The organism is Virgisporangium ochraceum, assembly GCF_016863655.1.
Taxonomy (GTDB): Bacteria; Actinomycetota; Actinomycetes; order Mycobacteriales; family Micromonosporaceae; genus Virgisporangium; species Virgisporangium ochraceum.
The window spans coordinates 228,625-274,659 of the sequence record NZ_BOPH01000022.1 but is presented as its reverse complement, the minus strand read 5'-3'; the positions used below and the strand labels follow the sequence as shown (position 1 = coordinate 274,659).

39 protein-coding genes and 1 pseudogene (1 of these 40 only partly in view) are annotated in these 46,035 nt (G+C 73.6%); 17 read left to right on the top strand and 23 right to left on the bottom strand.

Annotated features, from left to right (window positions below):
- Together Voc01_RS10280 and Voc01_RS10275 are read right to left on the bottom strand one after the other, a co-directional pair.
- Positions 1-228, bottom strand: a 228-nt coding sequence (locus Voc01_RS10280; protein ID WP_203927081.1) for an RICIN domain-containing protein, incomplete at its 3' end; no start/stop codon positions are given.
- Positions 229-258: 30 nt separating this feature from the next.
- Complete coding sequence (locus Voc01_RS10275; protein WP_203927080.1) at positions 259-732, bottom strand: winged helix-turn-helix domain-containing protein; 474 nt, start codon at positions 730-732, stop codon at positions 259-261.
- An 86-nt stretch (positions 733-818) separates the two neighbouring features.
- On the opposite strand from Voc01_RS10275, the gene Voc01_RS10270 reads away from it, so the two are divergent.
- From Voc01_RS10270 to Voc01_RS10260, 3 genes are read left to right on the top strand one after another with little or no spacing between them, the layout of a single operon-like run.
- Positions 819-1,892, top strand: coding sequence for an LLM class flavin-dependent oxidoreductase (locus Voc01_RS10270; RefSeq protein WP_203927079.1), 1,074 nt, complete (start codon positions 819-821; stop codon positions 1,890-1,892).
- A 50-nt stretch (positions 1,893-1,942) separates the two neighbouring features.
- Positions 1,943-4,558 (top strand): ATP-binding protein, encoded by a 2,616-nt coding sequence (locus Voc01_RS10265; RefSeq protein WP_203927078.1) that lies wholly within the window; start codon positions 1,943-1,945, stop codon positions 4,556-4,558.
- Positions 4,559-4,601: 43 nt separating this feature from the next.
- On the top strand, positions 4,602-4,994 hold the full coding sequence (locus Voc01_RS10260) for a hypothetical protein (protein WP_203927077.1): 393 nt from the start codon (positions 4,602-4,604) through the stop codon (positions 4,992-4,994).
- Here the strand turns inward: Voc01_RS10260 and Voc01_RS10255 are convergent.
- The 4 genes and pseudogenes from Voc01_RS10255 to Voc01_RS10245 form a co-directional block, all read right to left on the bottom strand.
- On the bottom strand, positions 4,957-5,118 hold the full coding sequence (locus tag Voc01_RS10255; RefSeq protein ID WP_203927076.1) for a type II toxin-antitoxin system antitoxin: 162 nt from the start codon (positions 5,116-5,118) through the stop codon (positions 4,957-4,959). The genes Voc01_RS10260 and Voc01_RS10255 overlap by 38 nt on opposite strands.
- Positions 5,119-5,124: 6 nt before the next feature.
- On the bottom strand, positions 5,125-5,400 hold the full coding sequence (locus Voc01_RS52980) for an SPFH domain-containing protein (RefSeq protein WP_239160091.1): 276 nt from the start codon (positions 5,398-5,400) through the stop codon (positions 5,125-5,127).
- 100 nt (positions 5,401-5,500) lie between these two features.
- A pseudogene (locus tag Voc01_RS52975) lies at positions 5,501-5,860 on the bottom strand (SPFH domain-containing protein); the annotation flags it as partial.
- Positions 5,861-5,920: 60 nt separating this feature from the next.
- Complete coding sequence (locus Voc01_RS10245) at positions 5,921-7,111, bottom strand: FAD-dependent monooxygenase (RefSeq protein WP_203927075.1); 1,191 nt, start codon at positions 7,109-7,111, stop codon at positions 5,921-5,923.
- 72 nt (positions 7,112-7,183) lie between these two features.
- On the opposite strand from Voc01_RS10245, the gene Voc01_RS10240 reads away from it, so the two are divergent.
- Positions 7,184-7,726, top strand: coding sequence for a TetR/AcrR family transcriptional regulator (locus tag Voc01_RS10240; protein WP_203927074.1), 543 nt, complete (start codon positions 7,184-7,186; stop codon positions 7,724-7,726).
- Between the two features lie 75 nt (positions 7,727-7,801).
- Here the strand turns inward: Voc01_RS10240 and Voc01_RS10235 are convergent, their stop codons facing one another.
- The 6 genes from Voc01_RS10235 to Voc01_RS10210 all read right to left on the bottom strand — a co-directional run bounded on the left by Voc01_RS10235 (position 7,802) and on the right by Voc01_RS10210 (position 16,613).
- Positions 7,802-9,046: a vWA domain-containing protein gene (locus tag Voc01_RS10235; RefSeq protein ID WP_203927073.1), complete on the bottom strand. Its 1,245-nt coding sequence runs from the start codon at positions 9,044-9,046 to the stop codon at positions 7,802-7,804.
- Positions 9,043-10,221 (bottom strand): AAA family ATPase, encoded by a 1,179-nt coding sequence (locus Voc01_RS10230; RefSeq protein ID WP_203927072.1) that lies wholly within the window; start codon positions 10,219-10,221, stop codon positions 9,043-9,045. The genes Voc01_RS10235 and Voc01_RS10230 overlap by 4 nt, the downstream gene beginning before the upstream one ends.
- Positions 10,214-12,124 (bottom strand): ankyrin repeat domain-containing protein, encoded by a 1,911-nt coding sequence (locus Voc01_RS10225; RefSeq protein WP_203927071.1) that lies wholly within the window; start codon positions 12,122-12,124, stop codon positions 10,214-10,216. Before Voc01_RS10225 ends, Voc01_RS10230 begins: the two co-directional genes overlap by 8 nt.
- Positions 12,117-14,069 (bottom strand): ankyrin repeat domain-containing protein, encoded by a 1,953-nt coding sequence (locus Voc01_RS10220; RefSeq protein WP_203927070.1) that lies wholly within the window; start codon positions 14,067-14,069, stop codon positions 12,117-12,119. Before Voc01_RS10220 ends, Voc01_RS10225 begins: the two co-directional genes overlap by 8 nt.
- Before the next feature lie 82 nt (positions 14,070-14,151).
- Complete coding sequence (locus Voc01_RS10215) at positions 14,152-15,279, bottom strand: leucine-rich repeat domain-containing protein (RefSeq protein ID WP_203927069.1); 1,128 nt, start codon at positions 15,277-15,279, stop codon at positions 14,152-14,154.
- A complete protein-coding gene (locus Voc01_RS10210) occupies positions 15,276-16,613 on the bottom strand; it encodes an SDR family NAD(P)-dependent oxidoreductase (protein WP_239160086.1) in 1,338 nt (445 codons plus the stop codon). Before Voc01_RS10210 ends, Voc01_RS10215 begins: the two co-directional genes overlap by 4 nt.
- Before the next feature lie 256 nt (positions 16,614-16,869).
- Between Voc01_RS10210 and Voc01_RS10205 the strand changes: the two genes are divergently transcribed.
- The 7 genes from Voc01_RS10205 to Voc01_RS10175 are packed head-to-tail and all read left to right on the top strand — an operon-like array spanning position 16,870 to position 25,658.
- Positions 16,870-17,313 (top strand): chemotaxis protein CheW, encoded by a 444-nt coding sequence (locus Voc01_RS10205; RefSeq protein ID WP_203927068.1) that lies wholly within the window; start codon positions 16,870-16,872, stop codon positions 17,311-17,313.
- Positions 17,306-18,685, top strand: a complete 1,380-nt coding sequence (locus Voc01_RS10200) for a CheR family methyltransferase (protein ID WP_203927067.1) — start codon at positions 17,306-17,308, stop codon at positions 18,683-18,685. The genes Voc01_RS10205 and Voc01_RS10200 overlap by 8 nt, the downstream gene beginning before the upstream one ends.
- Complete coding sequence (locus Voc01_RS10195; protein WP_203927066.1) at positions 18,682-19,212, top strand: chemotaxis protein CheW; 531 nt, start codon at positions 18,682-18,684, stop codon at positions 19,210-19,212. Before Voc01_RS10200 ends, Voc01_RS10195 begins: the two co-directional genes overlap by 4 nt.
- Positions 19,212-20,684: a methyl-accepting chemotaxis protein gene (locus Voc01_RS10190; protein WP_203927065.1), complete on the top strand. Its 1,473-nt coding sequence runs from the start codon at positions 19,212-19,214 to the stop codon at positions 20,682-20,684. Before Voc01_RS10195 ends, Voc01_RS10190 begins: the two co-directional genes overlap by 1 nt.
- 5 nt (positions 20,685-20,689) lie before the next feature.
- Positions 20,690-22,702 carry a hybrid sensor histidine kinase/response regulator gene (locus Voc01_RS10185; protein ID WP_203927064.1) on the top strand — a complete coding sequence of 671 codons (2,013 nt, stop codon included), beginning with the start codon at positions 20,690-20,692 and terminating at the stop codon, positions 22,700-22,702.
- Entirely contained in the window at positions 22,699-23,724 is a 1,026-nt protein-coding gene (gene cheB, locus Voc01_RS10180) for a chemotaxis-specific protein-glutamate methyltransferase CheB (protein WP_203927063.1), read from the top strand. Before Voc01_RS10185 ends, cheB begins: the two co-directional genes overlap by 4 nt.
- Positions 23,721-25,658, top strand: coding sequence for a response regulator (locus Voc01_RS10175; RefSeq protein WP_203927062.1), 1,938 nt, complete (start codon positions 23,721-23,723; stop codon positions 25,656-25,658). The genes cheB and Voc01_RS10175 overlap by 4 nt, the downstream gene beginning before the upstream one ends.
- A 301-nt stretch (positions 25,659-25,959) precedes the next feature.
- Here the strand turns inward: Voc01_RS10175 and Voc01_RS10170 are convergent, their stop codons facing one another.
- The 10 genes from Voc01_RS10170 to Voc01_RS10125 all read right to left on the bottom strand — a co-directional run bounded on the left by Voc01_RS10170 (position 25,960) and on the right by Voc01_RS10125 (position 39,099).
- Positions 25,960-27,135 (bottom strand): alpha/beta hydrolase family protein, encoded by a 1,176-nt coding sequence (locus Voc01_RS10170; RefSeq protein WP_203927061.1) that lies wholly within the window; start codon positions 27,133-27,135, stop codon positions 25,960-25,962.
- Positions 27,136-27,355: 220 nt separating this feature from the next.
- Positions 27,356-28,750 carry a 3-isopropylmalate dehydratase large subunit gene (gene leuC, locus Voc01_RS10165; protein WP_203927060.1) on the bottom strand — a complete coding sequence of 465 codons (1,395 nt, stop codon included), beginning with the start codon at positions 28,748-28,750 and terminating at the stop codon, positions 27,356-27,358.
- Between the two features lie 70 nt (positions 28,751-28,820).
- Positions 28,821-30,290 (bottom strand): sugar ABC transporter ATP-binding protein, encoded by a 1,470-nt coding sequence (locus tag Voc01_RS10160; protein ID WP_203927059.1) that lies wholly within the window; start codon positions 30,288-30,290, stop codon positions 28,821-28,823.
- Positions 30,278-31,441 carry a sugar ABC transporter substrate-binding protein gene (locus Voc01_RS10155; RefSeq protein ID WP_203927058.1) on the bottom strand — a complete coding sequence of 388 codons (1,164 nt, stop codon included), beginning with the start codon at positions 31,439-31,441 and terminating at the stop codon, positions 30,278-30,280. The genes Voc01_RS10160 and Voc01_RS10155 overlap by 13 nt, the downstream gene beginning before the upstream one ends.
- 29 nt (positions 31,442-31,470) lie before the next feature.
- The gene (locus Voc01_RS10150; protein ID WP_203927057.1) at positions 31,471-32,415 is read right to left on the bottom strand and encodes an ABC transporter permease; all 945 of its coding nucleotides are present in this window, start codon (positions 32,413-32,415) and stop codon (positions 31,471-31,473) included.
- The gene (locus tag Voc01_RS10145; protein ID WP_203927056.1) at positions 32,412-33,038 is read right to left on the bottom strand and encodes an isochorismatase family protein; all 627 of its coding nucleotides are present in this window, start codon (positions 33,036-33,038) and stop codon (positions 32,412-32,414) included. Before Voc01_RS10145 ends, Voc01_RS10150 begins: the two co-directional genes overlap by 4 nt.
- A 262-nt stretch (positions 33,039-33,300) precedes the next feature.
- A complete protein-coding gene (locus Voc01_RS10140) occupies positions 33,301-35,166 on the bottom strand; it encodes a hydantoinase B/oxoprolinase family protein (protein ID WP_203927055.1) in 1,866 nt (621 codons plus the stop codon).
- 1 nt (position 35,167) lies between these two features.
- Positions 35,168-37,219, bottom strand: a complete 2,052-nt coding sequence (locus tag Voc01_RS10135; RefSeq protein ID WP_203927054.1) for a hydantoinase/oxoprolinase family protein — start codon at positions 37,217-37,219, stop codon at positions 35,168-35,170.
- Between the two features lie 12 nt (positions 37,220-37,231).
- Entirely contained in the window at positions 37,232-38,431 is a 1,200-nt protein-coding gene (locus tag Voc01_RS10130) for a CaiB/BaiF CoA transferase family protein (protein ID WP_203927053.1), read from the bottom strand.
- Positions 38,428-39,099, bottom strand: coding sequence for a GntR family transcriptional regulator (locus Voc01_RS10125; RefSeq protein ID WP_203927052.1), 672 nt, complete (start codon positions 39,097-39,099; stop codon positions 38,428-38,430). The genes Voc01_RS10130 and Voc01_RS10125 overlap by 4 nt, the downstream gene beginning before the upstream one ends.
- Positions 39,100-39,216: 117 nt before the next feature.
- Between Voc01_RS10125 and Voc01_RS10120 the strand changes: the two genes are divergently transcribed.
- The 4 genes from Voc01_RS10120 to Voc01_RS10105 all read left to right on the top strand — a co-directional run bounded on the left by Voc01_RS10120 (position 39,217) and on the right by Voc01_RS10105 (position 43,350).
- The gene (locus tag Voc01_RS10120; protein ID WP_239160085.1) at positions 39,217-40,167 is read left to right on the top strand and encodes a hydroxymethylglutaryl-CoA lyase; all 951 of its coding nucleotides are present in this window, start codon (positions 39,217-39,219) and stop codon (positions 40,165-40,167) included.
- Positions 40,164-41,264 (top strand): Zn-dependent alcohol dehydrogenase, encoded by a 1,101-nt coding sequence (locus Voc01_RS10115; RefSeq protein WP_203927051.1) that lies wholly within the window; start codon positions 40,164-40,166, stop codon positions 41,262-41,264. The genes Voc01_RS10120 and Voc01_RS10115 overlap by 4 nt, the downstream gene beginning before the upstream one ends.
- Entirely contained in the window at positions 41,261-42,640 is a 1,380-nt protein-coding gene (locus Voc01_RS10110) for an aldehyde dehydrogenase family protein (RefSeq protein WP_203927050.1), read from the top strand. The genes Voc01_RS10115 and Voc01_RS10110 overlap by 4 nt, the downstream gene beginning before the upstream one ends.
- Positions 42,641-42,702: 62 nt before the next feature.
- Positions 42,703-43,350, top strand: coding sequence for a DUF4232 domain-containing protein (locus Voc01_RS10105; protein ID WP_203927049.1), 648 nt, complete (start codon positions 42,703-42,705; stop codon positions 43,348-43,350).
- A gap of 42 nt (positions 43,351-43,392) precedes the next feature.
- Here the strand turns inward: Voc01_RS10105 and Voc01_RS10100 are convergent, their stop codons facing one another.
- The gene (locus tag Voc01_RS10100) at positions 43,393-44,238 is read right to left on the bottom strand and encodes a siderophore-interacting protein (protein WP_203927048.1); all 846 of its coding nucleotides are present in this window, start codon (positions 44,236-44,238) and stop codon (positions 43,393-43,395) included.
- A 237-nt stretch (positions 44,239-44,475) separates the two neighbouring features.
- Here Voc01_RS10100 and Voc01_RS10095 point away from each other — a divergent pair, with 237 nt between their 5' ends.
- Both Voc01_RS10095 and Voc01_RS10090 read left to right on the top strand, forming a co-directional pair.
- Positions 44,476-44,661: an antitoxin gene (locus tag Voc01_RS10095; RefSeq protein ID WP_203927047.1), complete on the top strand. Its 186-nt coding sequence runs from the start codon at positions 44,476-44,478 to the stop codon at positions 44,659-44,661.
- Between the two features lie 126 nt (positions 44,662-44,787).
- Positions 44,788-46,035, top strand: partial view of a TerD family protein gene (locus Voc01_RS10090; RefSeq protein ID WP_203927046.1) — the 5' portion only. The gene runs 105 nt beyond the window's last position; 1,248 of the gene's 1,353 nt are visible here — the first part of the coding sequence; it begins with the start codon at positions 44,788-44,790; its stop codon lies beyond the right edge, outside the window.

Genomic DNA, 46,035 nt, shown 5'->3' with positions numbered 1-46,035 from the left:
AACGATCAACAGACACCCGAACCCCGCGAAAGACAGGGCGTCCGAACGCACGGTGACACACCACGACCGCATGCGAACAACGACTCGGGACTGGATGATCTCCGCGCTGCTCTCCTTCGACGCGCCCTTGACGTTCAGGCACAGGCCGTTGTCGAGGTTGCGGATGTGGTACCGGCCCGCCTGGCCCGACACCCACTCGGAGGCGCCGCACTCCTCGCCACCGTGCACGATCCGTCGGCGGCACAAGGTCGACGGGAGCTACGGCAGGAGCAGCAGGTCGACGGTCGACGAGAGGCGGTAGCCGACGCCGCGGACGGTCTCCAGCAGCGGCACCGCCAGCTTGCGGCGCAGCCGCGCGACGTGGACGTCGACCGTGCGGTCGCCGGACAGGGCGTCGCCCCATACGGCGCGCAGGAGCTGGGACCGCGTGAACACCTGCCGCGGGTGCTTCGCCAGGTGCAGGAGCAGGTCGAACTCGCGGCGGGTCAGGTCGACGGGCGCACCGGCGCGCAGCACCGTGCGTTCCCGGGCGCGGATGCGCACCCCGTCGGAGACCGGGGCCTCCGGCCGGGGTGGCGGGGACGACGGGCTCACGCGCTCGACGAACTCGCGGAGGGCCTCGACGAAGGCCGTGGGGTCGCCGGCGACCACGAGGCGCACGGTCAGGTCGACGGTGCGCGGCGCCACGCGGGTGAACCGCGGAGCGTCCTGGAGCACAGAAAGCGTCGGCACGGCTCCCCCATCACGGTAGTGGTGTCGTCATATCCTATCGGGGAGATAGGGTTTAGGCGAGGGCGCACCACCGGAGGGTGACGGACATGACGTTCCACTGGTTTCTGCCCACGTCCGGCGACGGGCACGGGGTCGGCTCGGCCACCGTGGCGGCCGGCGCCGCCGCCCACGAGCGGGCCGCGACGGTCGGGTACCTCGCGCGGGTCGCGCTCGCCGCGGAGAAGGCCGGGTTCGCGGGCGCGCTCACGCCCGTCGGCTCCGGCTGTCCGGACCCGTGGCTGCTGTGTGCCGCGGTGGCCCAGTACGCCCGGCGGCTGCGGTTCCTCGTGGCGGTACGGGCCGGGTTCACGCTGCCCACCCTCGTGGCCCAGCAGGCACAGACGTTCCAGGCCGTCACCGGCGGCCGGCTCGCGCTCAACGTGGTCACCGGTGGCGACCCCACCGAACAGCGCGCCTACGGCGACTTCCTCGACCACGACGAGCGCTACGCCCGGACGGCGGAGTATGTCGACGTCCTCAGACGAGCCGGAACGGGCGTCACCTTCGATTTCGATGGTGAGCACTACCGGGTGGTGGCCGGCGGCCTGAACCACGCTCTCGACCCTGCGCCGCCCATCTACTTCGGCGGCGCGTCGCCGGCGGCGGAGGCCGTGGCCGCGAGAAGCGCCGACGTGTACCTGATGTGGGGTGAGCCGCCGGCGGCGATCGCCGCGCGGGTCGACCGGATGCGCGCGCGGGCGGCCGACCACGGCCGGACACTGCGGTTCGGGCTGCGGGTGCACGTGATCGTGCGGGACACCGCCGACGAGGCGTGGGCGCAGGCGGCCCGGCTGCTCGCCGGCATGGAACCGGCGCGGATCGCGGCGGCGCGGGAACGGTTCGCGCGGATGGACTCGGTGGGACAGGCGCGCATGACCGCGCTCACCGGCGCCGACGAGCTGGAGATCGCCCCGAACCTGTGGGCCGGCATCGGCCTGGTGCGCGAAGGCGCGGGCACGGCGCTGGTCGGAGCGCCCGACGAGGTCGCGGCGCGGATCGCGGAGTACCGGGCGGCCGGCGTCGACGAGTTCGTCCTGTCGGGCTGGCCGCACGTGGAGGAGGCGCGACGGGTGGGGGACCTGGTGCTGCCGCGGCTCCGGGAACCTCAGCCGATCGGGTAGCTTTCGCCCTTTCCGGCACGGAGAACGTGCGACCGGTTCATGATCTGCTGGTGAAGGTGCGCCCGCGGAACGGACTGTGGCGCAGTCGCACGGGCGTGATCACGGCGGTCGTGGCCGTGATCGGCGCGCTCGCCTCGGTGACCCTGTGGGCCTTCCTCGAAGCGACCCGCGAACGCGCCGCCGCGATCGAGGTCGACCGCCGCACCACGCTCGTGGCCGACGCCGTGACCGCGGCGACCGGCCGCTACCTGGACACCATCACCACGCTCGCCGCCTCCGTCGGCGCCACCGACACCCTCACCACCACCCGGTTCTCCCGGATGGTCGAGCCGCTGAACTACCAGCGGCTCGCCGGCGCCACCTCGATCGGCTTCCTCGTGCCCGCGGCCGACGAGGAGATCCCCGCCGTGCAGGCGCTGTGGCGCTCGCGCGGCGCGGCCGACCTCACGCTCGCACCCGTCGGCACCGGTCACGAGCACGCGTTCGTGGTGCTCAGCGTGCCGCTCGACGGGTCGACGCAGTCGGGGCTCGGCCTAGACGGCACCGGGTCACCGGCCGCGGCCGCCGCGCTCAACGAGGCGCGCCGGGCCGGCACGGCCACCGTGTCCGACGCGTACCACCTGCTCCGGGACCGGCAGCTGCCACCCGAGCAGCGCCAGCTGTCGTTCGTGCTGACCGCACCGGTGCACGGACCGGTCGCCGCCGACGGGCGCCGCCCGTTCCTCGGCTGGGTGCTGATGGGCCTGCGCGGGCAGGACTTCGTCACCACGGCGCTCGCCGGAGCCGGACAGGGGCTGGTGGACGTCGTGCTGTCGGCACCGGCCGCCGACGGCACCCGGCAGACCGTGGCGACGCTGCGGTCCTCCGGCGAACCCGACGTCACCCGGCGGACCGAGGTGCGGGTCGGCAACCGGGTCTGGCGGCTCGACGTGCAGGCCGACACCGACCGGCTGCCCGGCGCCGGCCCGCTCGTGCCCGCGGCGGTCGGCGGCGGGGTGATGGTGCTGACCGCGCTGCTCACGATGCTGGTGTGGGTGCTGGCCACCCGTGGTGCCCGGGCGCGGGCCCTCCTGGACGCCGGCACCGAGGAGCTGCGCCGCACCGAGGCCCTCGCCCGCGAACAGGCCGACCTGCTCACCGCGGTGGTCAACACCATCGGCGAGGGTGTCGGAGTGGTGGGACCGGACGGAGGGTTCCTCCTGCACAACCCGGCCGCCCGGGAGCTGCTGGGAGTGCCCGACATCGACGGCGCGGAGAACTGGCAGGCGCAGTACGGCATCTACCGCGAGGACGGGTCCGAACCGTTCCCGACCGACGAGCTCCCGCTGGTCCGGGCGCTGCGCGGCGAGTCCGTCGACCAGGTGCGCATGGTCATCCGCAACCAGGCCCGGCCGGCGGGCACGATGGTGTCGGTGTCGGCGCGTCCGCTCGACCTCCACACCACCGGCACCGGCGCGGTGGCCGTCTTCCGCGACATCACCGACCGCGCCCGGGCCGGCGCCGAGGCGGCCGCCGCCGCGGCGGAGGTGCGGCACGAGCTCGCGCAGCGGCAGGCCGCCGAGGCCGACCTCGAGGCGCAGAAGGACTACCTGACCCAGATCCTCGACACGCTCGACGTCACGGTGATCACGTGCGCGGCCGACGGGACGATCGTGCACGCCAACCGCGTCGCCCGCACCGCCCTCTCACCCGAGGCGCGGACCGTCGCCGACGCCGTTCCCGCGCTGGCCATGTGCCGCCCCGACGGGTCCGAGCTGCCGTACGACCAGACGCCGCTGGCCCGGGCGCTGCGCGGCGAGGAGGTCGACCGCGAGGAGGCGGTGCTCACGCTGCCGGACGGCGACCGGCGGCACATCCTCATGCACGCCCGTCCGCTGCTGGACGCGTCCGGCCGGGTCACCGGCGCGGTCGGCTCGTCGTACAACGTCACCGAGCTGCGCGAACGCGAGGCCGAGCTGGCCGCGTTCGCCGGCGTGGTGGCCCACGACCTGCGTTCGCCGCTGACCACGGTGCGGGGCTTCACCGAACTCGTGCGCAACGCGCTGGCCGCGGACCTGTCGAACGCCGACCACATCGCCGACCTCGACCGGGTGCTCGACTCCACCGCACGCATGGCCGAGCTGATCAGCGACCTCCTGGAGTACACCGCCGCGGGCGACAAGCCGCTGGCCGTCGAGCGGGTCGACCTGCAGGGCCTGGTCGCCGACGTCGTGGACGCCCGGACGACCGCCGCCTCGGTCGACCCCGACCTGCTGGTGCCGCAGGTGTACGTAGCCCCGCTGCCCCCGGTGCGCGCCGACCCGGCGCTGCTGCGCCAGGTGCTGGACAACCTCGTCGGCAACGCGGTCAAGTACACGCCGCCCGGGCGGCCAGCCCGCATCGACGTCACCGCCCTGTCGGACGGGTCGACGGTGACCGTGGAGGTCGCCGACCGGGGCATCGGCATCCCGGCGGGTGAGCACCACGCGATCTTCGGCAGCTTCCACCGCGCCCACGCGGACGGCTACGCGGGAACGGGGCTGGGGCTGGCGATCTGCGCCCGCATCGTGGAACGGCACGGCGGGACGATCTCGGCACACGACAACCCCGGCGGCGGGACCGTGGTGCGGCTGACCCTCCCGGCGGCACTCCCCGACCAGGCAGGCCTGCCGGCCCTGGCGAGGTGACCGGGCCCGCCCGTGGATCTTGGACGCTGGTACATCGAATCCGATGCACAAGCGTCCAAGATCGCCATGGGTCGATCGTGCGGTCGACCGCATCGGCAACGTGTACGGCGAGGACACGTCGCTGCCGTGCGTGCTGATGGGCAGCCACATCGACACCGTCGCCACCGGCGGCGCGTTCGACGGCACGCTCGGCGTGCTGGGCGGGATCGAGGTGGAGCCCGACGCCGCGTGCGTCACGGTCGGCGACCGCGCGGCCGACGACGCGGCGCGGGAGCTGGCCGGCCACGGCGTCGACGCGGGGCCGTGCGGTGCGGCGGCCCTGGCCGCGCTCGACATGATCCGTCCGGAGGCCGGGAGCACCGTCCTGCTGCTGGTGACCGAGGGGTCGGCCGCGAACCCTACTCGTCCCGCTTCGGTGCCCGGCCCGCGCTCTTGAGGGCCTGCCGCAGCGCGAACTCGATCTGGGCGTTCACGCTGCGCAGGTCGTCGGAGGCCCACCGGGCGACCGCGTCGTAGACCGCCGGGTCGAGCCGGAGCAGGAGCTTCTTGCGCTCAGCCATGGTGCGTCAGCCGTACAGCGTTCCCGTGTTGACCACCGGCTGGGCGGCCCGGTCGCCGCAGAGCACCACCAGGAGGTTGGCCACCATCTGCGCCTTGCGCTCCTCGTCGAGCTCGATGACGCTCTCCTCGCGCAGCCGGTCGAGCGCGTTGGACACCATGCCGACCGCGCCCTCCACGATCTTGTACCGGGCCGCGACCACGGCGCTGGCCTGCTGGCGGGCGAGCATCGCGTGGGCGATCTCCGGAGCGTACGCGAGGTGCGTGATCCGCGACTCGAGCACCTCGACCCCGGCCAGCTCGAGAGGCCTCGGACTGCACCGCCACGTACTCGGCGTAGTCGTCGACGCCGAACGCCGCCCTGTACGTCTCGGCGACCCGCCACACGACGACCGCCGCGATCTCGACGGGGTTGCCGTCGGCGTCGGCGACCTTGAGCCGGGCCGTCTCGAAGTTGCTGACCCGCTGCGAGAGGCGCCGCTTCGTGGTGAACGGGACCGTCCAGTGGAACCCGGCCGTCGACACCGTGCCGATGTAGCGCCCGAAGAACTGCAGCACCCGGGCCTCGTTCGGCCCGACGACGGTGAACCCGGTGGCGGCCACCACCAGGACCAGCGACACCACGACGGCGGCCACCGCGAACGCCGTCTCGCCCACGGCGACGAGCGGCACCGTGGCGAGCGCGAGCACGAGAAGGACGAGGACGACGACGAACCCGGAGATCCGGAAGGCGGTTCTCTCCATGACAGCTCCCTCGTGGGTCACCCCGCTATCGGAGTGATATCACCACGATAGCGCGAGGGGTCAAGCCGGATAGTCGGGGAGGTCGATGGCCGTCGCGGCCCTGTGGATCGGCGCGAGCATCGCCGACAGCATCCGGTCGCGCCCGGGCAGCCGACCGAGGATCGACAGCATCGCCATCGACATGCGCACCTGGCCCTTCGTGCGCAGGACCATCCGCTTGACGTTCGCCGGTCCGAGCGCCTGGTTGCGGGTCACGAAGCCCCGCATGCGCTCTTCGTAGGCGGCGAAGCCGCCGGCGCCGTGCCGGGCCAGCTCGCCCGCCAGGATGTACGCGCCGACCAGCGCGAGGCTCGTGCCCTGGCCCGACGCCGGTGACGCCCCGTACGCCGCGTCGCCGACCAGCCCCACCCGCCCGCGCGACCAGCCGTCGAGGTGCACCTGCGCGAGCGCGTCGAAGTAGAAGTCGGGCGCGTCGTCCATGGCCTTGAGCAGGGTCGGCACCTCCCAGCCCTCGCCGGCGTACGCCGCGGCGAGCACGTCCTGCCGGGCGGCGCGGTCGCGCGGGTCGCGGTCGCGTGGATCCGACGCCCACAGGAACATCGCCTTCGCGTCGGCCTGCCCGGCGGTGCTGTACACCAGCGCGGTGCGGCCGGGGCCGACGTAGGTCAGCTCCTCGCGGTCGAGGCCCAGGTGGTTCGGCACGCTGAAGATCGCGACGTGGTGGCCGAGGTGGCGCACGGGGTCACCGTCGAAGACAAGGCCGCGCAGCGGCGAGCGCAGACCGTCGGCGCCGATCACGAGGTCGAACGTCTCCGTGGTGCCGCTCGCGAAGGTCACCTCGACGCCGTGGCCGGTGTCGTGGAGGGCGGTCACCGTCTCACGCCCGCCGAAGCGGTGCTCGACGCGGTCGGCGGTCAGCTCGTGGAGGACGCGCGTGAGGTCGCCGCGCAGCACCTCGGCGTCGCCGTGGGTGCGCCCGCCGAACGTGTCGGCGTCCATGCTCGCCACGCGGCGGCCGCGCGCGTCGACCACCGAGCCGCCGCGCACGTCGGTCCGTAGCTCCCTGAGCGTTCCGAGGACGCCCATGCGCTCGACGACCGTGAGGGCGGCGCCCCGGATGTCGACCTTGTACCCGCCGGCGCGGAGGGTGTCGGCGCGCTCGACCACGGTCGGGTGGAAGCCGGAGCGGTGCAGCCAGTGGGCGAGGGCGGTGCCGGCGATGCCGGCGCCCTGAATGAGAACGCGTGTCATGTCCGGAACGGTACAAGCGTATTAGACGTTTGTGCAAGACGTTTGTCTGAGACGTCGTGTACGGTGGTCGGCGTGGGGAACCGGGAAGATCTGCTCGCCGGCGCGAAGCGGTGCCTGTTCGACAAGGGCTTCGCCCGCACGACCGCGCGCGACATCGCGACCGCGTCGGGCGTCAGCCTGGCCGCGATCGGCTACCACTTCGGCACGAAGGAGGCGCTGCTCACGGCCGCGCTGCAACAGGCGATCGAGGACTGGGGTGCGGGGCTCGCCGAGACCCTGAGCGGCGCCACCGACCTCGCCTCGGCGTGGACGCTGGTGCTGGAGTCGTTCGCCGACAGTGGCCCGCTGTGGGCGGTCCAACTGGAACTGGTGTCGCGGCTCGGCCGCGACCCCGACCTGCGCGCGACGTTCGCCGGCACCAACCGGCAGGCCCGCGCCGGCCTGGTGGACCTGTTCCGCGCGCTGCACCCCGACCTCGACCCGGCCGACGCCGACCGGCTGGGCGCGCTCTACCAGGCCCTGCTCATCGGCTCGGCGGCGACGTACCTGGCCGACCCGGACAGCGCGCCGGCGGCGGAGGACCTGCTCGCCGCGATGCGCCTGGTCTCGAGATGAACGACGCTCTATCCAGTGCGGGTTCAGCCCGAAGTACCGCACTGGATAGAGCGTCGTTCATGTCCAGCGGGACCGTCAGGTGATGCGGACGGACTCGATCCAGCCAGGCGGTTCCGGCGGGGTCGCGCCGATGAGCCCGGCGACGACCCGGGCCGCGGGCGGCTCGTCGGGCCACGGGGTGTGGCCGTCGGTCAGCACGATCACCACGTGCGGCCGCACCGGCTGGGCCAGCGCCGCCGCGATCCCCACCCGCATGTCGGTGCCACCACCGCCGACCAGTTCCAGGTCCTCGGCCCGGGCGATCCGGCGGACCGCGCCGACCGCCGCGTCGCACGACAGCACCGTGACCCGGTTGCCGCGCACCCCCACCTCGCGCAGCACGCCGGCGACCTCGGCCATCGCGGCGGCCAGGTCGTCGTCGGACATCGAGCCCGACGTGTCGACGACGATCGCCACCGTCGGCGACGGCCGCTGCATGCTCGGCAGCACCACCCGGGTCTGCGCCGCCGAGCGCCGCGACGGACGCCGGTAGGTGTAGTCGACGGCGCCGCTGGCCCACGCGATCGCCTGCCGCACGCTGCCGGCGAGCACCTGCCGCCAGTCGACGGTGGGCTCCAGGATGTCGTCGGCCCACCGCTTCCAGCCGGCCGGGATGGTGCCCCGGCTGCGCTCGTACGCCCGCACGGCCTCGGCGGTGTACCGGCGGATCGCCTGTGCCTCTGCCGGCGAGACCCGGCTGCCGGCCGTGGGGGCGAGGTCCCACGGCTCCGCGCCCCCGTACGCGCCGGACCCGCACCGCGGACACTCCGGCGAGGGCGGGATGTGCGGCAGGTACCACTCGAACAGCTTGCCGTCCGGCTGGTCGAACGTCGCCGGGGTGACGTGGCCGGGCGGCAGGCTCAGCCGGTCCCTGACGAGGTCGTCGTTGATCTCGCAGTCCTGGGCGATGTTGACCCGCGCCCGGTCGCGCTGGTCGACCGTCGGCAGCCGCTCGGCCCGGCCGTGGTGGTCGCGCAACAGGTGGGCGACCTCGTGGATCCACACGCCGGCGAGCTGCGGCACGGGGATCCGGTCGACGAAGCCGGCGTTGACGTAGCAGCGCCACGCCCTGTCGACGGCCATCGTCGGCACCTCGGCCGACTCGACGACCGACAGCGCGAACAGCGCCGACGCCAGGTAGGGCCGGTCCTGCGCCGCCCGGAACCGCGCGGCGAGCAGCTTCGTGCGGTCGAGCGGCGGCCGGACCGCGCCGGAAGAGGCCGCGCCGGAAGAGGCCGCGCCGGAAGACGCAGCGCCGGAAGACGCAGCGCCGGAGTTCACGGCCGCAGCGCTCCGGCCAGCGACAGCACGTCGACGAACGCGTCGACGTGTGCCGGCACCGGCCAGTCCGCGTCGCGCAGCACGGCCAGGTCGGCGGCGGCCCGGGCCGCGACGTCGGGGACGCCCGCCTCGACGGCCTTCGCCAGCACGACCCAGCCCGCCTCCCACCGCTCCCGGGTGACCCGGGCCTGCACGGCGGCGGTCACCGCGGTGAGGAACGCGAGCTGCCGGTCGCCGCGCTCGGGCAGGTTGAACGCGTCCGGGCGCGCGAGCACCCGCTCCGGGTCCGGCAGGTCGAGCTCCTCGGCGAACGTCAGCAGCTCGATGCCGGGACCGTCGCCGATGGCACCGGCGAGCGCGAGCGCGAGCGCCTCCCGGTCGGCCTCGCACGCGTCGGCGAACGCGAGCAGCCGCAGCGCCATCTCCCACGTGCGCGGCGACGGCCACGCCCCGCCGCGGGCCTGTGCGTCGGTGGGCAGGTGGTGGGTGAGGCCGGGCCGCGCGGTCAGGAAGCCGGCGACGATGCCGCGGGCCCGGGCGAGCGCGGCCGGTGCCCGGCTCGGCTTGATCGTGGGGACGTCGACCGCCGGCCACGTGCCGGCCAGGCCACGGGTGACGATCCGCGGGTCGTGGATCCAGCGCAGGTGGACGAACCGGTTCGCGAGCGGCGGGCTGAGGTGCCAGCCGTCGGCGGCGCTCGACGGCGGGTTCGCGGCGGCGACGATCCGCACCCGCTCGGGCAGGTGCAGGCTGCCGACGCGGCGCTCCAGTACCACCCGCAGCAGCGCCGCCTGCACGGCCGGCGGCGCCGACGACAGCTCGTCGAAGAACAGTAGCCCCGACCCGGCCCGCGCCACCCGGACCGCCCAGTCGGGCGGGGCCATCGGCACGCCCTGCCGTGCCGGGTCGTCGCCGACGATCGGCAGCCCGGAGAAGTCGCTGGGCTCGTGGATGCTGGCGATGACGGTCTCCAGCGGCAGGCCCAGCCCGGCCGCGAGCTGGCCGAGCGTGGCCGACTTGCCGATGCCCGGCTCGCCCCACAGCAGCACGGGCAGGTTGGCGGCGACGGCCAGCGCCAGCGCCTCGGCCTGGCTGCTGGCGGCCGGCTCGGTGCGCACCTGCCGCGTGGCCGCGACCAGCGCGTCGGCCAGTTCCATCGGATCGACCTCAGTCATTGCCGTCTCCCGCTGCGACCCGGAGGAAGTCCAGGTCGTCGTAGCTGTTCGGGTCGATCAGTTCGGCGATCGACAGGTCCGAGTATTCGTCGCTGGCCCGCGGGTCCGCACCCGCGTTCAGCATGGCCCGCACGGTCCCGGGCGGTGCCATCGCGATGACCTGGGCCATCAGCGGTGTCCGGCCGTACTCGTCGGCGTGTTCGAGGCCGAGGCCTGCGTCGAGGAGCCAGGGCAGGATCGTGGCCGCGTCGGGGGAGCGCAGCAGGTGCAGCGCCGAGCAGCCCAGGTCGTCGGTGCGGGCCGGGTCGGCGCCGGCGTCGAGCAGCGCCCGCACCAGGGGTGCCGATCCGCCGTCGAACAGCACGGAGCACAGCGGTGTGCGTCCGACGGCGTCTCCACCGTTCACGTCGAGTCCCGCCGCGACGAGCCGGCGTACCAGGTCGGCGCTGTCGAGGTGGGCGGCCAGGTGCAGGGGCGTGCGTCGGCGCCGGTCGCGGATCCCGGCCGGGTCGACACCGGCGTCGAGGAGGCGCACGAACGCGTCGGTGTCGCCGTTGACGATCATGGCCAGGCCGTCGCGGCGCAGCTCGCGCAGGCGGCGCGGCAGTCGCGTCGCGGTCGGCGCGCGCCAGGTCTCGGTGACCGTGAAGCAGCGCGGCACCACGCCGCCGAGCGAGCGCATCGTCTGCTCCCGCCGCGTCTCGTCGGGCGCGTGGTCGTGCGGGTCGACGTGCCCGTCGCGCCATCCGACGCGGTGCCACGTGCCGCGGCAGCGCACCGGGACGGTCGCGGGCGCCGCCGTGGTCGCGCCCGTCGCGAACCGTCCGGTGTCCTTCTCGTCGGGGAAGAGCGCCGAGCGGACCAGGGGGTGCAGCCCGTCGCGCGCCAGCCGCCCGGTGCGCAGCAGGTCGAGGTCGGGGAACCGCTGCCAGGTGACCCGCGGCAGCACCGTCGCGGAGTCGGCGGTCTCCCGGCTCACGAGCGCCCCGGTGAGCTCCGGACCGGCGTGCCCGTCGCGCGCGGTGACGACGAGCGTGGTGTGCCAGGTCGTCGGTCGCAGCGCGAACGAGGCCCGGCCGGTGCCGGTCCAGGTGGCGGGCGGGTCGGTGGCGAGCAGGTGCCGGGCCGCCGCCGCCAGCGCGGGCACCGTCGCGTTCAGCTGGACCAGCCGCCGGCGCAGCACCCACCAGCTCGTCTCGCCGTCGGTGAGGTCGCTCGCGACCCCCGCGGCCGTCCAGGCCTCGTCGAACCGTTCGGCGTCGAGCAGCAGCAGGACCCATTCGAGCAGCGCCACGGGGTCGTCCGGTCCGGGCGCGCTGGTCGGCAGGGCGTCGGCGGTCAGCGGGCGTCCGTCGCGGTGGTGGAACGCGACGCGGTCGTCGATGCCGGCCCGCCGCTGGTCGCCGAGGCGGTGGCGCAGGCCGTCGGTCGCGCGGGCGTCCCAGAGGTAGCGGGCGCCGTCCCACCGTTCGGTGCGGACGGCGTCGAGGGCGGGGTCGAGGGCGCCGAACCGCAGCTGCGGCCGCAGCGGGCGTTCGAGGTGCACGGGCGTGCGGACCCACAGCGCCGGCCCGCCGTCGTACCGGGCGAGCGTGACGGGCAGGTTGGGCAGCACCCGGCCGAGGCCGCCGGAGTGCTCCCGGGGCAGGTGCCAGCGGACCAGGTCCGGCACCAGGTGCAGCAGGTCGTCCTCGACCCGCCCGGCGAGGTCGGCGCCGTGCCGGTCGCGGATGTCGGCGAGGTCGACGTGGACGTCGAACCGGGCCTCGGCGCAGGCGCCGCGCCAGTCTCCGGCGGTCCGCCGGGCCGTGGCCCGCTCGACCATCGCCGGCGGTACCGCGTGCCGCCGGGCGACCGTCCACCCCGGCAGCGCGTGCCGCAGGAAGGGGGCGCGTTCACTCATCGGTCTGCTCCTCGGGCAGCGGGACGAAGCTGACGTCGTCGTACCGGTAGTACCGGCGCAGCAGGTAGGCGAGCGTGTCCCCGGTGTAGACGTCCTCGGTCACCGGCTCGGCGCCCGCGTCGAGCATCGCCCGCAGCGTCGCCGGCGGCGCCTGGCTGTACACCTGGACGACCAGCGGCGTCCGGTCGTGGTCGTTGGTGTCCTCGAGGCCCAGGCCGGCGTCGAGCAGCCAGGGCAGGATCGTGGCGGCGTCGGCCGGGGACGCCGACCGCAGCAGGTGCAGCGCCGAGCAGCCGTACCCGTCGGTGCGCGTCGGGTCGGCGCCGGCGTCGAGCAGCGCCCGCACGAGGGTCGCCGGCGCGCCGTCGAAGACGGCGGTGCACAGCGGCGTGCGGCCGAACGCGTCGGCGGCGTCGAGGTCGAGCCCGGCGTCGACGAGCCGGCGCACGAGCGCGGCGATGTCGACCCCCGGCCCGTCGAGGTGGGCGAGCAGGTGCAGCGGCGTGCGGTGGCGGCGGTTGCGCAGCCCGGTCGGGTCGGTGCCGGCGTCGAGCAGGTCCAGGAAGGCCGCGGTGTCACCGTGGTCGATCGCCGCGAACGCGTCGCGGCGCAGGCGGCGCAGCCGGCGCGGCAGCCGACCGACGTCGTCGGGGCGCTCCGACGCCCAGCCGGCCGTGCCACCGACGCCGACCCAGGCGGTGGCGACCTCGAAGCACGCCGGCACCGTGCCGCCGAGCGCGCGCATCGTCCGCTCCCGGGCGGCTTCCTCCGGCGCGTGGTCGAGCGCGTCGACGCGCCCGTCGCGCCAGCCGATCCGGTGCCAGCCGCCGCCGCAGCGCACCCGGACCGCGTCCGGTGCGACGATCCGCCCGCGCGGGTCGTAGACGGTGTCCGCCGCGTCGGGGAACAGCGCCGCGTCGACCAGCGGGTGCAGCCCGTCGCGCCCCAGCCGGCCGGTGCGCAGCAGGTCGAGGTCCGGGAGCCGCTGCCAGCTCGCCCGGGGCACGTTCCGCACCGACGCGTCGGTGCGGGTCACCTCGACCGTGGCCGTCCACCCGTCGGGCGTGACCCGCACGGCCACCGACTCCCACACGTTGTCGGGGTTCCCGAGCGCGAACACGGCGGTGCCGCCGGGCGGCGGGGCGGAGTCGAGCTGGTGGCGCAGCTCGGCGGCGAGCGGCACCAGCATCGGGTGGCGCACCGTGAACAGCCGGTGGGTGATGAAGTCGTACTCGCGCTCGCGGGGCAGCAGGTCGGCCGCGATCCCGACGGCGGCCCACGCGTCGTCGGTGCGCCCGGCGTCGAGCAGCAGCGTCATCCACTCGACGCGCGCGGCCGGGTCGCCCGGTCCGGGGTCGGCCGTGGGCAGTTCGTCGGTGCCGAGGGGGCGCCCGTCGCGGCGGTGGAACGGCGTCCGGTCGCCGCCGCCGGTGAGCCGGGTCAGCAGGGCGCCGGTGGCGCGGGCGTCCCAGAGGTCGCGCACGCGGTCCCATCGCTCCGTCCGCACGACGGGCAGCGCGCGGTCCAACGGCCCGAACCGCAGGCGCGGGCGCGACGGCCGTTCGAGGTGCGCGGGCGTGTGGACCCACAGCGCCGGCGCGTCGGGCCCGGTGCCGTACCAGGCCAGCCCGATCGGGCGCTCGGCCAGCACGCGGCCGTACCCGCCGTCGACCTCGCGGGGAAGGTGCCAGCGCACGAGGTCGGGCACGAGGTGGCGCAGGTCGTCCCCGAGCCGGTCGGCGACCTCGGCGCCGTACCGGTTCCGGACGCCGGCCGGGTCGACCTCGACGTCGAACCGCGTCTGTGCGCAGGCGCCCCGCCAGTCTCCGGACAGCCGCCGCCGCGTCGCCCGATCCACCATCGCGGCGGGCACCGCGTGCCGGCGCGCGGCCAGCCATCCCGGAACCGCGTCGCGCAGGAGCGGTGGCGGTCGGGTCGCGTTCACGGCGCCCACGCGGTGCCGGTGTCGCGCCACGTCGCGGAGACGGTGGAGCAGCGCGGCCGGTAGCCGTCGGGGTCGGGCCGGGTCACCGGTACACGCTGGCGATCGCCCGCACGTCGTCGGCCGGTGGACCGGGTTCGCGCAGCACCTGTGCCGCCGCGCGCTTCATCCGCCGGGGCACGCCGCTGCCGAGGCCGAGGATCTCCAGCTCCCCGGCCGCCGCGACGAGGCGGCGGGCACCCCGGCCGCGCACGCCGGTGTGGCGCAGGTCGAGGCGGCGCAGGCCGCTGCCGGGCAACGCGTCGGCGAGGGCGAACGCGCCCTCGTCGCCGACCTCGTTGGGCTCGGCCCGGAGCACGGACGCCGACGGGGGACGGGCGAGGTCGAGCGCCACCAGCGCGCCGAGCCGGGCGGACAGCGCCCGTACGCCGCCGACCCGGATGCCGTTGCCGCCGAGGCCCAGCACGACGCGCCGGCCCGCGGCGGCGACGTCGTGGAGCGCGCCGGCGAGCCCGGTGGCGCCGTCGTCGCCGAGCCGGCCGGCGGCCAGGTACAGCTCGTCGACGCCGGAGCGCAGCAGCCCGGCGAGGACGTCGACCGACTCCGGCCCGAGGTTGTTGCCGCCGAGGTACAGCCGCTGCAGGGGACGGGGCCGGGTGGCGAGCGCCGCGGCGAGCCCGGTGAGGCCGGCGACGGTGAGGCCGGTGTTGGTCAGGTCGAGCGTGCGCACGGAAGCGTTGTGCCGCAACGACTCCGCGAGCACCGCGGCGCCCTCGTCGCCGATGGGGTTGCGCTTGAGCCAGACCGCGCGCACGGTGCGGTCGCCGGCGAGCCGGTCGGCGAGCGGCGCCAGGCCGCCGGCGTCGACGTGGTTGCAGCCGAGGTACAGCGTCTGCAGCCGGTGGTCGGGCGTGAGCGCGTCGGCCAGCGCGGCGATGCCGGGCGCGCCGAGGCCGTTCGTGCCGAGCAGCAGGTGCCGCGCGTGTCCCGAGGTCACCGCGGCGGTGATGACGCGACGGGCGTCCACCGGGGACAGTGACTGCTTGCAGAGGTCGAGCCGGCCGTCGGGCTGCAGGGTGCCGCGCGGGAACGTCTCGGTGGTGGTGGGCGGCGCCGGGTCGGCGAGGCGGGCCAGCAACGGGCCGAGCGTCGGGTCGTCGCCGTCGGGCGCCTCCGGCGGCGCGGGGCAGCGCACCGGGGTGGGCTCGGTCACCACGGCACCTCGCGGTAGTCCTTGAGGAACACGCCGTGCACCGGCGCGCCGCCGACCCCGCGCACGATCGGGTCGTACACGCGGGCGGCGCCGTCGACGACGTCGAGTGGTGGCCGGAAGCCGGCCGCGCGCTCGGCGGTCTTGCTGGCGTGCGGGCGTTCGTCGGTGACCCAGCCGGTGTCCACACTGGACATGTGGATGCCCTCGGCGGCGTACTCGGCCGCGACGGTGCGGGTGAGCATGTTCAGCCCCGCCTTGGCCATGTTGGTGTGCGGGTGGCGGGGCGTCTTGGTGGGGCGGCTGAAGCTGCCCTCCATCGCCGACACCTGCACCACGTACCGGTCCGGGTGCCGTGACGCGGCGAGCTGCGGCCGCAGGTGACCGGTGAGCAGGAACGGCACGAACGCGTTGACCACGTGGGTCTCCAGCCACTCGGCCGGGCTGACCTCGCCGACCCGCAGCACCCAGCTGTTCGTGTCGCGCAGGTCGAGCGGTTCGCCGGTCTCGTCGCGCATCCCGACGGGGAACAGCGACTCGAACGCGACGAGGTCGGTGCCGACGGGAGCCGTGCGCTCCCCGGTGCGCCGCACCGCGGCGGCCAGCCCGCGCACCGGTTCCCGTTCGGCGGCGCGCACCTCGCGGTGGTAGCCGGCCGGCCGCCGGATCGTCTGGGCCGCGTTGTTGACGAGGATGTCGAGCTCGCCCCACTCCTCGCGCACCGCGTCGACGAGGCCGACCACGCCCGCCAGGTCGAGGAAGTCGACGCCGTGCACCCACAGCCGGTCGAGCCAGTCGCCGGCGTCGGGCACCGCGGCGAACCGGCGGGCCGCGTCGGCGGGAAAGCGCGTGGTGACGAGCACCGACGCGCCGTCACGCAGCAGCTTCAACGCGGTGTGGAAGCCGATTTTGATGCGGCCACCGGTGACGACGGCCCGCCGTCCGGTGAGGTCGCAGCGGGCCGAGCGGCGGGCGGTGTTCTCGGCGGCGCACGACGGGCACAGCATGTGGTAGTCGGCGTCGAGCCTCCGGTACGGGTCCTTGCACACGTAGCAGCGCCGGCTGCCGCGGAGCGTGCGCTCGCGGTCCACCGGGGTCGTCGCGTCCTCGACGGCCCGGACCGACGGGATCTCCTCGCGGTACCGGCGCGCGGTGGCGACCAGCGCGCGGTCGTGGTGGCGGCGCGCGACCGCGCGTTCGGCCCTGCGCCGCTTCTTCCCGGCCCGGTAGGCCTTGTCGACGGCGGCGGTGACCGCGGCGAGGGCGGGATCGTCGGGGCTCTCCGCCGCCCGGGCCAGCACCCGCAGGCACGCGGCGACGTCGTCGGGGTTCTGCACCGCTGTCAGGCCCTCCCGGTGGGACAGCGAAGGGGCCGGTCGGATCCGAACCTACGTGACATGAGCTAACGGTCTAATGCACCTTTCATCCGTTGTCAACAAGCGCTCCCGGCCCCCGGAACCGCCGGAAACGGTGTCACACCGGCCACTCCGGCCCCGCCGTTACCGAATAGCCGGGTATCACCCTTGTTCAGCGTGAAAGCCACCACTATGAGAGTTGCTCACACGTACGGGCGGCGAACCGAGGTGGGTGACCGTGGGCGGGCAGGCACTGGTGTTCCGCGCCGACAGCCACCTGGCGGCGATCGGGGTGGAGCACGTCACCGAGGTGCTCCGGCCGTTGCCGGTCGAGCACCTCGCCGGGGTGCCGCCGTACATCAGGGGGCTGTGCGTGCTGCGCGGGCGGCCGGTGCCGGTGGTCGATGTCGGGTTGCTGCTCGGCGGCCGGCGCGCCCCGGGCGACGGGCGGTTCGTCGGGGTGCGCACCGGTCCGCAGACGGCGGCGCTGTGCGTCGACACCGTCGTCGGCATCCGCGACCTCCCCATGGACCTGCTGCACGACCTGTCCTCGGTGACCGGCTCACCGGCCTGCACGGCCGTCGGTGCGATCGGACGGGAACCGCTGCTGCTCCTGGAGGCCGGCCGCGTGGTCCCCGACTCGGTGTGGGACGCGCTGGAGGAGGCCGGCCCCGATGGGTGAGCCCCTCGACCGCTTCCGCGGGACCATCACCCGGTGGACCGGCCTGACCCTCGATGTGGTGCCGCCGGAGGTCCTGGAGACCCTGCTGGCCGAGCGGGTCGCCGCGGCGGGCTGCGCGCCGGAGGTGTACCTCGACCGGCTCGCCGCCGACCGGTGCCGCACGGAACTGCCGGCGCTCGCGCCCCGGCTGACCGTGCCGGAGACGTACTTCTTCCGCAACAGCGAACAGTTCCGGGCGCTGGCCGACGTCGCGGTGCCCGCGTCGACGCGGACCGACCGGCCGCTGCGCCTGCTGTCGGCCGGCTGCGCCAGCGGCGAGGAGGCGTACACGCTCGCGATCGTCGTGCGGGAGGCCGCGCCGGGCCGGGCGGTGCGGGTCACCGGGGTGGACGTCAACCCGGCGGTGCTCGACCGTGCCCGCCGCGGCCGTTATCCGGAGTGGTCCATGCGGGCGACACCGGAGCCGGTGCGCCGTCGGTGGTTCCGCACCGAGGGGACCGACGTCGTCGTCGACCCGGAGATCCGTGACCTGGTGCGCTTCGTCCCCGGCAACCTCGCCGACGACGACCCGGCCTGGTGGAGGCCCGGCGGCTACGACGTGATCTTCTGCCGGAACGTGGTCATCTACCACTCCCCGGACCACGTCGGGGCCGCGATCGCGCGGCTGGTGGCGGCGCTCGCGCCCGGCGGCTTCCTGTTCCTCGGCCACGCCGAGACCGCCTACGGCCGGGTGGCCGGCCTCGACCTGCGGCACAGCCACGAGACGTTCTACTTCCAGCGAACCGCCGACGGAACGGCGGTCCCCGCCCCGCCCGCCATCCCGAACCGGCCACCGGTGACGGGCCGGCCACGGCGGCCGGCCCGGCCACCCGCCCGCGCGGGCGGTGACGCGGTCGCCCGTGCCATGAACCTGCTGCGGCAGGAGCACTACGACGAGGCGCTCGCCCAGGTCGCCACCGAACCGGGCACCGAGGCGCACCTGCTGCGCGCCGTGCTGCTCACCGACCTCGGCCGCATCGAGGAGGCGGAGGCCGAGTGCCGCCGCCTCCTCGACACCGACGGGCTGCACGCCGGCGCCCACTACCTGCTGGCCGTGACCCGGGAGGGCGCCGGCGACCCGGCGACCGCCGCGTCGCACGCCCGCACCGCGGCCTACCTCGATCCGGGCTTCGCGATGCCCCGGCTGCGGCTCGGGCTGCTGGCCCGCAGCCGCGGCGACACCGCCACCGCCCGCGTCGAGTTCGCCGCGGCGCTGACGCTGCTGGTGGGCGAGAGCCCCGACCGGCTGCTGCTCTTCGGCGGCGGGTTCACCAGGGTCGCGCTGGCCGACCTGTGCCGCACCGAACTGCGGGCGTGCGGAGCGGCGGCATGAGCGGCGACACCAGCCCCGGGGACCGGCTCGCCGCCCTGCGTCACGCGTTCGACAGCGCGTTCGCGCTGCCGCCGCCGCCCCGCGACGACGACCTCGTCGACCTGCTCGCGGTCACCGCCGACGCCGACGCGCTCGCGGTCCCGCTGACGGCGATGGCCGGGCTCGTCGCCGACCGGGCCGTCACGCCGCTGCCGGGGTCGCCGGCCGACCTGATCGGGGTCGCGGGGCTGCGCGGTCACCTCGTCCCCGTCTACGACCTGGCCCGGATCCTGGGTTCGGGCCGTACCCGCGGGCCGGAGCGCACCGTCCGCTGGATGGTGCTCGCCGCCGGGTCGCCGACGTTCGCGGTCGCCGTCGACCGGGTCGACGGTCACCTGCGGGTGCCCCGCGACGCGATCGCCGAGCCGATCGACGGGCGCGGTCCGGGCGGCGCGGTCGTGCACACCGGCGCCGGTGCCCGGCCGGTGGTCGACCTCGCCGCCGTCCGACACCGGGTGACCGCCCGCACCGCCGTCGAGGAGAGCTGATGCCACGCCGCACCACGTTCAGCCAGAAGGTCGCCACCGGGCTCGGGGTGGCCGCGGTGCTCACGCTCGCCGTGGGCGCGGTGGCCGTCGTCGCGTTGCGCGGCGTCGTGGACAGCAAGGACGAGGTGATCCGCGTCCACGCGCAGCGGCTCATCGAGACCGAACGGCTGCGGGTGGACGTCGAGCGCAAGTCCACCGCCAGCCGGACCTACCTGCTCACCGGCGACCAGCTCTACCTCGACCAGATGGCGCAGGCCCGCACCGCCCTGATCGCCGGCCTCGACCGGCTCGACCGCGGGTCGACCAGCCAGAAGGCGCGCGAGCTGCTGGTCGACATGCGCGCGGCGGAGGCCGCCCACCAGGAGGCCGTCGACGGGGTCAACAGCCTGCGCCGGTCCGGCGCGCCGCAGGAGACGGTCGTGCGGGCCTTCGACGAGAACCCGGCACCGCGACGGGCCGAGCTCGACAACGACATCGGCGCGTTCACCGCGCTGGTCGACCAGGAGCTGCGGACCGCGCGGCAGGAGTCGACCGGCACCGCCACCACCGCCAGCGTCGTGGTCGTGGTGATGGGCGCGGGCGCGACCGTCCTCGCGGTGGTTCTCGCCGTCCTCCTGGCCCGGACGCTGAACCGGCAGATCGGTACCGCGGTGGGCCAGGTGCGGACGTCGTCCGCCCAGCTCGAGGCCGTCGCGAGCCAGCAGGCCACCGGCGCCAAGGAGGAGGCGACCGCGATGAGCGAGATCACCACGACGATCAACGAGCTGCTCGCGACCTCGCGCCAGATCGCCGACAGCGCCCAGCGGGTCGCCCGCATCGCCGACGACACCGCCGGCGTGGCCCGGACCGGCGAGGACACCATCGAGCAGGCCAACGAGTCGATCGCCGCGATCCGCGGCCAGGTCGACCTGATCGTGCGGCACATGCTGGAGCTGGGCGCGAAGTCGCAGCAGATCGGCGCGGTGCTCGACATCGTCAGCGAGCTGGCCGAGCAGACCAACATCCTCGCGATCAACGCCACCATCGAGGCGACCAGCGCCGGCGAGTCGGGCCGCCGGTTCGCCGTGGTGGCCGACGAGATCCGCAAGCTCGCCGACCGGGTGTCGGGCTCGGCCAAGGAGATCCGCGGCCTGATCGACGACGTGCGCGGCGCGGTCAACACGACCGTGATGGCCACCGAGACCGGTTCGAAGGCCGTCGACGCCGGGATGCGCCAGTTCGGCGACGTCGCGGCGACGTTCGATCAGATCGCCGGACTGGTGACCACGACCACCGAGGCGGCCCGCGAGATCGAGCTGTCGACCAAGCAGCAGAGCACCGCCGTGGAGCAGGTGAACGTTGCCGTGGTCGACGTCGCGCAGGCGACCCGGGCCACCGAGGCCAGCTCGACACAGACCCAGCAGACCGCCGCGCAGCTCGCCGGGCTGTCGCTGGAGCTGTCCCGGCTCGTGCACGCCGGCGCCGGCAGGTAGGCGACGTGGCCGCGGACCCGTACCGCTACTTCCGCGTCGAGGCCCGCGAGCTGTCCGACGACCTCGCCGGCGGGGTGCTCGACCTCGAACGCGGGCAGGACCCGGACGCCGCGCTGGCCCGGGTGCTGCGGGCGGCGCACACGCTCAAGGGCGCGGCCCGGGTGGTGAAGCAGGCCGGGATCGCCGAGGCCGCGCACGCGCTGGAGGACGTGCTCGACGCGCACCGCGCCGACCCGGCCGCGGTGCCGGCGGCGGCCATCGCGGCGGCGCTCGCCGAGGTCGACCGGATCGACGCCGGGATCGCCGCGCTTCCCGCGTCCGGACCCCCGGCGCCACCACCCGGGACGGCGGCGCCGGCGAAGGAGCCGGACCAGCCGGCGATCGTGCGCACCGACACCGCCGACGTCGACGACCTCCTCGAAGCGATCGGCGAGGCGCAGACCCATCTGGCGCCGCTGCGGCGCGGCCTCGACGAGCTCGACCGGATCCGGCGCGGCATCGACCTGCTGCGCGCCCAGCTCGACGCGCCCGGCGCGGCCGGCACCCGCGACCGGTGGCGGGCGGTCGCCGCGGGCCTGGGCGACGACCTCGCCGCGGTGACCCACGACCTGGTCCGCTCGGTCGAGCACGGCGAGCGGGAGCTGCGCCAGATCCGCGGCAGCGCCGAGCAGCTGCGCCTGGTGCGGGCCGGGTCGATCTTCCCGACGCTGCACCGCTCCGCCCGCGACGCCGCCACGCAGGTCGGCTGCCGGGTCGCGTTCACCGGCGCGGGCGGCGACACGCGGCTCGACCCGCACGTACTGTCCACTGTGTACGGATGCCTGCTGCACATCGTCCGCAACGCGGTGGCGCACGGCATCGAACCGGTCGGCGCCCGCCGCGCCGCCGGCAAGCCCGACGAGGGGCGCGTCACCGTCGAGGTCGGCCGCCGCGGCACCCGCATCGTGTTCACCTGCCGCGACGACGGGCGCGGCGTCGACGTCGACGCGGTGCGCCGCGCGGCGACGCGGGCCGGCATCGACACCGCCTCGGCGAGCCCCGCCGACCTCGCGGCGCTCGTGCTGCGCGGCGGGATCAGCACCGCGGGCACGGTGACCGAGCTGTCCGGCCGCGGCGTCGGGATGGACATGGTCCGCGACACCGCGGCCCGCCTCGGCGGCGAGGTGACCATCGCCAGCGAGCCGGGACGCGGCACCACCGTCGAGCTGACCGTGCCGCTGTCGCTGCTGGCCGTGGAGAGCCTGCTCGTCGAGGCCGCCGGCACCCTCGCGGTCGTTCCGCTCGACGCGGTACGGCAGTGCCTGCACCTGGAGGGAACCGGCGGCGGCACCATCCGGTTCGGCGCGCACACGGTCCCGTATCTACCGCTCGCGACGGTCCTCGGAACGCGCACGACGGACGCCCGGGTAGCGATGGTCGTGTCCGCACCGGCCGGCACCGCCGCGATCGGGCTCGACCGGGTCGTCGACACCACCACCGTCGTCGTGCGGGCCGTGCCGCCGCTCGCACCCGCCGGTGCCGTCGTCGGCGGCCTGTGCCTCGACGGCGAGGGCAACCCGCGGATCGTGCTCGACCCGGCCGGGCTCGTCGCCGCCGCGACGCGGGGCCGCGCCGCCGTGTCCGAGGACCGCGACGTCGCGGCCGCGAGCCGGCCGGTGCTCGTCGTGGACGACTCGCTGACCACCCGCATGCTCGAACGCAGCATCCTCGAGTCGGCCGGCTACGCGGTCGAGACGGCCGCGTCGGCGGAGGAGGCGCTGGCCAAGGCGCGCGACACCCGGTACGGGCTGTTCCTGGTCGACGTGGAGATGCCCGGCATGGACGGCTTCACGTTCATCGAGCAGACGAAGGCCGACCCGGTGCTGCGCGAGGTCCCGGCGATCCTGGTCAGCTCGCGCGCGTCGCCGGCCGACCGGGAACGCGGCCGTCAGGCCGGTGCCGCGATGCACGTCGACAAGGGCGCCTTCGACCAGAACGAGCTTCTCGACCACATCGGAAGGCTGGTGGCCAGCGGATGATCCGGGTGCTCGTGGTCGACGACTCCCCGACGGTGCGGCACCGCCTGTGCGAGGCGCTGCGGACCGATCCGGGCATCGAGGTCGCCGGTGTGGCCGGCACCGGCACCGCCGCCATCGACCTCGCCCGCACCCTGCGACCGGACGTCATCACGATGGACATCATGCTGCCGGGCCTGAACGGGCTGGCCGCCACGGAGCACATCATGGCGCACTGCCCGATCCCGATCCTGGTGGTGTCGGCGTCGGACAACCGGTCGGAGGCGTTCACCACGTGCGCCGCGCTCGCCGCCGGTGCCGTCGACGCGCTCGACAAGCCCACCGGCGACGTCCCCGACGACGTGTGGGACCGCAAGCTGCGGTCGGCGGTCCGGGTCGTCTCGAAGGTCGCGGTGATCACCCACCCCCGGGCCAAGCTGACCAGGTTGCGTGAGGCGCCTCCGGTGGCTCCGGTCCGATGGGACCGGCAGCAGGTGGTCGCCGTGGGTGCGTCGACCGGGGGACCCGCGGCGGTGGTCGACCTGCTGCGCGCGGTGCCGACCGACGTCGGGGTGCCGATCCTGCTGGTCCAGCACATCGGTGCGGCGTTCGCCGCGTCCTACGCGGAGTGGCTCGACGGGCAGACCGCGCACCGGGTGGCGTGTGCCCGCGACGGCGAACCGGTGGCACCGGGCCGGGTCACGGTGGCGCCGGGGGAGCGGCACCTGACCGTGCGGGACGGGCGGGTGCACCTCGACGACGGGCCCGAACGCCACTCCTGCCGCCCGTCTGTCGACGTGTTGTTCGAGTCGGTGGCGCTGGCCTATCCGGGCGCCGCGACCGGCTGCCTGCTCACCGGGATGGGCCGCGACGGCGCGTCCGGGCTGCTGGCGATGCGCCGCGCCGGGTGCCGCACGCTGGCGCAGGACGAGGCGACGTGCGTGGTGTACGGGATGCCCCGCGAAGCCGTGCTGCTCGGTGCCGCCGAGGAGGTCCTGCCGCCGGCGGAGATGGGCCGCCGCCTCGTTCCGGTCCGGCAGCCGTGACCACGCGGGTGCTGATCGTCGACGACAGCCTGACGGTGCGGATGGACCTCGCCGAGGCGTTCGAGACGGGCGGCCTCGACCCGGTGCCGTGCGCGACCGTCGGCGAGGCCCGCACGGTGCTCGACGGCGAGGGCGCCGACGCGATCATCCTCGACGTGCACCTGCCCGACGGCGACGGCGTCGACCTGCTGCGCGAGATCCGCTCCGACCACCGGTACGGCAGCACGCCCGTGCTGATGCTGTCGAGCGAGGCGGAGGTCAAGGACCGCGTGCGCGGCCTGCGCACCGGCGCCGACGAGTACGTCGGCAAGCCGTACGACTCCGGCTACGTGGTGGCCCGGGCCCGCGAGCTTCTCGGCGACCGCGACGGCGACGAAGCCCTGTCGGTGCTGCTCATCGACGACAGTCGGACCCTGCGCGCCGAGCTGCGCCGCGAGCTGGAGGCCGACGGGTACACCGTGCGCACCGCCGCCACCGGGGAGGACGGGCTGCGGCTGGCCGGGACGCGCCGGCCCGGGATCATCATCGTCGACGGCGCGCTGCCGGGTATCGACGGCGCCACCGTGATCCGCCGGGTGCGCCTGGACCCCGCGCTGCGCGACGTCCCGTGCCTGCTGCTCACCGGGTCCACCGACCGGCACCTCGAGCTCGACGTGCTCGACGCCGGGGCCGACGCGTTCGTGCGCAAGAACGAGGACACCGGCGTGCTGCTGGCGAAGGTCGCCGCGATCCTGCGGCAGAGCACGACCCCCGGTCACGAGCGGCACCCCAGCCTGCACGCGCCCAAGCGGGTGCTGGCCGTCGACGCCGACGCCGCCTACCTCGACCAGCTCACGGCCTGCCTCCGCGAGGACGGGTACGAGCTGGTCCGGGCCCGCACCGGCGAGGAGGCCGTCGAGCTGCTCGCCACCCAGCCCGTCGACTGCATCCTGGTCGACCCGCACCTGCCGGGGCGCAGCGGCGCCGACACCTGCCGGCTCCTCAAGGCCGCACCGGAGATCCGCGACATCCCGGTCATCGTCCTCGGCGACAGCGACGACGCCGCCTCGGTGCGCGCGGGGCTCGGCGACGGCGCGGACGACTACGTGGTCAAGTCCGACCGGTTCGACGTGCTGCGGGCCCGGATCCGGGCACAGATGCGGCGCAAGCAATTCCAGGACGAGCACCGGCAGGCCCGCGAGGACCGGCTGCAGCAGGAGCTGCGGGCCGCCGAGGCGCGTGCCGCGCGGGAGCTGGCCCGCACCCGGGCCGAGCTGATCAGCGAGCTGGAGTGGAAGAACAGCGAGCTGGAGGCGTTCAGCTACTCGGTCTCGCACGACCTGCGCAACCCGTTGAACGTCATCGACGGCTTCTGCCGGTTGCTGCTGGAGCACTACGCGGACGTCCTCGACGGCGAGGCCCTCGACTACCTGCGCGGCATCAACGTCGCCGCCGACCGGATGGCCGAGCTGATCCGCTCGCTGCTCGAGCTGTCCCACGCCGGGCGGGCGGCGATCACCCGTGGGCCCGTCGACGTCACCGCCGCCGCCCGGGCCACCGTCGAGGCGTTGCGCCGCGGCGAGCCCGACCGGGCCGTCGAGGTCACGGTCGCCGACGGCCTGCGCGCCGACGCCGACGCCGACCTGATCCGCGTGGTGCTGGAGAACCTCATCGGCAACGCCTGGAAGTACACCCGCCGCACCGACGCTCCCCGCATCGACGTCGGCACCGAGGACGGCGCGTTCCTCGTGCGCGACAACGGCGCGGGCTTCCCCATGGACCACGCCGGGAACCTGTTCCGCCCGTACGGGCGGCTGCACGAGGACCACGACTTCCCCGGTACCGGCATCGGCCTGTCGACGGTGTCCCGCATCATCGACCGGCACGGCGGGCGGATCTGGGCCGAGGGCGAGGTCGGCGTCGGCGCCACGTTCTACTTCACGACGGGCCGGTGACGGCCGGCCCTGAGACCTCCCGATTCAATCGGTGGAGGCAGGTGACTCGTTCGCGGCGGGTGCGTTGGCCGGTTCGTGAGGAAGCGCGACCCGCGGCCGTGGCTGGTCGATGACGACCTCCGGGCGCGGGTCGAGACGTCGCGATGCCGGGCGCAACATCGGGGCTCTGGTCTGTTCCTGGTACTCGGTGAGCGCTTCGGCGGCGGCGTTGTTCCAGCGGACCCCGGCGTGGCGCCAGGCTGGTGCAGACCTGGCAGCGGGAGCAGGACGCGGCGAACTCGGCCGAGGTGTATCGCCCGGGTCACCCGGTCGTCGCGACGATCCGCATCTCGGGGTAGCGGCGCGACGGCGTCGACAGGAGCCGTCCGTCGCCGTGCCGGAGGTACCGGTCGAAGAAGGCGGCCACGTAGACGCGCTGCACGTGCACCGACCGCTCGCCGTCGATCGTCCCGAGGAGCGGCTCCAGGTCCTCCGGCGGAACACCGGACTGCGGGAGCAGCACCTGGAAGTCGGCGAACGACAGGTGTCCCGAACCGAGCAGCTCCACCTGATGGCGCGGCCCACGGAGCCGCGACCACAGCTCCACCCACGTCTCGTCGGGCTCGTCGCCGTGTGACTGCGACCCGAGGAGCAGGAACGGCCGGTCGAGGCCGGCGGTCACGACCCGCCCGAAGACGCTGCCGTCGAGGTTGAGCCCGGCCCGCAGACGGCGGTCCTCGTACATCGCCTGTGCGGCCGCCGCACCGCCCAGGGAGTGGCCGAACATGCCGGTCCGGTCGAGGTCGAACGCCTGCTGGAGGCCGCGGGGCAGCGGCCGGCGGGACGCGTCGGGGTTGCCGCCCCGGGTGATCAGCGCGAGGCTGTCGAGGGTGAAACGGGTGTCGGCCACCCGCGCGGCGAGCGCCGTGGCGAGGATCCGTTCCTCCTCGGCGGGGGTGGTCGGCGTCGGCGTGGCCGCCGTCTCGACGCGACCGCCGGGGAACTCGACCGCCCGCGCCTCGTGGGTGTGGTCGATGGTGACCACGACGAACCCCCGGCTGGCGAGGTCCTCCACGAGCGCGGTGCTGGCGGTTCGCTCGATGCCGAGTCCGGCGGAGTACAGGACGACGGGGTGCCGACCGGGCCGCACCGGTGCGCCCACGTGCCCGTGCGTGACGGGCAGCCGCGCCGGTGAGCCGGGCGGGGTGAGGATCGCCTCGACGCCGGGCGAGACCCATCGCGCCGGCGGGTGACCGCGGACGCTGGAGGCCGGGTACCAGATCTGCGCCATGATCTCGCGGGTGCGCGTGGCGGGTACCCACGGGTCGGGCCGGGACGCGTCGACCAGGTGCAGCGACGTGGTGCCGACGCGGTGGGGCCCCGTCGGCATGGGCAGGACGAGTTGGACCGGTGCCGGTTCGGCCGCCCGGGCGGACGCCTGCGCGGTGCCGGACAGACCCGTCACGGCGGCCAGAACGACCGCGAGTGTGCGCTTCATGTCAGCAGTCTCGGCGGGTGGTGGGAGCCCGCGTAGTGCCGGCGGTACCACGGTTCCGGTGCCGGCCGCACGGGGCACCGATGACAAATGTCATCGCCTGCCTCGTCGGGACCGCGGCGGTGGGGCCGGCCGGATTCGAACCGGCGTCCTCCAGCTTGGGTACGGGCGCGTCGACCTCTGCGCTACGACCCCACCGGCCGGGGACCCTACCAGGCGCCCGCTACGGGAGGTCGCCCGGAGCGGCGAGCCGGCCGGTCACCGCCGTCGCGGCGGCGACCGGCGGGGAGACCAGGTGCGTGCGGGCGCCGGGGCCCTGGCGTCCCTCGAAGTTCCGGTTGGACGTCGACGCGCTGCGCGCGCCCGGTTCCATCCGGTCGGGGTTCATTCCCAGGCACATCGAGCATCCGGCGGCCCGCCACTGCGCGCCGGCGCGGGTGAAGACCTCGTGCAGGCCCTCCTCCTCGGCCTGTGCCCGCACCCGCATCGAGCCGGGCACGACGAGCATCGTGACACCGTCGGCGACCCGGCGTCCGCGGAGCACGGCCGCGGCCGCGCGCAGGTCCTCGATGCGGCCGTTGGTGCACGAGCCGACGAACACCGTGTCGACGGCGATGTCGCGCATCGCGGTGCCGGGCGTGAGGTCCATGTAGCGCAACGCCTGTACGGCCGCCTCGCGGACGAGCGGGTCGGCGAACCCGTCGGGTGCCGGCACGGCGCCGTCGACGGGCACCGCCTGCGCGGGGTTGGTGCCCCACGTGACGAACGGTGCGACGGTCCGGCCGTCGACCTCGACCACGCGGTCGAAGGCGGCGCCCGCGTCGCCGGGGAGGGAGCGCCAGTGCTCCAGGGCCCGTTCCCACGCGGCGCCCCGCGGGGCCTGCGGCCGGCCCTCGAGGTAGGCGTACGTGGTGTCGTCGGGCGCGACCATGCCGGCCCGCGCACCGAACTCGATGGACATGTTGCACAGCGTCATCCGGGCCTCCATCGACAGGGCCCGCACGGCGCCGCCCCCGTACTCGACGATGTGCCCGGCCCCGCCGTTGACGCCCACCCGCGCGATCACCGACAGGATCAGGTCCTTCGCGGTGACGCCGACCGGCAGTTCGCCGTCGACCTCGATGGCCATCGTGCGGGGCATCCGCTGCGGCAGCGTCTGGGTGGCGAGCACGTGCTCCACCTCGCTGGTGCCGATGCCGAACGCCAGCGCTCCGAACGCGCCGTGGGTCGAGGTGTGCGAGTCACCGCACACGATCGTCATGCCGGGCTGGGTGAGCCCGCGCTGCGGGGCGACCACGTGCACGATTCCCTGCTCGGCGGCGCCCATCTCGTACAGCGTGATGCCGAACTCGGAACAGTTGCGGCGCAACGCCTCCACCTGCGCTCGGGCCATGGGGTCCACGATGGACAGACCCGTGGTGGGTACTGCGTGGTCCTCCATCGCCAGCGTCAGGTCGGGTCTCCGCACGGCCCGTCCCGCCGCCCGCAGGCCGTCGAAGGCCTGGGGCGAGGACACCTCGTGCACCAGGTGCAGGTCCACGTAGAGGAGATCCGGTTCGCCCTCCGCGCTCCGCACGCGGTGGGCGTCCCAGATCTTCTCCACCATGAGACGCGTCATGCGATCGCTCCGCTACGCTCCGCGATGCGTGCGCGGCGGCTGAGTTGATGGTTCGCTCGCCAAGGCTCGCTCACGACGCGTACACCGCCTCCGCCAGGCGACCCGGCGTCAGGTCGGCCTGCTCGATGACGCGGCGGCACCGTCCACCGTGGAACACGTGCACGCGGCTGCACAGGTGCGCGAGGTCCTCGTGCTCCACTGTGGACAGGAGCACGACGGCGCCGGCGGCGGCCGCGTCGGACAGGTGGGCGAAGATCTCGCGCTTGGCGCCGACGTCGACGCCCTGGGTCGGCTCGTGCAGCGCGAGCACCTTCGGCTGCCCGAGCATCCACTTCGCCAGCAGCACCTTCTGCTGGTTGCCGCCGGACAGGTACCGCAGCGCGGTCTCCGTGCGCCTCGGCACCACGGCGAAGCGCTCCACCTGCTCCAGCGCGGCCCGGCGCTCCCGGCGCTGGTTCACGACGGCGCGGAACCGGGTGAACGCCGGCAGCGTCGGCAGCGTCATGTTCTCCCGCACGGTCAGCGCGGGCGCGCAGCCGGTGTGCGCGCGGTCGGCGGGCAGCAGCGCCAGCCCGAGCCGGATCGCCGACCGGGGCCGCAGCGTCGCGGCCGCCAGCTCCTGCCCGTCGAACCGGACCCGCCCGCCGCCGGCCGGCCGCGCACCGGTGAGCAGGTACGGGACCTCGTCGTAGCCCGAACCGGGCAGCCCGGCGAAACCGATGATCTCGCCGGGTCGCGCGGTGAACGACAGGTCGGCCAGGGTGCCGCCGCTCAGCCCGTCGACGGACAGCAGCGGCTCGCCCTCCGGCGACGGGGTGTCCGGGTACAGCTCCTCGACGGGCCGGCCGAGCATCAGCCGCAGCAGTTCCTTCTCCGACTGGTCGGAGACGACCGCGACGAGGTCGCCGCCGCGGAGGACGGCGACCCGGTCGCACAGCTCACGCACCTCGTCGAGCCGGTGCGAGACGAACACGATCGCCGCGCCGTCGGCGGCCAGGTCGCGCAGCACGCCGAACAGCCGCCGTACGCCGTCGTTCGGCAGGTACGCGGTCGGCTCGTCCAGCACGAGCAGCGGGTGGGAGGACCCGGTCTCCTCGATGTCCGCGAGCCCGCGCGCCATCGCCACGAGGGCCTGCTCGGTGACCGACAGGTCGCCGACCCGCGTGTCCGGATGGACGTCCAGGCCCACCTGCTTGAGGAACCGGCCGACCCGCGCCCGCTCGGCCGACCACCGGATGCGCCACCCGAACCCGGTGTCGAAGCGCGCGATCCGCAGGTTCTCCAGCACCGTCATCGACGGCACCAGCGCGAGATCCTGATGGATGAACGACGCGGCGTCCAGCTCGATCCGCGCACCCGGATCGGGGGAGTGGTAGCCCGACAGGATCTTGATGAGCGTCGACTTGCCGCTGCCGTTCTCACCGATGAGGCCGAGGATCTCCCCGGCCCGCACGGTGAGCGTGACATCGTGGAGCACGCGGACGCCGTCGAAGGTCTTCGAGACGCCCGCGAGCTCGAGAACGGCTTCTACTTCGTCCACAGCGCCGGGAACTTCGTCCGGTACTCGGTCGAGCCGTACCAGGAGAACTCGTCCGTGCCCTGGATCAGGTTCGCGTTGCTGGTGTCGAAGATGCGCAGCCCCACGTTGTAGTTCTGCACGGGGGCGGTGTTGGTCAGCGCCCGGAAGATCGCGTCGGTGCAGGCGTACGCCCACCACTCGTTGTGGCCGCCGATGTCGAGCTTCAGGCCGCTGGCCGGGTCCTTGAGCTGTTCGACGATGCCGGGGGTGGCGTTGAACGCGCCGACCTTCACCTTCGAGCCGGCGCCCGCGGTGCGGATCGCGCCGAGGCCGGGCAGGCCCTGGCCGTCGTAGAGCGGCAGCAGGTAGGTGCGCGTCGGGTCGCTGTTGATGGTGGTCTGGAACAGCGTCGGCACCGACGTCTGCCACTGCGGGATCTGCACGTCCTTGATCTGGATGTCACAGGCCGGGCAGAGCCGCTTGACCTCGCTGGCGGTCGCCTGCGCCTGCGGCTGCGACGCGGGCACGTCGTCGGAGCTGACGACGAGTCCCTTGCCCTTGCCCTGCGAGTCGGCCACCATCCAGTCGCCGATGAGCTGGCCGACCTTGACGTAGTCGAAGGAGACCTCCGAGTACTGGCCGTTGTCGACCTTGCCGGGAACGCCGGTGTTGGCGCTGATCACCTTGATGCCGGCCGCCTTGGCCCGGGTGATCTGGGCCTGGAACAGCTGCGCCGGTAGCGCCTGGAACACGATGACGTCGGCCTTCTGCGCGATCGCCTGCTCGAAGCCCTTGTTGGCCTCGTCGACCGAGCCCTTGGCGTCGATGACGTTCATGGTGACGTTGCCGTACTGCTGCAGCAGCCGGGTGACCGCGTCGCTCCAGTACTTCAGCACCGGGATCGAGTTGGAGACGCTGATGTATGTCACCTTCTTGCCGGCGACCGACCCGATCGGCACCGCCGCGTCGGGGCCCTGCCACTTCGGCGGCTGCCGGAACTCGTCGATGATCTTCTGGGCCTCGGCGAGGCCGGCGGCCGCGTCGGTCGCGGTGGGACCGACGCTCTGCGCCGGCGTGTCCGACGGGGTCTCCTCGTCGGTGCAGCCGGCCGCGAGCATGGCGACGATCGTCAGCACGACACCTGTTTTGAGGCGCAGTGAACCACGGGACATGGGGGTCCCCTCTCGAGAAGCGCTGGGTTCTAGGCGAACGAAGGAAGCTTGCGATGGCCGGCGATGTGGCTGAGGGTCACGGCGGCCACGAGGGAACCGCCGTAGAACACCTGCTCCGGCCAGCCCGCGTACCCGAGGTACTGCAGGCCGGTGATTCCGGTGGTGAGGAAGTAGACCGCGACGAAGGAGCCCCAGGCGTTGAACCGGCCCGGAACGATCGTGGTCGAGCCGAGGAAGGCCGCGGCGAACGCGGGCAGCAGGTAGGAGGCGCCGGCCTGCGGGTTGGCCGCACTGTTGGTTCCGGCGAGCACGATGCCGGCAAGCCCACCGAGGGTGGACGTGGCGACGAGTGCGCCGGCGCGGATGAGAGTCACCCGGAGGCCGGCCAGGCGGGCCACTTCCCGGTTCTCGGCGATGAAGATCATGCGCCGGCCCAGCGGGGTGTGCTGGAGGACGAACCAGAGAGCGAGGCAGAGCAGCAGCCCGCCGTAGAACGGAAGCGGGATCCCGAACAGGAACGGGTCGGTCATGAACCGCACCGTCTTGGCGGAGATCCCGGTGACCACCTTGGAGTCGGTGATGCCGAGCGTGATCCCGGTCAGCAGGGTGCCGCTGCCGAGGGTCACGATGATCGAGGGGACGCCGAGCAGCACCGAGATCGCCGCGTTGACCGCGCCGAACAGGGCGCAGGCGACGATCGCGATGAGGATGGCCGGACCGGGTGGGAGGCCCTGCTCGCCGTCGAGCACGGCCACGAGACAGCCGCCGAACCCGACGACGGCCCCGATGGACAGGTCGAACTCCTGCACCGCCAGGGAGATCATCACTCCCAGCGTGGCGATGAGGATGACGGTCTGCGTGCTGAGGATCAGCTTGACCGTCGACGTGGACGCGAACGAGTCGGACCGCCACGAGAAGAACAGGATGATGAGCGCCCACACCACGAGGACGGCGTAGCGCTCGACGGTCCTCACGACGCGAGCCTTTGCAGCACCGACTCCTCCGACCACACCTCGCCGTACTTCGCGGCGATGTCGAACAGGTTCGCCTCGTGCGGGCGCGGGTCGCGGTCGCCGACGGCCTCCCGCACGACCACCGGCAGGTAGCCGTAGGAGATCGCGTCGACGGCCGTGGCCCGCACGCATCCGCTGGTGCTGACGCCGCACAGCACGAGCGTGTCGATGCGCGCGGAGGCGAGCGTCGCCGACAGCGACGTCCCGAAGAACGCGCTCGCGTACTGCTTGACGATGACGAGGTCGTCGTCGTGCGGCGCGATCTCCGGCATGATGTCGCCCAACGGACTCCCGGACCCGCGCACGAAGTGCTTCAGCGCGCCCACCTTCCTGAAGAACAGCCCGCCGTCGATCCCACCCGGGCCGTACTCGACCCGGGTGTAGATGACGGGCACGCCGTGCGCGCGGGCCGCCGCGATGACCCGCGCCGTCGAGTCGAGGCAGTCGCGGCTGCCCATGTAGAGCTCGGCGTCCGGCTCGAAGTACGCCCGCACCATGTCGATGACGAGCACCGCCGGCGCCGTGCCCCATTCCAGGGGACGGCCGAAGCCGGCGCCGGCGTAGTCGTCCGACAGATCGGTCATTCGATGCTCCGATTCCCGCCCGAGCCGGTCGCGATCCTCCACATCACGGAGGGTGACCATCCATGGTGCTGTACCGGGTTCCGCAGACCTCGAAGATCAACTTTTCCGGCGGAATCGTGAAGTCCCACTGCACTTTTCTTCCAGAAAAGTCGATCATTGTCGGGGCGGCGGGCCGTGAAAGGGACATATCGGGAACCGCCCCGGGAGGTGGAGCGGCGCCGACCCGGGTCGAGGTTGCGCACGGTGATGAGGCTGTGGTCGGTCATGCCGGTACCGGGGGCTTCGGTGCGGGAAGGCCGGTCTCGGCCTCGCAGTTGGCCAGGATCTCTTCCAGCGGCGGGCCCATGTTGAAGACTGCGGGCTTCTCACCGGTCGTCATGGAAGCGCGTTTCGCGTCGGTCGCGGCCGCGTCCACGTTTCCATCGGACGCGAGAACGACTCCGTAGCGGTCCGCGCCCTCCGCGGAGATGAGGCCGCGCCTCACCTCCAGCGCCACGAGGTCGGGGTCGCGCTTGAGCGGGTCGCCCCAGCCGCCGCCGCCCCAGGTGACGAAGTGCAGCACGTCGCCCTTGGCCACGGCCACGTCGTGCACCTTGCTGGGCAGGATCTCGCGGGTGCCGTCGGCCCGGTCGATCCACTTGCGGCCGCGGGCGCCCGGATCGCCGCCGTTGACGCCCCACGGGTAGGTGAGCCAGCGGTCGTCGTGGATGGCGATCGTGCCCGGCTGCAGGAACCGGTACGCGACGTCGACGCCGTTGCCGCCGCGGTGCAGGCCCGCGCCACCGGTGTCGGGGACCGTCTCCCACTTCTCGATGCGCAGCGGGTAGTACGACTCCAGGTACTCGCACGGGATGTTGACGAACGACGGCCACAGCGAGTGCCCGTCGGGTCCGTCGCCGATCGGCCGGCCGGGGATGCCGCCGAACCCGATCGAGTACAGCTGGAACCACTCGCCCTTGCGCTCGCCGTCGGCGTAGTGACCGGAGTACATGAAGTGCGGCGACGACGAGAACCCGGCCGCGTTCAACAGGTCGGGGTTCTTCTGGCCGAGCAGCCCGCCGAAGAGGTCGAAGATGCGCCCGACGCCGTGGTTGCGGGCGTTCAGGGCGGCCGGGAACTCCGGCTTCCAGAACGACTTCTCCGGGATGTGGACGTCGACCAGCGGGTAGAACCCGTCGTTCCACAGGATCTGCGGGTCGGCCACGGTGATCATGTAGATCCCGAAGAACATCCGGGCCAGGTTCTCGTTGAGGTAGTAGTTGATCGGACCGGGCGACTGGGCGGAGCTTCCGGTGAAGTCGAGCAGCACCTTGTCGCCGGTGCGGGTCAGCGACAGCTTGAGCTCGTACGGGCCGTAGCCCACGCCGTCGTCGCAGATGTAGTCGGTGAAGCTGATCGTCTCGCCGTCGGCGAACACCATGGCCAGCAACGTCTTCATCGCGTCGTAGTTGCGTTGCAGCAGGGCGTCGAGCGCGGACAGGTAGGTGTCGACGCCGAAGCGCGCGCACAGTTCCTGGATGCGGCGCGACGCCGTGCGGCAGGCCGCGACGATGCCGTTGAGATCGGCCCGGTTCCAGTCGGGCTGGCGCACCTGGTTGAGGACGATGCGCAGCGCGTCCTCGTTGAGCCGGCCCTGGTCGTAGAGCTTGAAGGGCGGGATGATTACGCCCTCCTCGAAGATGGTGTGCGCGTCGGTCGGCATCGAGCACACCGTCTTGCCGCCGACGTCGGACATGTGCCCGAACATCGAGGCCCAGCCGACGACCCGGCCCTCGACGTAGATCGGCATCACCACGAGCCAGTCGTTGGCATGGCTGATCGCGCCGTCGCACGAGTACGGGTCGCTCGTGAGGAGCACGTCGCCGTCGTTGATCGTGCCCTCGTACCGGTCGAGCAGCGCGGGGATCGACAGGCCGAACTGGCCGACGACCATGCGCCCCTGCGCGTCGCCGATGAGCGGGAACTCGTCGTGCTGCTCGCGGATGCCGGGGGACAGGGCGGTGCGGAACAGCACCTCGTCCATCTCGTACCGGGCGTTGCGCAGCGCGTTCTCGATGATGTCGAGCGTCACCGGGTCGACGTCGACCTTGGCGACCTCGCCGCTCGCGGTCTGAATGATCTCGGCCATCTCACTTCTCCTCAATGGGACGGATCAGCAGGCTGCCACTGGGATGCACGGTCGCGGCGTGACCGGGCAGCACGAGCGTGGTGGAGTCCATCTCGGTCACGATCGCCGGACCGGGGACGACGTTGCCGGCGAGCAGCTTCGCGCGGTCGTAGACGGTCGCCTCGGTCGACGACCCTCCGATGTGGACATTCGTCGTGAGGCGCACGGCCGCCGACGGGTCGGTGCCGCCGTCCTCGAGCGTGGTCGCCTGCACGTGCGGGCGCGGCCCGGACACCGTGGCCCGGATGGCGACCAGTTCGTGCTCGTTGCTCAGCAGGAACGAGAACAGCCGCTCGTGCTCGGCGTCGAACGCGGCGCCGAGGGCCTTGAGGCCGGCGCCCCGGCCGTCGAAGTCGTCGATGCTGGCCGGCACTGTGATCTCGAAGCCCTGGCCGTGGTACCGGATGTCGACCTGGTACGTCACCGTGTGGTCGGCGCGCGCCACGCCCTCGGCCTCCACCGTCGACGCCGCAGTCTCGGCGAGGTCGGTGAAGATGCCCTTCAGCTCGTCGTCGGTGAGCTCGGAGAAGCGCCGGATGTAGGTGCGGGCGGCCTCGTCGCGCAGGCTCGTGGTCGCGTCGCCGTAGGCGCACAGCACACCGGGCGACGGCGGGATGATGACCGGCCACGCGCCCGTCAGCTTGCCCAGCGCGTTGGCGTGCAGGGGACCTGCGCCGCCGAACGCCACCAGCGCGAACTCGCGCGGGTCGTAGCCCTGCTGCACCGACACCAGGCGCAGCGCGCCGAACATGTTCTCGTTGACGATGTCGACGATGCCGGCCGCCGCCGCCTCGACGCTGGGCAGCCCCATCGCGTCGGCGACCTGCTGGACCGCGGCCCGGGCAGCGTCGCGGTCCAGCGAGATCTCGCCACCGGCCAGTTCGGTCGGCAGGTACCCGAGCACCACGTTGGCGTCGGTGACGGTCGGCTCGGTGCCGCCGCGCCCGTACGCCGCCGGTCCGGGGTCGGCGCCTGCCGACTGCGGGCCGACCCGCAGCGCCTTCGTCAGCGCCGGCACGTGGGCGATCGAGCCGCCGCCGGCGCCGACCGTGCGCACGTCGACCGAGGCCGACCGCACCGTCAGGTCGCCGACCCGGGTCTCGCGGCCGACCCGCGGGATGCCGTTCTGCACCAGCGCCACGTCGGTGGACGTGCCGCCCATGTCGAACGTGAGCAGGTCGCTGTACCCGGCCTGGGTGGCCGCCCACACGGCGCCGCTGACGCCGCCGGCCGGGCCGGACAGCAGCATCGACACCGGGTTCTCGGCGGCGGCGGTGGCGCTGGACAGGCCGCCGTCGCTGCGCAGGATGTAGAGCTTCGTGTCGAGCTTGCTGGTGAGGTTCTCGATGTAGCTGGCCACCTGCGGCTGCACGTAGCCGTTGGCGACCGTGGTGATGGTCCGCTCGTACTCGCGCAGCTCCGGCAGCACCCGCGACGACACCGACACCGGCACGCCGGGCAGCTCCTCGGCCGCGATCGCGGCGATCCGGGCCTCGTGCCGACCGTCCACATAGGAGTTGATCAGCGAGATCGCGATCGCCTGCACACCGTCGGCCCGCAGCCGCTTGAGCTTCGCGCGGATGTCGTCCTCGTCGAGCGCGGTGACGACCTCGCCGTCGGCGCCGATGCGCTCGACCGCCTCGACGGTGTGCTCCAGCGCCGCGAGCGGTTCCGGCTTCGGCCAGATGATCCAGCCGGCGAGGCCGCCCGGCACGAACGACCGGGCGATCTGCAGCACCTGCCGGAACCCGGCGGTGGTCACCAGGCCGACCTTGGCGCCCTTGCCCTCCAGGATCGCGTTGGTCGCCACCGTGGTGCCGTGCAGCACCTGGCCGACCTCGGCGAGCGAGGTGTCGGCGGCCGCGCAGACCTTCTCGATGCCGGTGAGCACACCGACCGACTGGTCCTGCGGGGTCGACGGGGTCTTGGCGCGGTAGGACGTACCGCTGTCCGAGTCGATGAGAAGGATGTCGGTGAAGGTTCCGCCGACGTCCACGCCCAACCGGTAGCGCATCGCGTCTCCTCTCTAGATGACGCCGGCGTCGCTGAGCCGACGAACGTCGTCGTCGCCCAGGCCGAGCAGGCCGCGGTAGATGTCGTCGTTGCTGGAGCCGAGGTCCGGCCCGGTCGACCGCACCGCACCGGGGGTGGCCGACAGCTTGGGGAACACGTTCTGCATGGAGATCTCGCCGAACCCGGGGTCGGCGAGCTTCACGATCGCCTCGCGGGCGGCGAAGTGCGGGTCGGCGAACATGTCCTTCGCCTTGTAGATGCGGCCGGCCGGCACGCCGCCGCGGTGCAGGGCCTCGAGCAGCTCGTCGGCCTCGAAGCCGGCCGTCCACTCGGCGATGAGGCCGTCGAGGACCTCCATGTACTCGCCACGGGCGCTGTGCGTGGCGAAGCGCCCGTCGGTGACCAGTTCGGGGCGGCCCATCACGTTCGCCAGCCGGCCGAACACGCTGTCCTGGTTGGCCGCGATGAGCACGCTGTCGCCCTCGCGCGTCGGGTACACGTTGCTGGGCGCGACGTTCGGCAGCACCGGTCCGGTGCGCTCGCGCTGGTACCCGGCCACCTGCCACTCCGGCAGCAGCGACTCCATCATCGCCAGCACGGACTCGTAGATCGCTGCGTCGACCACCTGCCCGCGTCCACTCGACGTTCTCTCGTGCAGCGCGACGAGCGTCCCGATGGTCGCGTGCAGGGCGGCGAGCGAGTCGCCGAGCGAGATGCCCGCGCGCGACGGCGGCTCGTCGGCCGAGCCGGTGACGTAGCGGATGCCGCCCATCGCCTCGCCGATCGAGCCGAACCCGGCCCGCTCGGAGTACGGACCGGTCTGGCCGAACCCGGTGACCCGCGTGACGATCAGGCGCGGGTTGAGCTCCCACAGCTGCTCCGGCGCGAGGTTCCAGCGCTCCAGCGTGCCCGGGCGGAAGTTCTCCAGCAGCACGTCGGAGCGCTTCACCAGCTCCCGCACCAGGTTCTGGCCCTCCTCGGTGCGCAGGTTGCACGTCACCGACTTCTTGTTGCGGGCCACGACCGGCCACCACAGCGACTTGCCGTACGGCTTCTCGCGCCCCCACTGGCGCATCGGGTCGCCGGCCTTCGGGTCCTCGAGCTTGATGACCTCGGCGCCGAAGTCACCGAGCACCTGGCCGCAGAACGGGCCGGCCAGGAGTTGGCCGAGCTCGATGACACGGACATCCTGTAGCGGCAAGGCTCGGGTCATGCGGTCTCCTCATGGTTTTCGTACGCGGCGCCCCTCGGGCGGCGGGGCCCGAGCAGCGACGCGCGCGCGGACAGCAGGTGCGCGCACATCACCGCCTCGGCCCACTCGCCGTCGCGCGCCCGCAGCGCCGCGACGATCTCGAGATGGTGGGCGACGCTGCGGCGGCGGGCCGCGTCGTCGAACGCGTGCAGGGTGCGTACCAGCACCGAGCTGTGGATGAGCTGGTTGACGGTGGCGGTGACGACCGTGCTGCCGGCCAGCCCGTTGAGGGTGGCGTGGTACTCGCCGTTGAGGCGGTACACCTCCTCCAACCGGCCGGCCTCCGAGTGGTCCTTCAGCACGGTCGCGATGTGTTCGAGCCGGTCGATGTCGGCCTCGGTGGCCGTCTCGGCGGCGATCCGGGCCGACAGCCCCTCGACCCGGGCCCGGATCTCGAAGATGCGTTCCAGGTCCGTCCGCGGGTACTCGACGACCCGGGCGCCCTTGTTGGCGGTGATGTCGACGAGCCCTTCGGCCGCGAGCCGACGCAGCGCCTCCCGGACGGGGGTGCGGCTGACCCCCAGCTTCTCGGCGAGCTCGACCTCGGCCAGCCGCTCGCCGGGGACGTACTCCCCGCCGAGGATCCGCTCGCGCAGCTGGTTCACCGCGCGGTCGCTGGCTGCCGTCATTGACCCCTCCGATCAGTGATTGCATACATGTAGTCGATCCTCCCGGCACTTCACAAGGGTTCTGGCCTGCATTTCTTGGAGATTGCATACATCTCTCTGCAGGTGTTAGACAGGACCATGGCATCTGGCACGCCCCCGTCCGCCGTGGAGATCGTCGAGGTCGGCCCGCGCGACGGGCTGCAGAACGAGTCCACCCTGGTCTCCACAGCGGCGAAGATTGCATACATCGAGGCGCTGGTCGACGCCGGAGTGCGCCGCGTGGAGGCGACCAGCTTCGTGCACCCGAAGCGGGTGCCCCAGATGGCCGACGCGGAGCAGGTCATGGCGGGTGTCCCGCGCGACCGCGGGGTCAGCTACATCGGGCTGGTGGTCAACGAGCGTGGTCTGGACCGCGCACTGGCCGCCGGGGTCGACGAGGCCAACGTCGTGGTCGTCGCGTCGGAGACGTTCTGCCAACGCAACCAGGGCATGTCGATCGCCGAGGCGGTCGACTCGTTCGGGACGATCAGCCGGCGCGCCCGTGACGGCGGGTTGCGCGTCACCGCCACGATCGGCGCCAGCTTCGGGTGCCCGTTCGAGGGCGAGGTGCCGGTCGCGACGGTCGCGTCGCTCGCGCGTCGGTGCGCCGAGGCGGGCGCCGACGAGATCGCGCTGGCCGACACGATCGGGGTCGGCGTCCCCGCGGACGTCGCGGCGCTCGTGGACGCGGTGCGCGCGGTGACCGATCTGCCCCTGCGTTTCCATTTCCACAACACCCGCAACACCGGGTACGCCAACGCGTTGACGGCGGTGTCCCTGGGCGCGGCGGCGCTCGACAGCAGCGCGGGTGGCATCGGCGGCTGCCCGTTCGCGCCGGCGGCCACGGGCAACATCGCGACCGAGGACCTCGCGTACGCGTTGCGGCGCTCGGGCGTCCACTTCGGACTGGACCTCGGGAAGCTGGTCGGTGCGGCGGCGCTCATCGGCAAGGAGCTCGACATGACGCTACCGGCGCTGCTGGGTAGGGCCGGCGACTTCCCAGGTGCACTGTCGGCGGAGCGTGCCTACGCCTCGGGGGCCGCCTCATGAAAGCCGCCATCATGACCGCGGTCGGCGCCGAACTGACCGTCGACGACGTGGACCTGGACGAGCCGCGCGCCGGTGAGGTGCGCGTCGACCTCGCGCACGTCGGGGTCTGCCACTCCGATCTGCACTACCTGGACGGCTCGCTGCGCACCGGGCTGCCGGTGATCCTGGGGCACGAGGCGGCCGGGGTGGTCGGCGCCGTCGGTCCGGGCGTCACCGACCTGTCGCCCGGCGACCGGGTGGTGCTCACGATGGCGCCGTCGTGCGGCCGCTGCTACTGGTGCGCCCGCGACGAGCGGACGCTGTGCCAGCGCTTCGCCGGGATGGTCGGCGGTGCCTACCCGGACGGGTCGACGCGGCTGACGTGGAAGGGCGAGCCGGTGCGGCGCGGGCTGGTGCTGTCGGCGTTCGCGCAGTCGACGGTGGTGCCGGCGGAGGCCGCGGTGCGGGTCCCGGACGATGTTCCCACCGAGATCGCCGCGGTCGTCGGCTGCGCCGTGCAGACGGGGTTCGGCGCGGTGTTCAACACCGCACGGGTGCCGGCCGGATCGTCCATTGTGGTCAGTGGGCTCGGCGCGGTCGGGCTGTCGATCATCCAGGCGGCCGTCGTGGCCGGCGCGACCACGGTCGTCGCGGCGGATCTCAACGCGTCGCGGCGCGAGCGCGCGTTGACCCTCGGCGCGACGCACGCCGTCGACCCGTCGACCGACCCGGTGGACAAGCTGGCGCGCTCGCTCACCGACGGGCGCGGCGCCGACTTCGCGTTCGACGCCGTCGGCCGCGGCGACGTCGTGGAGAGCCTGATGAAGGCGACCCGCAACGGCGGCACCACGGTCATGGTCGGCATACCGTCCACATCGGACACCGTGACGGTCAGGGCGCTGGTGCACGCGTTCTACGAGAAGAAGCTCATCGGGTGCTATCTCGGGTCGGCCAACGCGCACCGGGACTTTCCGCGCATCCTCGACCTGTGGCGCGCCGGCCGGCTCGACCTCGCCGGCATGGTCACCGCACGCCGTCCCCTGCACGAGATCAACGAAGCGATCGTCGACCTGCGCGCCGGAACCGGCGTGCGAACCGTTCTGGAGCTGGGTTCGTGAGATACGACAGCGCGTTCATCGACGGCCGGTGGCAGCCGGTGTCCACATCGGACACCCTGACGCTGGTGGATCCGTCCACAGAGGAGCCGTTCGCCGAGGTGCGCCTCGCCGGCACGGCGGAGGTCGACGCGGCGGTCGCCGCCGCCCGCGCGGCCTTCTCCACCGCCGCCTGGCGTGACGCGGACCGCCACGCGGTGCTCCGCCGCGTGCGCGAGGCGATCGAGCGGCGGCGGGCCGAGTTCGCCGGCCACATCACCCGCGACATGGGCTGCCCGCCGAAGATCGCCGACCTGGTTCAGGTGGGCACGCCGCTCGCGGTGCTCGACGGTTTCCTGTCGCTGGCCGCCGTTCCCGACGAGACCGTCGCCCACTCGCTGGTCGTGCGCGAGCCGATCGGGGTGGTCGCGGCGATCACGCCGTGGAACTACCCGCTGCACCAGGTGGTGGCGAAGGTGGTGCCGGCGCTGCTCGCCGGGTGCACCGTCGTGCTCAAGCCCGGTGAGATGGCGCCGTCCGCCGCGCTGCTGCTGGCCGACGTGTTCGACGAGGCGGGCCTGCCGCCGGGCGTGTTCAACGTCGTCGTCGGTACGGGTCCGGTCGTGGGCGCGGCGCTGGCCGCGCATCCCGGCGTCGACATGGTGTCGTTCACCGGGTCGACGGCCGCCGGCCGGCTGGTGTCGCGCGCGGCGGCCGACACGGTGAAGCGGGTCGCGCTGGAGCTCGGCGGCAAGTCGGCGAGCCTCGTCCTACCCGACGCCGACCTGAAGAAGGCGGTGAAGGCCACCGTCAGCAACGCGTTCCTCAACTCGGGCCAGACCTGCACCGCGTGGACGCGGCTGCTCGTCCACCGCGACCAGCACGACGACGCCGCCACGCTCGCGGGCGAGTTCGCCTCGGCGATGGTCGAGCGGCTCGGTCCGCTCGCGTCGAAAGCGCAATGGGACCGCGTGCAGGGCTACCTGTCCGCGGCGGACGCCGCCCCCGTCACGGGTGGGCCGGGCCGGCCGACCGGCCGCGACCGCGGCTTCTACTGCCGCCCGACCGTCTACGCCGGGGTCGACCCGTCGTCGGCGCTGGCCCAGGAGGAGATCTTCGGACCGGTGCTCGTGGTCATCCCGTACGGCGACGTCGACGAGGCGGTCGAGATCGCCAACGGCACCCCGTACGGCCTGGCCGGTGGCGTGTGGGCGGCCGACGACGAGGGGGCGCTGGCGGTCGCGCGGCGGATGCGCACCGGCCAGGTGGACGTCAACGGCGCGAGGTTCAACCCGCTGGCCCCGTTCGGTGGGTACGGCCAGTCGGGCATCGGGCGGGAGATGGGCCGTTTCGGACTGGACGAGTACCTGGAGGTCAAGGCGATCCAGCTGCCGGCGTAGCCGGGATCGCATCCGCACACGTCCGTCACAGGATTCGCACACCGATCCGCGAGAATCACCCGGTGATCCGGTCCCTCGCCAGGCTCCTAGCGGGCGCCGCCCTCGTGGCGACCCTGGCCGGCTGCGCCCTGGTCGACGACGCCCGCCGCGAGCTCGCCGGCGAGCCGGAGCCCCGTGCGGCCGGGGCCGCGACCGGTTCGCCGGTCCCGTCGCCGGTCCCGTCTACGGGCTTGACTGGAAGCGCGGGCGCGCCCAGCGGGAGCGCGCCCGGGGCGTGCCCACCGTCCGGAATGCTCGTGCGGACGGGAGCCGTCGACGCCGCGATGGGCCTGCGGGCAATGGGGATCGAACTGGTCAACTGCGGCACGGCACCGTTCACGATGAACGGCCACCCCGACGTGCGCCTACTCGGCGACGACCGGCGACCGCTCCCGGTGACGGTGGGCCGCGGATCGTCCGGCATCGCGACCCTCGACTCCTTCGACGCGCCGCCCACGCCCGTGACCGCCGCCCCCGGCGAGCGGCTGGTGGCCGGTCTGGTGTGGCGGAACAAGGTGACCGACCTGACGACCGACCCGGTCAGCGGCACGTACCTCGAGGTCGTGCCCGCTCCGGGGCAGCCGCCCCAGGTGGTCCGTCCCGACGGTCCGATCGACCTGGGCACCACGGGCCGCCTCGGCGTCGCCCCGTGGCGTCACGCCGTGCGCTGACCGCCCGCGCGGTGTTGCCCGGTGTGGCCCCGGCCCGGGTGATCAGCCGGCGGACGTGTCCTGTTCGCGCTCGATGCTCTCGTTCCACTCGCGCTTGGTGGCCTGCCAGCGGTCCTCGTCGTGGCCGACGCGCCAGTAGCCGGAGATCGACTGGCCGGCACGCGGGATGCCGCGCTCGATGTACAGCAGACGGCGCAGGTCGCGCACGAACGTGGCTTCCCCGTGCAGGAAGACGTGCGGGGTGCCGGCCGGGAACTCGAACCCGGTGACGGCGGGCACCAGGAGCGACCCGGGCCGGGCGTCGCCGCGGTGCAGCCAGCGCAGGTCGACGTCGCCGGGGGAGTCGAGCTTCTGCTCTTCCGCCGGATCACTGATCTCGACGAAGGCATGTGCTCTCGCTCCGGGCGCCAGTCGTTCCAGCGACGCGGCGATCGCCGGCAGGGCGCTCTCGTCGCCGACCAGGAGGTGCCAGTCGGCGGCGGGGTCGGGGCGGTAGGCGCCGCCCGGTCCCATGAACCGCACCACCTCACCCGGCTGCGCGCGCATCGCCCACGGGCCGGCCAGCCCCTCGTCGCCGTGGGTGACGACGTCGATGGTGAGCTCGGCGTTCGCCGGATCCCACCGGCGCACGGTGTACGTGCGCGTGGTCGGCCACCGGTCGCGGGGCATCGTCTCGCGGATGGTGCCCAGGTCGAACGGCTCGGGGTAGGTCGCCCCGGGCGGCGCGAACAGGATCTTGATGTACTCGTCGCTGAACTCCCCGGCGGCCAGCCCGTCGAGCTCCGGCCCTCCGAAGACGATCCGGACCATGTGCGGGGTCACCCGCTCGACGGTCCGCACGAAGCCGGTGGTCGCCCGCGGCCGGCGGCGCGTTGGAGCCTCAGTCATCCGATGACCTTTCGACGCGGTGCCGTTTCGACGTGTGTTCCCCGGTGTGTACCGGGCCAACCCAGTCCGATCATGACAGGCCGCCGGAGCGGTACCGCCGGCGCCTGCAGGTAAGGCAAACCTAACACGCAACACCGGCGGATCACCCGTCCGGGATGGGAGCACTGCTCTCACAGGAGTAGCGCCGTGACAACCGGGTATCTCGAACCGGAGCACCGATCACGAGAGGAGCGCACCGTGGGTAACTTCATGGACCGCGCCAAGGACTTCGCCGACCAGCACGACGAGCAGGTGGACAAGGGCCTGGACCGGGCCGGCGAGGAAGCCGACAAGCGCACCGGTGGCAAGTACGACGAGCACATCGACAAGGGCGTCGACTTCGCCCAGCAGCGCACGGGTGAGGGCGACACCTCGCAGCAGTAGCGCCGTGCAGCGGTAGCGCCGGTACAGCAGTAGAGCCGGTGACCCCGTGAGGCGCCCGCCGCCCGGTGCGGCGGGCGCCTCCTACCCTGGTCGGAGACCGAGGGGACGATCGCGGGGGAGGTCCGGGTGTCGCAGCGTTTCGTCAAGGGGCAGAAGAGCAGGCTGTCGGCGCTGACCGCGGCCACCGACCTCTACGTCGGGGTCCATCTCGACGGGGCGGGCGTGGAGTGGGACATCTCGTGCTTCGGTCTCGACGCCGGGGGTCGCCTCTCCGACGACCGGTACTTCGTGTTCTTCAACCAGCCGGAGTCGCCCGAGGGCGCGCTGCGCAAGCTCGGCCCGCGGCCGGGCGACACCGATTCGTTCCGCGTCCTGCTCGACAAGGTCCCGACGTCGATCGCCCGGTTGTCGTTCTGCGCCGCGACCGGTTCCGCGGGGACGGCGGCGGGCATCCGGGCGGGGCACGTCCGTCTGGTGGTCGACGGCGAGGAGGTCGTCCGGTACGCGTTCGCCGGTGGCGAGTTCGGTGCCGAACGCGCGGTGATCGTCGCAGACCTGTACCGCAAGGACGGCTGGCGCTTCGGGGCGGTGGGGCAGGGCTTCGCGGGCGGGCTCGCCGACCTGATCCGCTCCTTCGGCGGCACCGTCGACCAGGAGGCGGACGAGGACTCACCAGCGCCGGCGGCACCCGAACCGCCCGCGGCACCTCCGGGTCGGCCAGCACCGCACCCGCCGCCGGCCGCGCCGCCGCCCGCCGCGCCGCCATCGGCACCGCCGCCGGGACCCGGCGCCCGGCAGCGCGCTCCCGTGGCCGGTACCCCGCCCGGTGCCCTCGCCGCACTCTCCGCCTTCCAGCAGGTCGACAAGCCCGGCCAGCGCTGGGTCAGGCAGAACCCCTACCTCGTGCGGGTCACGCTCGGCCCCGACTGCCACGCCCGGCGCGGGTCGATGGTCGCCTACCAGGGCGACGTGAAGTTCGAGTACAAGGGTTCCGGCGGCTTGAGAGCGCTGTTCGAGGGCGCGATGACCGGCCAGCAGCTGCGCCTCATGACCTGCAGGGGCCAGGGTGACGTCTACCTCGCCGAGAACGCGGCCGACGTCCACCTCCTGCACCTCACCGGGCAGCGCCTGTGCCTCAACGCCAGCAACGTCCTCGCCTTCGACGCGGGCCTCGACACCGAGATCAAGCGGATCGAGAGCCCGGCCATCCCCGGCGGCGGCATGTTCCACCTGGAGGTCGGTGGCCAGGGGACCGTCGTCGTGATGACCCGGGGGACGCCGGTGACCCTGCCGGTGCGCGGACCGACCTACGCCGACATGAACGCGCTCGTCGCCTGGACCGCCGGCATGCGGGTGACCGCCAGCACGCAGCTG

Coding starts and splice junctions, on each gene's coding strand:
- Voc01_RS10270 (WP_203927079.1), top strand. CDS start 819: ATGACGTTCCACTGGTTTCTGCCCACGTCCGGCGACGGGCACGGGGTC.
- Voc01_RS10260 (WP_203927077.1), top strand. CDS start 4,602: ATGCACAAGCGTCCAAGATCGCCATGGGTCGATCGTGCGGTCGACCGC.
- Voc01_RS10255 (WP_203927076.1), bottom strand. CDS start 5,118: ATGGCTGAGCGCAAGAAGCTCCTGCTCCGGCTCGACCCGGCGGTCTAC.
- Voc01_RS10245 (WP_203927075.1), bottom strand. CDS start 7,111: ATGACACGCGTTCTCATTCAGGGCGCCGGCATCGCCGGCACCGCCCTC.
- Voc01_RS10230 (WP_203927072.1), bottom strand. CDS start 10,221: ATGACTGAGGTCGATCCGATGGAACTGGCCGACGCGCTGGTCGCGGCC.
- Voc01_RS10225 (WP_203927071.1), bottom strand. CDS start 12,124: ATGAGTGAACGCGCCCCCTTCCTGCGGCACGCGCTGCCGGGGTGGACG.
- Voc01_RS10200 (WP_203927067.1), top strand. CDS start 17,306: ATGGGTGAGCCCCTCGACCGCTTCCGCGGGACCATCACCCGGTGGACC.
- Voc01_RS10195 (WP_203927066.1), top strand. CDS start 18,682: ATGAGCGGCGACACCAGCCCCGGGGACCGGCTCGCCGCCCTGCGTCAC.
- Voc01_RS10190 (WP_203927065.1), top strand. CDS start 19,212: ATGCCACGCCGCACCACGTTCAGCCAGAAGGTCGCCACCGGGCTCGGG.
- cheB (WP_203927063.1), top strand. CDS start 22,699: ATGATCCGGGTGCTCGTGGTCGACGACTCCCCGACGGTGCGGCACCGC.
- Voc01_RS10170 (WP_203927061.1), bottom strand. CDS start 27,135: ATGAAGCGCACACTCGCGGTCGTTCTGGCCGCCGTGACGGGTCTGTCC.
- leuC (WP_203927060.1), bottom strand. CDS start 28,750: ATGACGCGTCTCATGGTGGAGAAGATCTGGGACGCCCACCGCGTGCGG.
- Voc01_RS10155 (WP_203927058.1), bottom strand. CDS start 31,441: ATGTCCCGTGGTTCACTGCGCCTCAAAACAGGTGTCGTGCTGACGATC.
- Voc01_RS10145 (WP_203927056.1), bottom strand. CDS start 33,038: ATGACCGATCTGTCGGACGACTACGCCGGCGCCGGCTTCGGCCGTCCC.
- Voc01_RS10140 (WP_203927055.1), bottom strand. CDS start 35,166: ATGGCCGAGATCATTCAGACCGCGAGCGGCGAGGTCGCCAAGGTCGAC.
- Voc01_RS10135 (WP_203927054.1), bottom strand. CDS start 37,219: ATGCGCTACCGGTTGGGCGTGGACGTCGGCGGAACCTTCACCGACATC.
- Voc01_RS10130 (WP_203927053.1), bottom strand. CDS start 38,431: ATGACCCGAGCCTTGCCGCTACAGGATGTCCGTGTCATCGAGCTCGGC.
- Voc01_RS10125 (WP_203927052.1), bottom strand. CDS start 39,099: ATGACGGCAGCCAGCGACCGCGCGGTGAACCAGCTGCGCGAGCGGATC.
- Voc01_RS10120 (WP_239160085.1), top strand. CDS start 39,217: ATGGCATCTGGCACGCCCCCGTCCGCCGTGGAGATCGTCGAGGTCGGC.
- Voc01_RS10115 (WP_203927051.1), top strand. CDS start 40,164: ATGAAAGCCGCCATCATGACCGCGGTCGGCGCCGAACTGACCGTCGAC.
- Voc01_RS10100 (WP_203927048.1), bottom strand. CDS start 44,238: ATGACTGAGGCTCCAACGCGCCGCCGGCCGCGGGCGACCACCGGCTTC.